This is a genomic window from Geomonas edaphica (assembly GCF_004917075.1).
GTDB lineage: Bacteria > Desulfobacterota > Desulfuromonadia > Geobacterales > Geobacteraceae > Geomonas > Geomonas edaphica.
In genome coordinates this window covers 112,712-166,796 of record NZ_SSYB01000004.1, presented here as the reverse complement: position 1 = coordinate 166,796, position 54,085 = coordinate 112,712, and the positions used below count along the sequence as shown (strand labels likewise).

59 protein-coding genes and 1 tRNA gene (2 of these 60 cut by a window edge) are annotated in these 54,085 nt (G+C 60.3%); 34 read left to right on the top strand and 26 right to left on the bottom strand.

What is annotated here, in order from left to right:
* The 4 genes in view from E8K79_RS11560 to mobA are tightly spaced (at most 13 nt apart) and all read left to right on the top strand, a layout consistent with a single transcriptional unit that may run on beyond the window.
* A protein-coding gene (locus E8K79_RS11560; RefSeq protein ID WP_136514877.1) for a 4Fe-4S dicluster domain-containing protein crosses the window boundary here: on the top strand, positions 1-168 show its final stretch. The gene continues 654 nt to the left of window position 1, outside the view; the window shows 168 of its 822 coding nt (coding positions 655-822); its start codon lies off the left edge, out of view; the stop codon is at positions 166-168.
* Entirely contained in the window at positions 158-1,060 is a 903-nt protein-coding gene (nrfD, locus tag E8K79_RS11555; RefSeq protein ID WP_135869391.1) for an NrfD/PsrC family molybdoenzyme membrane anchor subunit, read from the top strand. The genes E8K79_RS11560 and nrfD overlap by 11 nt, the downstream gene beginning before the upstream one ends.
* A gap of 13 nt (positions 1,061-1,073) precedes the next feature.
* Positions 1,074-2,021: a formate dehydrogenase accessory protein FdhE gene (locus tag E8K79_RS21500; protein ID WP_136514876.1), complete on the top strand. Its 948-nt coding sequence runs from the start codon at positions 1,074-1,076 to the stop codon at positions 2,019-2,021.
* Positions 2,018-2,680 (top strand): molybdenum cofactor guanylyltransferase, encoded by a 663-nt coding sequence (gene mobA, locus E8K79_RS11545; protein ID WP_246043808.1) that lies wholly within the window; start codon positions 2,018-2,020, stop codon positions 2,678-2,680. The genes E8K79_RS21500 and mobA overlap by 4 nt, the downstream gene beginning before the upstream one ends.
* Before the next feature lie 281 nt (positions 2,681-2,961).
* On the opposite strand, the gene E8K79_RS11540 is transcribed toward mobA, so the two are convergent.
* The 5 genes from E8K79_RS11540 to E8K79_RS11520 all read right to left on the bottom strand — a co-directional run bounded on the left by E8K79_RS11540 (position 2,962) and on the right by E8K79_RS11520 (position 6,606).
* Positions 2,962-3,099, bottom strand: coding sequence for an entericidin A/B family lipoprotein (locus E8K79_RS11540; protein ID WP_135869393.1), 138 nt, complete (start codon positions 3,097-3,099; stop codon positions 2,962-2,964).
* A gap of 172 nt (positions 3,100-3,271) precedes the next feature.
* Complete coding sequence (locus E8K79_RS11535; RefSeq protein WP_136514873.1) at positions 3,272-3,487, bottom strand: hypothetical protein; 216 nt, start codon at positions 3,485-3,487, stop codon at positions 3,272-3,274.
* Positions 3,488-3,589: 102 nt separating this feature from the next.
* The gene (locus tag E8K79_RS11530; RefSeq protein ID WP_135869395.1) at positions 3,590-4,393 is read right to left on the bottom strand and encodes an amino acid kinase family protein; all 804 of its coding nucleotides are present in this window, start codon (positions 4,391-4,393) and stop codon (positions 3,590-3,592) included.
* Between the two features lie 131 nt (positions 4,394-4,524).
* Positions 4,525-5,268: a hypothetical protein gene (locus E8K79_RS11525; protein WP_136514872.1), complete on the bottom strand. Its 744-nt coding sequence runs from the start codon at positions 5,266-5,268 to the stop codon at positions 4,525-4,527.
* Between the two features lie 615 nt (positions 5,269-5,883).
* The gene (locus tag E8K79_RS11520; protein WP_246043807.1) at positions 5,884-6,606 is read right to left on the bottom strand and encodes a fibronectin type III domain-containing protein; all 723 of its coding nucleotides are present in this window, start codon (positions 6,604-6,606) and stop codon (positions 5,884-5,886) included.
* 190 nt (positions 6,607-6,796) lie between these two features.
* Between E8K79_RS11520 and rsgA the strand changes: the two genes are divergently transcribed.
* Positions 6,797-7,852, top strand: coding sequence for a ribosome small subunit-dependent GTPase A (rsgA, locus tag E8K79_RS11515; RefSeq protein WP_198419815.1), 1,056 nt, complete (start codon positions 6,797-6,799; stop codon positions 7,850-7,852).
* Positions 7,853-7,971: 119 nt separating this feature from the next.
* Here the strand turns inward: rsgA and E8K79_RS11510 are convergent, their stop codons facing one another.
* Both E8K79_RS11510 and E8K79_RS11505 read right to left on the bottom strand, forming a co-directional pair.
* Positions 7,972-8,220: a hypothetical protein gene (locus E8K79_RS11510; protein ID WP_136514870.1), complete on the bottom strand. Its 249-nt coding sequence runs from the start codon at positions 8,218-8,220 to the stop codon at positions 7,972-7,974.
* 19 nt (positions 8,221-8,239) lie between these two features.
* Positions 8,240-8,698, bottom strand: a complete 459-nt coding sequence (locus E8K79_RS11505; RefSeq protein WP_136514869.1) for a hypothetical protein — start codon at positions 8,696-8,698, stop codon at positions 8,240-8,242.
* 207 nt (positions 8,699-8,905) lie between these two features.
* On the opposite strand from E8K79_RS11505, the gene ftsH reads away from it, so the two are divergent.
* Positions 8,906-10,756 carry an ATP-dependent zinc metalloprotease FtsH gene (gene ftsH / locus E8K79_RS11500; RefSeq protein ID WP_136514868.1) on the top strand — a complete coding sequence of 617 codons (1,851 nt, stop codon included), beginning with the start codon at positions 8,906-8,908 and terminating at the stop codon, positions 10,754-10,756.
* A gap of 57 nt (positions 10,757-10,813) precedes the next feature.
* On the opposite strand, the gene E8K79_RS11495 is transcribed toward ftsH, so the two are convergent.
* Together E8K79_RS11495 and E8K79_RS21115 are read right to left on the bottom strand one after the other, a co-directional pair.
* A complete protein-coding gene (locus E8K79_RS11495) occupies positions 10,814-11,449 on the bottom strand; it encodes a TMEM175 family protein (protein ID WP_136514866.1) in 636 nt (211 codons plus the stop codon).
* 60 nt (positions 11,450-11,509) lie between these two features.
* On the bottom strand, positions 11,510-11,683 hold the full coding sequence (locus E8K79_RS21115; RefSeq protein WP_162604652.1) for a hypothetical protein: 174 nt from the start codon (positions 11,681-11,683) through the stop codon (positions 11,510-11,512).
* 325 nt (positions 11,684-12,008) lie between these two features.
* Here E8K79_RS21115 and mgtA point away from each other — a divergent pair, with 325 nt between their 5' ends.
* Positions 12,009-14,573 (top strand): magnesium-translocating P-type ATPase, encoded by a 2,565-nt coding sequence (gene mgtA / locus E8K79_RS11490; RefSeq protein WP_136514865.1) that lies wholly within the window; start codon positions 12,009-12,011, stop codon positions 14,571-14,573.
* Positions 14,574-14,614: 41 nt separating this feature from the next.
* Here the strand turns inward: mgtA and E8K79_RS11485 are convergent, their stop codons facing one another.
* Entirely contained in the window at positions 14,615-15,793 is a 1,179-nt protein-coding gene (locus E8K79_RS11485) for a class I SAM-dependent methyltransferase (protein ID WP_136514864.1), read from the bottom strand.
* 141 nt (positions 15,794-15,934) lie between these two features.
* On the opposite strand from E8K79_RS11485, the gene E8K79_RS11480 reads away from it, so the two are divergent.
* From E8K79_RS11480 to E8K79_RS11465, 4 genes are all read left to right on the top strand, one after another.
* On the top strand, positions 15,935-16,228 hold the full coding sequence (locus E8K79_RS11480) for a hypothetical protein (RefSeq protein WP_136514863.1): 294 nt from the start codon (positions 15,935-15,937) through the stop codon (positions 16,226-16,228).
* Positions 16,229-16,515: 287 nt separating this feature from the next.
* Positions 16,516-17,280: a methionine ABC transporter ATP-binding protein gene (locus tag E8K79_RS11475; protein WP_136514862.1), complete on the top strand. Its 765-nt coding sequence runs from the start codon at positions 16,516-16,518 to the stop codon at positions 17,278-17,280.
* A gap of 21 nt (positions 17,281-17,301) precedes the next feature.
* Positions 17,302-17,970 (top strand): methionine ABC transporter permease, encoded by a 669-nt coding sequence (locus E8K79_RS11470; protein WP_135869400.1) that lies wholly within the window; start codon positions 17,302-17,304, stop codon positions 17,968-17,970.
* A 32-nt stretch (positions 17,971-18,002) separates the two neighbouring features.
* On the top strand, positions 18,003-18,854 hold the full coding sequence (locus tag E8K79_RS11465) for a MetQ/NlpA family ABC transporter substrate-binding protein (protein ID WP_198419814.1): 852 nt from the start codon (positions 18,003-18,005) through the stop codon (positions 18,852-18,854).
* A 223-nt stretch (positions 18,855-19,077) separates the two neighbouring features.
* Here E8K79_RS11465 and E8K79_RS11460 read toward each other — a convergent pair whose 3' ends face one another.
* Complete coding sequence (locus E8K79_RS11460; protein ID WP_135869401.1) at positions 19,078-19,323, bottom strand: hypothetical protein; 246 nt, start codon at positions 19,321-19,323, stop codon at positions 19,078-19,080.
* A 19-nt stretch (positions 19,324-19,342) separates the two neighbouring features.
* A complete protein-coding gene (locus E8K79_RS11455) occupies positions 19,343-19,801 on the bottom strand; it encodes a hypothetical protein (protein WP_136514861.1) in 459 nt (152 codons plus the stop codon).
* 404 nt (positions 19,802-20,205) lie between these two features.
* Between E8K79_RS11455 and E8K79_RS11450 the strand changes: the two genes are divergently transcribed.
* On the top strand, positions 20,206-20,898 hold the full coding sequence (locus E8K79_RS11450; protein WP_136514860.1) for a VIT1/CCC1 transporter family protein: 693 nt from the start codon (positions 20,206-20,208) through the stop codon (positions 20,896-20,898).
* Between the two features lie 147 nt (positions 20,899-21,045).
* Positions 21,046-21,945 (top strand): YceI family protein, encoded by a 900-nt coding sequence (locus E8K79_RS11445; protein ID WP_136514859.1) that lies wholly within the window; start codon positions 21,046-21,048, stop codon positions 21,943-21,945.
* Between the two features lie 164 nt (positions 21,946-22,109).
* On the opposite strand, the gene E8K79_RS11440 is transcribed toward E8K79_RS11445, so the two are convergent.
* From E8K79_RS11440 to E8K79_RS11420, 5 genes are all read right to left on the bottom strand, one after another.
* Positions 22,110-22,197, bottom strand: a tRNA-Ser gene (locus E8K79_RS11440).
* Between the two features lie 91 nt (positions 22,198-22,288).
* The gene (locus E8K79_RS11435; protein WP_135869418.1) at positions 22,289-22,549 is read right to left on the bottom strand and encodes a hypothetical protein; all 261 of its coding nucleotides are present in this window, start codon (positions 22,547-22,549) and stop codon (positions 22,289-22,291) included.
* Positions 22,550-22,629: 80 nt separating this feature from the next.
* Positions 22,630-23,121, bottom strand: coding sequence for a tRNA adenosine(34) deaminase TadA (gene tadA / locus E8K79_RS11430; protein WP_136514858.1), 492 nt, complete (start codon positions 23,119-23,121; stop codon positions 22,630-22,632).
* Positions 23,122-23,219: 98 nt separating this feature from the next.
* Positions 23,220-23,639: a nickel-responsive transcriptional regulator NikR gene (nikR, locus tag E8K79_RS11425; protein ID WP_012531991.1), complete on the bottom strand. Its 420-nt coding sequence runs from the start codon at positions 23,637-23,639 to the stop codon at positions 23,220-23,222.
* 262 nt (positions 23,640-23,901) lie between these two features.
* The gene (locus tag E8K79_RS11420; protein WP_136514857.1) at positions 23,902-24,789 is read right to left on the bottom strand and encodes a complex I NDUFA9 subunit family protein; all 888 of its coding nucleotides are present in this window, start codon (positions 24,787-24,789) and stop codon (positions 23,902-23,904) included.
* 182 nt (positions 24,790-24,971) lie between these two features.
* On the opposite strand from E8K79_RS11420, the gene E8K79_RS11415 reads away from it, so the two are divergent.
* The gene (locus tag E8K79_RS11415; protein WP_129124617.1) at positions 24,972-25,448 is read left to right on the top strand and encodes a ferritin family protein; all 477 of its coding nucleotides are present in this window, start codon (positions 24,972-24,974) and stop codon (positions 25,446-25,448) included.
* 78 nt (positions 25,449-25,526) lie between these two features.
* Here the strand turns inward: E8K79_RS11415 and E8K79_RS11410 are convergent, their stop codons facing one another.
* Entirely contained in the window at positions 25,527-25,979 is a 453-nt protein-coding gene (locus tag E8K79_RS11410; protein WP_135869421.1) for an FKBP-type peptidyl-prolyl cis-trans isomerase, read from the bottom strand.
* A 190-nt stretch (positions 25,980-26,169) separates the two neighbouring features.
* Between E8K79_RS11410 and E8K79_RS11405 the strand changes: the two genes are divergently transcribed.
* From E8K79_RS11405 to E8K79_RS11395, 3 genes are all read left to right on the top strand, one after another.
* Entirely contained in the window at positions 26,170-26,691 is a 522-nt protein-coding gene (locus E8K79_RS11405) for an NUDIX hydrolase (RefSeq protein ID WP_136514856.1), read from the top strand.
* Entirely contained in the window at positions 26,688-27,587 is a 900-nt protein-coding gene (locus tag E8K79_RS11400; RefSeq protein WP_136514855.1) for an RluA family pseudouridine synthase, read from the top strand. The genes E8K79_RS11405 and E8K79_RS11400 overlap by 4 nt, the downstream gene beginning before the upstream one ends.
* 91 nt (positions 27,588-27,678) lie before the next feature.
* Positions 27,679-28,137 carry a hypothetical protein gene (locus E8K79_RS11395; RefSeq protein ID WP_136514854.1) on the top strand — a complete coding sequence of 153 codons (459 nt, stop codon included), beginning with the start codon at positions 27,679-27,681 and terminating at the stop codon, positions 28,135-28,137.
* Between the two features lie 59 nt (positions 28,138-28,196).
* Here the strand turns inward: E8K79_RS11395 and E8K79_RS11390 are convergent, their stop codons facing one another.
* The 6 genes from E8K79_RS11390 to aroF form a co-directional block, all read right to left on the bottom strand.
* Positions 28,197-28,877: a cyclase family protein gene (locus tag E8K79_RS11390; RefSeq protein WP_136514853.1), complete on the bottom strand. Its 681-nt coding sequence runs from the start codon at positions 28,875-28,877 to the stop codon at positions 28,197-28,199.
* A gap of 237 nt (positions 28,878-29,114) precedes the next feature.
* Positions 29,115-29,990 (bottom strand): Hsp33 family molecular chaperone HslO, encoded by an 876-nt coding sequence (gene hslO, locus E8K79_RS11385; protein ID WP_136514852.1) that lies wholly within the window; start codon positions 29,988-29,990, stop codon positions 29,115-29,117.
* Entirely contained in the window at positions 29,987-30,544 is a 558-nt protein-coding gene (locus tag E8K79_RS11380) for a hypothetical protein (RefSeq protein WP_136514851.1), read from the bottom strand. The genes hslO and E8K79_RS11380 overlap by 4 nt, the downstream gene beginning before the upstream one ends.
* Positions 30,545-30,547: 3 nt before the next feature.
* Positions 30,548-32,926, bottom strand: coding sequence for a peptidase U32 family protein (locus tag E8K79_RS11375; protein ID WP_136514850.1), 2,379 nt, complete (start codon positions 32,924-32,926; stop codon positions 30,548-30,550).
* 89 nt (positions 32,927-33,015) lie between these two features.
* Positions 33,016-33,519, bottom strand: a complete 504-nt coding sequence (locus tag E8K79_RS11370) for a hypothetical protein (protein ID WP_136514849.1) — start codon at positions 33,517-33,519, stop codon at positions 33,016-33,018.
* A 176-nt stretch (positions 33,520-33,695) separates the two neighbouring features.
* Positions 33,696-34,715 (bottom strand): 3-deoxy-7-phosphoheptulonate synthase, encoded by a 1,020-nt coding sequence (gene aroF / locus E8K79_RS11365; RefSeq protein WP_135869430.1) that lies wholly within the window; start codon positions 34,713-34,715, stop codon positions 33,696-33,698.
* A gap of 382 nt (positions 34,716-35,097) precedes the next feature.
* Here aroF and E8K79_RS11360 point away from each other — a divergent pair, with 382 nt between their 5' ends.
* The 12 genes from E8K79_RS11360 (at position 35,098) to cobD (ending at position 47,834) form a co-directional block, all read left to right on the top strand.
* On the top strand, positions 35,098-35,547 hold the full coding sequence (locus E8K79_RS11360; RefSeq protein ID WP_136514848.1) for a YqaA family protein: 450 nt from the start codon (positions 35,098-35,100) through the stop codon (positions 35,545-35,547).
* Between the two features lie 14 nt (positions 35,548-35,561).
* Positions 35,562-36,857, top strand: coding sequence for a M16 family metallopeptidase (locus E8K79_RS11355; RefSeq protein ID WP_136514847.1), 1,296 nt, complete (start codon positions 35,562-35,564; stop codon positions 36,855-36,857).
* A 142-nt stretch (positions 36,858-36,999) separates the two neighbouring features.
* Positions 37,000-37,383: a sirohydrochlorin chelatase gene (locus tag E8K79_RS11350; RefSeq protein ID WP_136514846.1), complete on the top strand. Its 384-nt coding sequence runs from the start codon at positions 37,000-37,002 to the stop codon at positions 37,381-37,383.
* Entirely contained in the window at positions 37,383-38,030 is a 648-nt protein-coding gene (locus E8K79_RS11345) for a precorrin-8X methylmutase (RefSeq protein WP_136514845.1), read from the top strand. The genes E8K79_RS11350 and E8K79_RS11345 overlap by 1 nt, the downstream gene beginning before the upstream one ends.
* A gap of 87 nt (positions 38,031-38,117) precedes the next feature.
* Entirely contained in the window at positions 38,118-39,188 is a 1,071-nt protein-coding gene (locus tag E8K79_RS11340) for a cobalt-precorrin-5B (C(1))-methyltransferase (RefSeq protein ID WP_136514844.1), read from the top strand.
* 140 nt (positions 39,189-39,328) lie between these two features.
* On the top strand, positions 39,329-40,546 hold the full coding sequence (cbiE, locus tag E8K79_RS11335; protein ID WP_136514843.1) for a precorrin-6y C5,15-methyltransferase (decarboxylating) subunit CbiE: 1,218 nt from the start codon (positions 39,329-39,331) through the stop codon (positions 40,544-40,546).
* Complete coding sequence (cobI, locus tag E8K79_RS11330; RefSeq protein ID WP_136514842.1) at positions 40,546-41,256, top strand: precorrin-2 C(20)-methyltransferase; 711 nt, start codon at positions 40,546-40,548, stop codon at positions 41,254-41,256. Before cbiE ends, cobI begins: the two co-directional genes overlap by 1 nt.
* Before the next feature lie 187 nt (positions 41,257-41,443).
* Positions 41,444-42,217, top strand: a complete 774-nt coding sequence (gene cobM / locus E8K79_RS11325) for a precorrin-4 C(11)-methyltransferase (protein WP_136514841.1) — start codon at positions 41,444-41,446, stop codon at positions 42,215-42,217.
* 57 nt (positions 42,218-42,274) lie between these two features.
* On the top strand, positions 42,275-43,336 hold the full coding sequence (locus E8K79_RS11320) for a cobalt-precorrin 5A hydrolase (RefSeq protein ID WP_136514840.1): 1,062 nt from the start codon (positions 42,275-42,277) through the stop codon (positions 43,334-43,336).
* A gap of 16 nt (positions 43,337-43,352) precedes the next feature.
* On the top strand, positions 43,353-45,716 hold the full coding sequence (locus E8K79_RS11315; protein WP_136514839.1) for a cobyric acid synthase: 2,364 nt from the start codon (positions 43,353-43,355) through the stop codon (positions 45,714-45,716).
* Positions 45,703-46,668: an adenosylcobinamide-phosphate synthase CbiB gene (gene cbiB, locus E8K79_RS11310; protein ID WP_136514838.1), complete on the top strand. Its 966-nt coding sequence runs from the start codon at positions 45,703-45,705 to the stop codon at positions 46,666-46,668. The genes E8K79_RS11315 and cbiB overlap by 14 nt, the downstream gene beginning before the upstream one ends.
* Before the next feature lie 83 nt (positions 46,669-46,751).
* Positions 46,752-47,834 carry a threonine-phosphate decarboxylase CobD gene (cobD, locus tag E8K79_RS11305; RefSeq protein WP_136514837.1) on the top strand — a complete coding sequence of 361 codons (1,083 nt, stop codon included), beginning with the start codon at positions 46,752-46,754 and terminating at the stop codon, positions 47,832-47,834.
* Between the two features lie 253 nt (positions 47,835-48,087).
* Here cobD and E8K79_RS11300 read toward each other — a convergent pair whose 3' ends face one another.
* Positions 48,088-48,819 (bottom strand): PilZ-like domain-containing protein, encoded by a 732-nt coding sequence (locus E8K79_RS11300; protein WP_136514836.1) that lies wholly within the window; start codon positions 48,817-48,819, stop codon positions 48,088-48,090.
* 310 nt (positions 48,820-49,129) lie between these two features.
* Between E8K79_RS11300 and E8K79_RS11295 the strand changes: the two genes are divergently transcribed.
* From E8K79_RS11295 to E8K79_RS11275, 5 genes are all read left to right on the top strand, one after another.
* Positions 49,130-49,564 (top strand): Fur family transcriptional regulator, encoded by a 435-nt coding sequence (locus tag E8K79_RS11295; RefSeq protein WP_136514835.1) that lies wholly within the window; start codon positions 49,130-49,132, stop codon positions 49,562-49,564.
* The gene (locus tag E8K79_RS11290) at positions 49,561-50,487 is read left to right on the top strand and encodes a metal ABC transporter substrate-binding protein (protein WP_136514834.1); all 927 of its coding nucleotides are present in this window, start codon (positions 49,561-49,563) and stop codon (positions 50,485-50,487) included. The genes E8K79_RS11295 and E8K79_RS11290 overlap by 4 nt, the downstream gene beginning before the upstream one ends.
* Positions 50,484-51,236 carry a metal ABC transporter ATP-binding protein gene (locus E8K79_RS11285; protein ID WP_135869445.1) on the top strand — a complete coding sequence of 251 codons (753 nt, stop codon included), beginning with the start codon at positions 50,484-50,486 and terminating at the stop codon, positions 51,234-51,236. Before E8K79_RS11290 ends, E8K79_RS11285 begins: the two co-directional genes overlap by 4 nt.
* A gap of 56 nt (positions 51,237-51,292) precedes the next feature.
* A complete protein-coding gene (locus E8K79_RS11280; protein ID WP_135869446.1) occupies positions 51,293-52,117 on the top strand; it encodes a metal ABC transporter permease in 825 nt (274 codons plus the stop codon).
* Positions 52,118-52,195: 78 nt separating this feature from the next.
* A complete protein-coding gene (locus E8K79_RS11275; RefSeq protein WP_246043806.1) occupies positions 52,196-53,269 on the top strand; it encodes a GGDEF domain-containing protein in 1,074 nt (357 codons plus the stop codon).
* On the opposite strand, the gene cls is transcribed toward E8K79_RS11275, so the two are convergent.
* Positions 53,266-54,085, bottom strand: partial view of a cardiolipin synthase gene (gene cls / locus E8K79_RS11270; RefSeq protein WP_136515537.1) — the 3' portion only. Its footprint extends 608 nt past the window's final position; 820 of the gene's 1,428 nt are visible here — the last part of the coding sequence; its start codon lies beyond the right edge, outside the window — the gene reads right to left on this strand; its stop codon occupies positions 53,266-53,268. The genes E8K79_RS11275 and cls overlap by 4 nt on opposite strands.

Here is a 54,085-nt window from a genome sequence, read left to right as displayed (position 1 = left end):
CGCCCGAAGGTCTACGGGCAGCCGGAAGACCCGGTGGTACCGCAGCGCCGCCTGGTGCTCTGTTCCCTGGTGACCATCCTCACCGCGATCGGCGTGGGGGCGGCCGCCCTGGTTAACTTCCGCGAAAGGCTGAACGGTAAAGACGAGGAGGAAAGCAATGAGTCCTGAGATCATTCAGCCCCCCGAATGGGCCTGGTACTACATAGCGGTCTACTTCTTCGTGGCAGGCACCTCGGCTGGGGCCTACTTCATCGGCGCCATGGAGGAGCTCTTTGGCAGCGGCGGAGAGCGCGAGGTGAGCCGCGCCGCCTGCTACATCGCGTTCCCGCTCCTCGTCCTCGTCCCCATCCCGCTCATCGCGGACCTTGGACGGCCGGAGCGCTTCTGGCACCTTTTCATCTACAACCAGGGCGGGTACCCGTACCTGAACCTCGTCTCCCCCATGTCGGTGGGGTCCTGGGTCCTGCTGATCTTCAGCGCCTGCGCCCTGCTCTCCTTTCTCGACAACCTGGTGGCGGACCGGGTGATCTCCTTCCCCCTCTTCTCCAGGTACTACAACCGCATCCCGAGGCGCCTCTACGCCGTCTTGGGCTCCCTGGCCGGTTTCTTCATCGCCGGATACACCGGAGTTCTCCTGAACGTCACTGCACGCCCCTTCTGGGCCGCCACCTCCCCCCTCATGGGGGCGCTCTTCATCGTCTCCGGCGCCTCGACCGGGGCCGCAGCCATCTCGCTCTACCTCATCTGGCGCAGGCGCAACTCCGGCGGCGAGGTGGAAAGGCTGGAGGCGTTCGACCGCGTCGTCATGGTCTCCGAGCTCGTTCTCATCGCGTTGCTCCTGGTCCTTGCCGGCCGCACCGCGCTTCCGCTGATGACGCTACCCTTCGTGGCCATGTTCTGGCTGGGGACTGTGGCGCTCGGCATCGTGGTGCCGCTGTGGTTCAAGTACCGCTCCCGCCGGCACCCCTTCGGGGACGCACCGGTGCTGGCGCATTACCTTTGTATCCTCGCTGGAGGGCTCCTTTTGAGGATCAGCCTGCTGCAGGCTGGACAGTTGTGATTACGGAGGGGGTATGACTGCGGAGCGAAACGCCGACCAAGTGCTGCGGCGGCTGGAAGAGATAGCGACGAACTCGCCCGAACTGCGGGTCACCGCCCGGCTGTACGAGGCGCTGCTTCCCGTTTGGCAGAAGGCGGAGATGGCCGGCGCCGTCGCTCCGTTTGACGGGCTCGAGTTGGGAGAGGTGCTGAAAGGTGGGACGCCGCTGCTTGCCGCCGCCGACATAGAGGTGGACTTGGACGGCGGGGCGGCAGTGCTGCTTGACATGCTGCGTGCCGTCGGGGAACTGGAAGCGCCTGCGGTGCGGCGGAGCATCTGGCGTCGTTGGGGACGGCCCGCCGAGGTGTGGAGCGAAAGCGACGCGGCGTCTCTGGCGGCGCTGCGCCGTTCTGCCCGGGAGCTGCTTGGCGGCATCGACGCGGGAGAGATCGACCCCGCTGAGTTGCTCGCACTGGCGGCGTCGGGCGATCTTGCAGGGTTCAGCGCCCGGGTCGCCCGGGTCACGGCGGACTGGGAGCTGCCATGGACCGTGGCGCACCACGCTCTGAGGCCCTTCCTGTACGAAGTGCGCAGCCGGGCTCCCCTCGAGGAGATCGGGGTGTGGCAGCGCGGCGAGTGCTACGTCTGCGGCGCTGCTGCCACCTTCGCGGAGCTGCAGGACGACGACCAGGTGAAACACCTGCGCTGCACCGAGTGCGGCGCCGACTGGCACCACCCGCGGCTGCAGTGTCATCACTGCGGCAACGAGGACCACGCGACGCTTAGGTATCTCTACGTCGACGGGAGCGACCACCGCCGCGTGGAGGTCTGCGACGTATGCCGCAGTTACCTGAAGGTGATCGCCTCCTTCACCCCGACCGCCACCGACCTGCTCGTGGTCGAGGATCTTGCCACCCTGGAACTCGACTTCCTGGCGCAGCACAAAGGGTACTGCAGGCCGTGCCGTGGGGCGGCCCTGTGAGAAGCAAGGCGCTTGTGGGGCATATCCCATTTCCCGACGTGACCGGCGTCATCCTGGCTGGCGGACTCTCCAGTCGCATGGGAAGCAACAAGGCGCTGCTGCCGTATCGCGACGGACTTCTCATCGAGATCATCTACCGTCAGCTCGCATCGCTTTTCGGCGAGATCATCATCGCGGCGAACGATCCGGCGACCTACGGCTTCGTCGGGGGACGGGTGGTCACAGACCGCTATCCCGGCGCCGGTGCTCTTGCCGGGCTCCATGCCGCCCTTGCCGGAAGCCGCACCCCGTACATATTCGCCGTCGCCTGCGACATGCCCTCCTTGAACCTCGCCCTGATCCGCGAGCAGGTCGCCCTGCGCCACCGCGCCGACGTCGTGATTCCGGAAGGAGACAAGGGGGTAGAGCCGCTGCACGCAACCTACTCGACGGCCTGTCTGCCGCACATAGAGGCCGCGCTCAAGGAGAACCACTGCCGTCTGGTCTCTTTCTTTCCCCGGGTGCAGGTGCTTCGCCTCTCTCCCGCCTGGGTTGCCGCGTTCGACCCGTGCTTCACCTGCTTTCGAAACGTCAACACCCCCGCCGAATACCATACCCTGCGCCGAACCGATCGGCCCGAACCGCCCGTGACGGGACTTTCCGTGGAAGCGATGCCATAGCTCCCACTCCCCCTACCGAAGATGAGACCAGACGCCCCTCCCCCTCTGCGCGGGTTGATCCGGGAATTAGAGGGAACGCGGAGCGCAGCCGCCCACGAAGCGCTGCATGAGCCGCGACGTTCCCCTCTTTGCGAAGGGGGAGCCTGTCCTCCGTAGCGGGCGTCCGCGAAGGGGGGACAGGGGGAATTTGCCGTTGCGTGACCACGAAAAAAGGGCAGCCCGTCAGTCGCCCGGATCTGCCCCTTTTTCCAGTTGGATACCTTTATCTGGTGCGGCTCCACTCACCGCCCCGATGAATTCTCTATCGCCCTGCCTCCGCTTTGCATGTCTTCACCGACGCCCTTCACGGTGTGACAGCCAGCCAGAGCCCACATGGATGCCATGACAACGACTACTGCGGCAGCAATTCGACGTTTCATATCGTCCTCCTTTTGCGTCGGGCTTCTTGGTTGCTACTAATCGCATTGTAGCCCATAGGCAGAAAGCCTGCAAACAGTATGAATAGACGTCGCAACATGAGCTCATGAAAAAGGAATGGGGGCTGTTGCCAGCCCCCATTCTGTTACTGCGTCGTGATCCGTTTCCGAACCGCTAGTCTTCGTCCTCTTCATCCTGGTGCTTCGGCCCGCGGGGCAACTCGACCAACTCAGCCCCCAGCGATTCCGCGATGCACTTAAGCTCGCACATGCGCATGTGCTGGCCGTACACCTTGAGATCGACGTCGGCTACCGCCACCAGTACGTGGCGCGGCTGGTGGGCTCCATCCTGCATTTTGGTCCTGTGACGGTAAAAGATCTTTCCTGCCATGAAAGGGTGCCTCCTTTCCTTTTATTCCTCCCCGGTGGAGGGGGTACGCCTTCATTATACAGTCCGATCCCGATAACTGCCAGCCACCGTGGGGTAATTCTCTTACACGCGGATCACCGTGCCGACCTTCTCCTTCCGGATCGCCATCCCGACCGTGCCGCGCTTGTGGCCGTTCACGATGCGTATCTCCTTCACGTTGGTCATGTCGCGCATAAGGTAAAGCATCTTTCTTTCCAGGACCAGGTCCTCCATGTCGAGCTTTATCAGCTCATCCACGGTGATGTCCTCAATCAGTTCGGCATCGGGGTTGATCCTCGGGTCCTCGGTGAAGAGCCCGTCCACGTTCTTCACGAGGATGCAGCTCTTTGCCCCCAACACCTCCGCCATGAGGAGGGCCCCGGTGTCGGTCCGGTGCGGAGGGATGAGCCCGGTCTCCGGCGGGTGTTCGTAAAGGCCATACGGCGGCGTGCCGTGGATTACCGGGAGTAGCTTCAGGTGGAGCATGGTGGGAAGGTCGAGGAGATCTCCCGTCTTCACCCGGCTGCCGCCCCACTTGGAGAGAAGCAGGGTGACGATCTCGGCGTTCTGCTCGCTGATCTTACCGGCCAGTTCCGCGAGCACCCCGGTAGGCATGCCGAGGTCGATGCCGATGTCGAGGATGTGGCGCACCCGCACCCCGCCGCCGGTGACCACCATGATCTGGTTTTCCCTGGAAAGCTCGCCGATCTCCTCGAGAAGCGGCAGGACCACTTGGCTTCCGTAGTCGATGATGCCGTGCCCCCCGATCTTCACTACGTTCAACTCGGGCACGAGCCGCAACGTGCCCCCCGCGTGCCTGTGTTTCAGCCCCTTGCGTACCAGGGTCTCCCCCTTCAGATGCGATTCGATTTCATGTCTGGAATTCATGCAACCTCCTCCTGGGATGGGCATAACAACATCGGTGAAGGGGACTGGCTCCGAAGGTGCCTGTCCCACTTACCACATGTACATGGCAAATAAAGGGGACAGGCATCTGCTGAGCCAGTCCCCTCGATCGTTCAGTAATCGCGCAGAAGTTTCCGGGGCAGGGTCTGCCAGGCCGGTGCTCCGCCGTCATCCGGGGCGGCGCAAACCAGCAGCACTGAGAGCCCGCCGCGCATAACCGTCTTCGGCTTGTCCCCTATCAGAACCATCTCCTCTTCACCCGGGGCGGGGCCGTCCGTGGTCTGCACCGCATCAACGTCGGGCTGGTCGAGTAGCTCGCGCACCCGCAGCCTTTGCCCGGGGAGGACGCCTTCGAGACTCCCCCGCATGCGCCCGTCGTTTCCCCACAGCCTGAGTCCCACCCCTGCCAAGGCACCGATGATGCCGTGACCGGTTCCCCCGTGCTCGGAGAGGTGCACGCCGAGCCTCCGAGCGAGGGTCAGCGCCTGCTCCTTGTCGAGGACTTCGAGCTTCGCCTTCCGTCCGAAGGCGATGAGGTCGGCCGTGGACCCGATGCGGTCCGGCACGGCGACGCAGAGCCCGGGATCGGAACCTTCGGCGCATTCCCGTTCCAGAAAGTCGCAGGCAAACTGGACGACCTGATCGAGAGACCCCTCCGGTATCTCGGCGGGAAAGCACATGGCGCTGTTGTGGGATGTGTAGGGTATGTCCGGGTGAACGAGCAACTGGTGGCGTGTGACGAAGCCGGGCGTGCCCCAGTTGTTTTGCAGGATGGCGTCCGCGATGAGAGCCGCAAGTTCTCCCGTTCCCCTGCTGTGAGCGTTGTCAGTATCGTCGATGGCTAAGAGAATGCGCATGTGAGCCTTGCCGGCGGCATGATGAGTGTGATTGACGCACAAACTATAGCATGAAAGTCTCTAAGGGAAAGCAGCGCGGTCTTCTCCGTTCCACTCCCGCCTTGGTTGTGGGCGGCGAGGGGCCGGGCGCAAGCGGGAGATCATTTTGGTGCGGCGGCTGCAGTTGGTGCGGGGCCTTGTTGTCTGGCTCCTGCCAGAAGCCGCCTGCAGCGGGGCTTTTAACGCTATTGCGGCGCGAATAGCACTATTCAGGACGAAATAACACTATTTGCTGGCAAATAACGCTATTTGCAGGAAAATAACACTATTCGTTGCAAAATAAGCTTATTTTGCGGCAAATAACACTATTCCCAGGGGAACAAGCTTATTTTTCCAGAAATAACACTATTCCGGAAGAAATAAGCTTATTCCACAGCAAACAGCACTATTTTGCCCAAAATAGCACTATTTTGAACCAAATAACGTTATTCCTTGCGGAATAGGCTTATTCGATCTGATTACCCGGACGGCATGGGCGTTGCTTTCAAATGGCAGGCATCATAAGGGGAGTGTGGTAGATCGGCAGGGGGATGTAAAGCCGAGGCGGCTGCCGGATAGGCAGCCGCCTGAGAGCGGTCAGAGAATGATGAGTGCGACTACTTCGGACCACGGGGAGACCCCCTCATTGTTCTGCAGCCTTCCCCTGAAGAAGGCCCTTTTGGCGGGTTCGAGCCCGTGAATGGAAAAGATGCAGCTATGGCCAACCTTTACGGTACTCCAGGATTCTTCACGGGATGGGTCGCCGTAACAGATCTGCACTTGGACGCTCCCTTTACCGTCCCAGGTGTTCACGTGGATTTTGACCGCCCCTGACTCTCCAGGTAAGTGTGTCACCAGGAATTTCTCGAATTGCTTAAGCGTCGCCTTAGTATTCCTAACGGGTTTCTTAGCCCTCTCCATCCCGATTGTGTCCAGGTGACTCGGATCGTTCACATGGGTGGCGAACATCACCGCATGCTGGCAGCAGAAAGTCACGGTGCGCAGTGCCCTTTCACGGGCGGCATCCCTTGCGGGTCCTTTGGTGGGGTCGTGCTTGGCAGCTATTGAAGTCACCTTGATCTCTGCAGAATGTTCCCTCAGGTCGCCTCCTCCCGGGACGCACGGGGAGCGGTTTGGATCTTGGAAGGCAATATGCCGATCCAAGAGATCAGCCATGTTGTCGAGATGCATAGCAAGATCTCCGTCACTGTAATCCTTCAGGCTCTGGATGTTGAAAACATCGCTGATGTTGGCCTCCGTGGTTGCGTGGTTGCGTGGATTCGGTGTCACCGTGACGGCAACAATTATTGGTATGAACAAATAAAAGTCAACAGACCTCCTGCATTTTTTCTTCCATCACAGCGTTCAGGCCGTTCACCCCATTTCGGCGCTACGGCTGCGCGGCTTCGGGCGGAAGCATTGGACGGTGAGGGACGGGCGTCGAGAAGCGACTTGATGACCCTTTTCAAGGATCTAAAGTGCCTGCAAGTTTATGACGAGAGGGATATTTATGGGAAACGACCCAATGGGGCCATGGACATGGTCCGAAACATACGCCGGAAGCCCTCTTCCCGACGGATGGAGCTTCGCCAGGGTCACCGCCGTGGACCGTGGTTCCTACATGATCAGAAGTCAGGCGGGGGAAGCGACTGCGGAGTTGACCGGGAAGCTTTCCTACCAGGCGGAAAGCACCGTCGACCTCCCGTGCGTCGGGGACTGGGTGGTCGTGCAGTTCTATGACGACGGTGCCTCGGCTGTGATCCACGAGGTCCTTCCACGGAAGACTTTCCTGCGGCGCAAGGCCCCCGGTGCCCGAGCCGACTTCCAGATGATCGCAGCCAACATAGATATCGCCTTTATCGTCCAGTCCTGCAGTTACGACTTCAATCCGCGTCGGCTGGACCGGTACCTAGTTATGGCAGCAGACGGCGGCGTCGAACCGGTCATCCTGCTCACGAAGGCAGACCTGGTCCCCCCTGAAGAGCTGGAGCAAAAGCTCCAGGCGATTTCCGCAGAGACCGGGACGCGGGTGCTCCCCATGAGCAACCTAACCGGCGCCGGACTGGACGAATTGCGGCAGATGCTCACTCCCGGCAAGACCTATTGCCTGCTCGGGTCATCCGGTGTCGGAAAGACTACGCTCATCAACAACCTGATGGGACGGGAGGCCTTCGACACGAAAACGGTCAGTGGTACGGGAGAAGGAAGACACACGACTACACGACGGCAGCTTATCGTCCTGGACGCAGGAGCCATGCTCATCGATACCCCCGGCATGCGCGAGCTGGGGCTTATAGGTGCCGACTACGGGGTCGCCGGAGGTTTCGCCGATGTTGGCGCCTTCTCAGCAGCTTGCCGCTTCGCGGATTGCACCCATGAGCGCGAACCGGGCTGCGCCGTCCGTGCCGCCTTAGAGCGCGGTGACCTGAGCGAAGAGCGCTATGCAAGTTACTTCAAGCTCAAGAAGGAGTCGGACTTCTACGGCATGTCTTATGAAGAGAAGCGGAAGAAGGACAAAGCCTTCGGCCGGTTCATCAAATCGGTGAAGGAGCAGTTGAAAGACTGAAGCGACAAAAAGCCGGTCCTCGGGAACAACTGCTTGAGCACCCGGGACCGGCTTTTCTATTCATGTTGCACTGTTATATCGCACGGCCGCATACACCGGATATGGTTCAGGCCGTGCCGTTAGCCTCGCCGCTGGTAACGGTGTCCGGAGTTGGGGTCTCCGAGGATGAACCCTGTCAGGGCGCCCGCTGCGCCGCCAAGAATCGCACCGACTGCGGGGCTTCCGTGCGAGAGTCCACCTAACAACGCACCGCCGCCGGCACCTATGGCGCCACCGCTTAATGTACTTTGCTGCTGGCGCGACATTCCCACACACCCAAAGCTAAATGCCACCAGCAGCACGACGGCCAGATATCTCATAGCTCTCATGCGCTGCCTCCTCGCCGGCCTACGGTCCGCCTGAACCGGCGAACGGCTGGTCGGCTATGCCCGTTTTCAGTTTAGGTCTGACTATCTGCGTCCAGATCACCCGCATGACCGGAAGATCGCGATCATCGGGATTTGCGAGATAGTAACCGTCGATGTCCTTGATGATGGTCTCCATGGGGACGCCACGGAGACCTTCAGCCAGTTTTGCAGCGAATCCCTGTCTTTTGAGCTCAGGGTGCCGCTGGTTCACGTTTTCCTCGATGGTCACCACGTGTCCGATGCCCCATACGAAAGTGATCTTAGCCTCAGGCTGAAGGGTCTGCCACGTTTCTCCGGTAAGAACCGGCATCTCCTTCAGGTCCTTGGAGAGATCCCCCGCTGGGTTCTCCTCAGCCGCAAGTGCGGGAGTCACGCCTGAAAGACTTGCGACGAGCGTTAGGACACAGAGCGAACGGATGACTGTATTGGCTATGTTCATGTCCCACCTCCATCGTAGTACTGCTGTCCCAAGCCTTCATTATACGAAAGTGCCTGTGTCAATCACTGAAATGCCACAGTTTGCAGGTGGTGCTGATTTTCTTTGTCCAGCTCCTTCTGTCGCGCTTCTCTCACAAAGCCCTGTTTTATTGAATGTGTAGGTATATAATTTCATACACAGAAAAACTGGCCATCCGAAGGAAAGCCCATGAAACAGCAATCCTGGCGCACGGTTATCTACATAATTTCGGTTTTCATGCTGTTTAACATCTTTTACAGCTACATGCTGCGTGATGCCGGACAGACAGCCCAGATCAGCTACAGCCGCTTTCGTGCCGAACTGACCGGCAATAACCTCAAGAAGGTCAGCTTCAAGGGGACCGGCGTTCGCGGGGAATTCCTGCGCAAGATCAAGATTGTTGAAATGGTGCAAGGTAAAGAGGTCGCTCGGGAGGTGGGCGCTTTTACCACTACGATGCCTGCTGTAGCTGATCCGGCGCTGCTTGGCGAGCTCGCCTCACGCAACGTTGAAATCAGTGCCGTTTCTCAGGAGTCATCGTTGCTCGTTACATTTCTCATTTCCATGCTGCCCTGGGTGCTCATCATCGGGGTCTGGTGGTACGTCTCCCGCAAAATCGGCAAGCAAATGGGGACAGGAGGCATGTTCGGCAGCTTCGCCAAATCAGGTGCCAAGGTGTACGGCACCGGGGAGAAGGTCGATGTCACGTTTGAGGACGTCGCCGGCATGGAAAACAGCAAGATCGAGTTAAAGGAGGTCGTCGATTTCCTGAAAAATCCTGATCAGTTCCGCAAAATTGGTGGAAAGGTGCCCAAAGGGATCCTCCTGGTCGGCCCCCCCGGTACCGGCAAGACCTTGCTGGCGCGGGCGGTGGCAGGCGAGGCGGGGGTCAACTTCTTCACGATCTCGGCCTCCCAGTTTATCGAGATGTTTGTCGGAGTCGGAGCCAGCCGGGTCAGGGACCTGTTCACCAATGCCAAGAAAGGTGCTCCAAGCATCATCTTCATCGACGAGATCGATGCGGTGGGTCGCAGCCGCGGCACGGGCCTTGGCGGTGGGCACGACGAACGGGAGCAGACACTGAACCAGCTCCTCTCCGAAATGGACGGCTTTGACCGGCACGAAGAGGTGATCGTGCTGGCGGCGACGAACCGCCCGGACGTGCTTGATCCCGCGCTGTTGCGGCCGGGTCGCTTCGACCGGCATGTGGTGATCGAGCGGCCGGACTGGCGTGACCGGGAGAAGATCCTCAAGGTTCATGCGCGCAAAATCACAATGGCAGAGGGGATCGATTTCATAGCCATCGCCAAGGGTACCCCCGGCATGACCGGAGCCGATCTGGAAAACCTGGTGAATGAAGCGGCCATTCTGGCTTCGCGGGAAGAGGCCCCGGCGGTTGCCATGGTCCATTTCGAGCAGGCGAAGGACAAGCTCCTCATGGGGGGGGAACGGAAAATGGTCATTTCCGAGAAAGAGAAGCGACTCACCGCTTACCATGAGTCGGGGCATGCCCTGCTTGCCAAACTGCTGCCGGGCACCGATCCCATTCACAAGGTCACCATAATCCCCCACGGCATGGCGTTGGGCGTCACCCAGCAACTTCCGGAGGATGACCGGTACTATTACCCGCGTAGCTATCTGGAAAACCGCATCTGTGTGACCCTGGGGGGGAGGGCTGCCGAGCGTCTGGTCTTTGGCGAAGCCTCGACCGGCGCCCAAAACGACCTGAAGGTGGTCACCGACCTCGCCGAAAAGATGGTCTGCCAGTGGGGCATGAGTGAAAAGATCGGGCCGGTGGCTTTCACCCGCGGGGAAGAACACCCCTTTCTGGGACGCAAACTCGCCGAAGAGAAGGGCTTCTCTGAAGAGATGGCCTGGAAGATCGACCAGGAGATCACCGCCATCATCCGCAACAGTGAAAAACTTGCCGACCGGCTTTTGTCTGAGAACAGGGCTCTACTTGACGCTCTGGCGGCGGCATTGCAGGAAGAGGAAACGCTCGATGGCGCACGGGTCGAGGAGATCGTCAGGTCGGTTTGAGGCGGCGTAAAACGGATTGATAGGTAGGTCGGGCACGCTGTTCGAGACGTGCATGGATCAGGGGGGGATATTTTGGGGCCACCCTTTGAAACCTATGAAGACCGCAATGCAGAGGCAGAACAAAACGCTCATCGTCGCCGAAACGAAAGAAATCGAGAAAGCCGCAAGATACATGGTAGGCCCGAAGCTCAACTGCCTTCTGATTTGCTCGACGTGCGTAGCGTCGGCGCTTCGACCGGTTCCAATCAGCCTCCCGCCTTTTGACGCATAATGCCACAAGCTCTTGAAGGCCAGCGCGATAGCGAAGAAAGTCCCAGAAAAAAACGCCGAGGCGACTTTTGCTTCGGGATGGAGCAGGTACTCGGCAGCCAGAGCCGTAGGAAAAGGGAGGAACGTGATGAGCAGAAGGGTTAAACCGTTCAAGTACAAGAAAGTATGATCACTTCGTTTTACAAAGGTGAAGATGCGGTGATGATTGACCCACTTCGCAAGGATTGTGGCAAAGCTCGTTACGAAGGCGAGGTAGTGAGGCCACAAAGCCAACAAAGCGGAACCGAGGCTGTCGCCGGCATGCAGGGCGGAAGGCTTGGGCACCTGTATGGTCAGAACCAGAAGCGTTATGGCGATAGCGAAGACGCCATCGCTGAAGGCCTCAAGACGTTCGGTCTCATTTCTTTCAGACGATTTCGACATTTGCCCTCACTGCACGTAAGGACGGTTCCGGTTTGTCCGGTCTGATCACCCTTTTCATCGTTAGTTTTGGAGGCGATCGATAAGATGCATCAGGAATTTCTCGCGTTCGGCCATTTCCACGTGCCACGCCCTGTTGTCGGTGCCGATCTTTTCAGTTCTCAGTTCTGAGAGAGACGACTCCAGTATTTCCATCAGAATGCCGGCTTCCGTCTCGGTTAATTCGATCCTGGTCATTTCGAGGCCCCTTTCTCTTTGCCGGTGGTGCTGCTTGGATTCGCAAGAGCCTTTCGCAGGCAGAGGTGGCGGTCCGATTGCGTGAAGCTGTACCCTCACTAAATTATACCTGCCGGCGAACATGTTACAATTTTACACGGCGACTGCCGTGAGAGTGGCGGGCTCTCAATGTGACAAGAGCGCACACTTTCACGAGCAGGCGCTACCCGGTAAGTGATCTCCGAACAGTCGATTTACAGGAGCGCCGGGACGAGAAGGCGAAACTTTGGTGGCAGCGCAGCCGGTCTTAAGAGCGTGGAAGCCTTGATGGACGGAGAAACTCATCATGCCTGCACCTACGGTCAAAGCGGTTCCCTCCTTCTGGCAACTATCGATCCCGGTGCTTTTAGAGTCGCTGGGTTCGAGCCCTGACGGACTAGACAGCGCCGAGGCGTCCTTACGCCTGGCCCGGTTCGGCCCCAACCTCATCCATGGTGAGCGCAAAAAGGCGTTGTTCCTGCAATTCATCTCCAAGTTCAAGAACCCCCTGGTCATAATCCTCCTTACCGCCAGCGCCCTCTCCGCCTTCACCGGCGACGCAACAAGCTTCATCATCATAGGCATCATCGTCCTTGTCAGCGTAACGCTCGACTTCGTCCAGGAGTACCGGGCCGGGCAGGCGGCCGATCGGTTGCGCCAGTCGGTGACGGTGCGCGGACAGGTGCTGCGCGACGGTGGGGTGCTTGATATCGCATTTGCCGAGATGGTGCCGGGTGATGTGGTGCTGCTTGCCGCCGGGGATCTGGTGCCGGGTGACGGGCGGTTGCTGGAGGCAAAGGACTTTTTCGTAAACCAGGCGCTTTTGTCCGGGGAAGCATTTCCAGTGGAAAAATCCCCGGCCGAGTTGCCGGATGAGCCCGAAGTGCTCGCCGCAGTAAACAGCGTGCTTATGGGGACGTCAGTTGTAAGCGGCACCGCCAAGGTGCTGATTTGCAGCACCGGACAGGAGACGGAGCTCGGCAGGATCGCCGATACCCTGCTGGCAAAGGCGCCACCCACCGCCTTCGAGGAGGGAACCCACCGGTTCGGGATCCTCATCATGCGCATGACGGTACTTCTTGTACTGTTCGTGCTGCTGGTGAACGCCTACTTCCACCGCCCCTGGCTTGAATCGTTCCTGTTTGCCGTGGCTCTCGCGGTGGGGCTCACCCCCGAACTGCTGCCCATGGTCGTATCGGTGACCCTGTCGCGTGGTGCGCTGCGTATGGCGGCCAACAAGGTGATAGTGAAAAGGCTCGGCTCGATCCACAACTTAGGGAGCATGGATGTCTTTTGCACCGACAAGACCGGCACTTTGACGGAGGCCCGAATCCACCTGGAACGCCATCTGGATCCATCTGGAAAAGAAAGCCAGCGGGTTTTGGAGTTGGCCTACTACAACAGTTATTTCGAGACCGGGCTTAAGAGCACGTTGGATGACGCCATCCTGGAGCATGGCGAGATCGTGGTCAGCGGCTGGAAGAAGATCGATGAGGTGCAGTTCGACTTCGAGCGTCGCCGGATTTCGGTGCTCCTTGACAACGGCGCGAACAGGCTGCTCGTCGTAAAGGGGGCCCCGGAGGATATCCTGCGGCTTTCGGTGCGATATGAGACGGATGGAGGGACGCAGTCGCATCCCCTCGATACGGCGGCACGCTCCGGCATCGACGCGCAGTTCGAGGCGCTGAGCCGGGAGGGGTTCCGGGTTTTGGGGATCGCTTCGCGGCAGGTTGGTCCGGACCATCCTCATGCGGTGGTAGGCGATGAATCGGAACTGGTTTTTGCGGGGTTCGCAGCTTTTCTCGACCCGCCCAAAGTCAGCGCGAAAGCTGCCCTGGCGGGACTTGCGGCAGATCGCGTCTCGGTCAAGATCATAACAGGCGACAACGAACTGGTGACCCAGAACATCTTCTCCCAACTCGGGCTGCCCGTAACCGGCGTGCTTACCGGGGCGGAAATGCAGCGGCTGGACGATCCGGCACTCTCCGCTCGGGCGGAGCAGGTGAACCTCTTCTGCCGCGTGTCACCGGCTCAGAAAAACCGCATCATCCTCGCCCTGAAGAGGCGCGGGCATGTGGTGGGTTATCTGGGGGACGGCATCAACGACGCCCCGTCGCTTCATTCCGCCGACGTCGGTATTTCGGTGGAAAGCGCCGTGGACGTGGCGAAAGCGGCCGCCGACATGATCCTTTTGGAGCAGGACCTGGGGGTCCTCCACGCCGGCGTCCTGGAAGGGCGCCGCACCTTCGGCAACATCATGAAATACATCATGATGGGCACCAGTTCCAATTTCGGCAACATGTTCAGCATGGCCGGGGCTTCGCTTTTTCTCCCCTTCCTCCCGATGCTGCCGGTGCAGATCCTGCTCAACAACCTCCTCTACGACGTATCGGAGCTTCCGATTCCACTGGACCGGGTGGATGACGACGACCTGAGCCATCCGCGCCATTGGGACATGAACTTCATCCGCAACTTCATGTTGGCCGTCGGACCGGTCAGCTCGATCTTCGACTTCCTAACCTTTTACGTGATGCTCGAAGTTTTCCATGCCGGGGAAGCGCTCTTCCATACAGGCTGGTTCGTGGAGTCCATGGCCACTCAGGTGTTGGTTATCTTCATCATCCGCACCCGCAAAAACCCTTTCCTGAGCCGGCCCAATCCATGGCTCGTGTTTTTCGCGCTGATGACGGTGACGGTGGCCGTGATGTTGCCGTTCACCCCCATGGGGGTTCACCTTGGCTTTGTGGCGCCGCCGGCGTTCTTTTTTCTCATCCTGACCTCCATACTGCTCGCCTATCTTCTGTCTGTGGAAGTGGTGAAGAGGCTGTTTTTCCGCCACATGGGCAGGAACTTGAAAAGCCCCGCCGTATGACGCCCCGGTGCGCCAACGCTCCTCATAACCGGGGGGGCACGCTACTGACGACGCAAGTTCGCCTCGGCCGGTCGTTCCAACACCACCCTGTAGGCTTCCAATCCGTGGTTTAAGAAAGAATGAGCGGAGCCCCATAGGTAAAGTCTGAACGTACGGTAGAGCCTTTCTCCCCAGCGCTCCACAATGACATCTTTGGCAGCATCAAGGTTTTCCGCCCATGCCTTACAGGTAAGGTAGTAGCTATGACGATCATTGTGGACGGACATGACCTCAAATTCGGTTTTATCAACTTCCTTTATGAACTCGCGCAAGCAGAAATAGGAGTGATTGCCCGGGAAAACGTGCCGTGAGATGAAAGTAGGCTTTGAATACTTTTCCCTATAGGCGCTGGCATCCAGATACACCCTTCCACCAGGCTTCAGCAACTTCCGGAACTGCCGCATAACGGCATGGTAATCCGAGAGGTGTTCCATTACACCCAGAATGACGATGGCATCGTAGGACTCGGTTGCTGCGTGGTCGAAAAAATCCTGATAAATCACCTTGCAGGGGAGTTCGAACTTCAGAATTACATCCTTGATATACTGCTCGGACTGTCCGGAAATTGTCAGCGAGGTGACGCGGATTCCGCGTTTGCCGGCATATTCCGTAAAGGTTCCCCATCCTCCACCTACATCGAGGACCCGATCCCCCGGCTTCACAAGACAGGAGGAAAGGGCAAATTCGAGTTTTCGTAACTGGGCGGTCTCCAGTTTTTCGTCATCCCGCTCGAACACCGCCTGCGAATAGCAGCGGGTTGCGTCCATGAAGGTAAGGAAAAAGTCCTCATCGCGCTCGTAGTGGCGTGCAATGGCCTTTTGGTTTGTGTGCGTCTGGCCGATGAACAATGGAAGCATCCTGCTCAACAGATAGTCGAGTACATGCCTGTCGGTCAAGATGCTTCTGAAACCCGGGAGCTGCAGCATGTCCCCTTCGATATCGATGCTGCCGGACATGTATGCTTCACAGAACTTAAGCTCATCGAAACTGCAAAGCGCAGCCAACCCGTTGCGGTCGTTGATCGTGAATGAGATTAACGGGGGGGCGTCGCCGAATTGGTAAGAACAACCCTGCAGTTGGAGGCGGAATGGTATACTGATTCTGTCGCCCAGATGCCTCTGAATCAGTCTGATTGCTCTGTCATAGCTCCGTATGTATGAAGCTGAGGAAGATTTGAGCATGGCATCCTCCTGGAATGAAATTGTTGTTAAAGTTTAACGTGAGAAGTGCGGTTTTCCACCATGGCGACCCGTCACCAGTCGATTCGGAAGCGGGCACCGCATCAAACAGCGGAAGTCAACTGAATATTAGGGGAGGACGGTATGGCAGGAAGCAAATCCATTCTCACGGAAATCATGGCGAGGAAGCTGCCGCCAAGCGAGCGCCGGAAGTTTATGAAATGGTCTGATAGTGTAACGAATGAAGAATTTGATGAAGGTTTGTCATTGTTTTTCACGATAAGTGAACTGCAGGACGCGGTAGGAGACTATGCGATCGAACAACTGCAAGAACTCGAGATGCACTGTGATATCAAACTTACCGCCATTGTTGATGTCCATGGTAGGGTTTTTAAGTACAGAGAATTCAAGGAGACCAAAGCGGGAGGATTTGGATAGCCGCTCCGCAGTCATCGCGGCTGTCACGCCTTTGGGGCGCCGTTTTTGCCGCCAAACGATGTTGCACGTGGTCGAGCCGCGGGCGCACCTTCGCGGGACGGCGCTAAATCACGCCGCTGAAGAGGGACTATGCTATGATTAAAAGTTGAGTTCTCCTGTCAAATTTGATATAAGTCTCCGAAGTTAAAAGTTTAAGTCGGAGACGCCGGAAGCTGGACAGAGAGCTGGAGGTGTAAGAAAGCTCCCTTGCCATCTTTTTTGTGTCAGCCCGCAGTCACGGGGGGCAAGTGATTACCATCGACAGCCTGAACAAACAGTACCATACGCCGCGAGGATCGTATCACGCGCTGCGCGACGTGACCCTGCAGGTGAAAAAAGGGGACATCTTCGGCATCATAGGCCTGAGCGGAGCGGGGAAGTCCACATTGATCCGCTGCCTGAACCGCCTCGAAGAGCCGGACAGCGGCAGCATCGTCATTGACGGAAGGGAGATCACCGGGCTGGCAACACACGAGTTGCGGGATGCCCGCAAAAAGATCGGCATGATCTTCCAGCACTTCAACCTGCTCGATTCGAGGACGGTGCAGGGCAACGTCGCCTTCCCACTCGAGTTGGCCGGCTTCCCCCGTAAGGAGATCACGCGGCGGGTCGCGGAGATTCTTGATCTGGTCGGGCTATCCGATAAGGCCGGCAGCTATCCGGCGCAGTTGTCTGGTGGGCAGAAGCAGCGGGTCGGCATCGCCCGCGCCCTTGCCAACCACCCTGAAGTGCTCCTAAGCGATGAGGCCACCTCGGCGCTCGACCCGCAGACGACCAGGTCCATCCTCGAACTGCTGGCCGACATCAATCGCAAGCTTGGCCTCACCATCGTCCTCATTACCCACGAAATGAGCGTGATCCGGCAGATCTGCGGGAAGGTGGCGGTCCTGGACCGCGGCGAGATCGTCGAGTCCGGGCCGGTGGATGCGGTATTCTCTGCGCCCTCCAGCGCGACCATGAGACTTTTCCTGGAACACAGCACACTGCTGCAGGGCTCCGGCGCCGGCATCTAGAGAGGAGAGGAGGTGGTAACGATGAACGAAGACCTGATACCGATGCTGTTGACCGGCTTCGGAGAAACCCTTTACATGGTGGTGTTGTCCACCGTCGCCGCCGTCGTGCTGGGACTCCCTCTCGGGGTGCTGGTTGTCATCACCTCGACCGGCCACGTCCTGGAGTCCCCGCGGCTGAACCGCGTCCTCGGCACCGTGATCAACATTACCCGCTCCTTCCCCTTCATAATCATGATCGTGCTGCTGCTGCCGCTGTCTCGCTTTCTGGTGGGGACCACGCTGGGAGCTACGGCCGCCGCCGTTCCGCTCTCCATCGCCGCCGCCCCTTTTCTCGCCCGCATCATAGAGAACAGCTTGAAGGAGGTTGACCGCGGCAAGGTGGAAGCTGCCCTTGCCATGGGGGCCACTCCGCTGCAGATCGTGCGGAAGGTACTGATTCCTGAGGCGCTCTCGTCGCTTGTGCTTGGGCTGACCCTCGCGGTGATCACCATAACCGGGTTCACGGCGACCGCAGGAGCCATCGGGGCCGGGGGGCTCGGCAGCCTCGCCATCCGTTACGGCTACATGCGCTACCGTGAGGACGTCATGTTTGCGACCGTTCTCATTCTGGTCATCTTTGTCCAGGGGGTGCAGTGGAGCGGCGATCGACTGGCGCGACGGATCAACAGAAACCAACACCGGCTCGGCTAAAGGGCCTTATATCCAAACGGAGGAACACAAAGATGATGAACAGATTTAACGGCAGGCTGAGCCTCGCCTTGGTCGCATTGGCACTGGTTGTAGTGGCCGCGGTGGGTTGCAAGAAAAAAGAAGGTGAGGCCGGTAAGGGCACCGAAGGTGCGGCGTCGACGGCCGGAAAGACCCTGAAGGTAGGGGCGGCGGTGGTTCCGCACGCCGACATCCTCAAATTCGTCGTACCCAAATTGAAGGAGCAGGGCGTGAACCTCGAAGTGGTGACCTTCGACGACGAGGTGCAGCTGAACCCGGCGCTCGCCGAGAAGCAGATCGACGCCAACTACTTCCAGCACGTCCCTTACCTGGAGGCCGTGGTGAAGGAGAAGAACTACCAGTTCCACGTGGCCGGCAGCATCCACGTGGAGCCGATGGGGCTCTACTCGAATAAGATCAAGAGCGTCGCCGAACTGAAAACCGGCGCGCAGATCGCGGTTCCTAACAACCCCTCCAACGAGTACCGCGCCCTGGCGCTCCTGGAGAAGCAGGGGCTCATCAAGCTGAAACCGGGCATCTCCAACTTCCAGGCGACGCCGAAGGACATCGTGGAGAATCCGAAGAACATCAAGTTTGTCGAGGTCGAGGCTGCGCAGCTTACCCGTACCCTTCCCGACGTCGACGGCGCGGTGATCAACACCAACTTCATTCTGGACGCGAAGATCGACCCGCAGAGCGCGATCGCTCGCGAGGACGCCAAATCTCCCTACGCCAACATCATCGTGGTGCGCAAGGGAGAGGAGACGCGCGAGGATATCAAGAAGCTGGTGGCGGCATTGCAGTCCCCCGAGCTGAAGCAGTTCCTCAAAGAGAAATACGGGGCTGCGATCATCCCGGCGTTCTAGCTTCGACTAGCGGCCGGGTACGGTCTGGTCGTTGGAAGAAGAACAAGGCCTTCGGCCGGTTCATCAAGACCGTGAAGGAGCAGTTGAAAGATTGAAGCGACAAAAGCCGGTCCCTGGGTGCAACTGCTTGAGCACCCGGGACCGGCTTTTCTATGTCTATTGCTCTTCTTTATGTCGGCACGGCCCTCGTGCACCGAGGATGGTTCAGGCCGTGTCGTCAGCCTCAGCGCCGCTGGTAACGGTGTCCGGAGTTGGGGTCTCCGAGGATGAACCCTGTCAGGGCGCCCGCTGCGCCACCAAGTATCGCACCGACTGCGGGGCTTCCGCCCGTGAGCCCACCTAACAGCGCGCCGCCGCCGGCACCTATGGCGCCACCGCTTAATGTACTTTGCTGCTGGCGCGACATTCCGACACACCCAAAGCTAAATGCCACCAGCAGCACGACGGCCAGATATCTCATAGCTCTCATGCGCTGCCTCCTTGCCGGCCTATGGTCCGCCTGAACCGGCCAACGGCTGGTCGGCTATGCCTGTTTTCAGTTTAGGTTTGACGATCTGCGTCCAGATCACCCGCATGACCGGAATATCGCGGTCATCGGGATTGCTGAGATAGTAACCATCGATGTCCTTGATTATGGTCTCCATGGGAACGCCACGGAGGCCTTCCGCCAGTTTCGCGGCGAAACCCTGTCTTTTTAGCTCGGGGTGTCGCTGGATCACGTTTTCCTCGATGGTCACCACGTGTCCGATGCCCCATACAAAAGTGATTTTCGCCTCAGGCTGAAGGGTAAGCCACGTGTCCCCGGTTAGTACCGGCATTTCCTTCAAGTCCTTAGTCAGATCACCCGCGGGGTTTTCGTTCGCCGCAAGAGTTGGTGTTACGCCGGAAAGACTTGCGACGAGCGATAGGACACAGAGAGAACGGATGACAGTCTTTGCTATGTTCATGCCCCACCTCCATCCGAGTTTTCTTCTGCTTCAGGCTCTCATTATATCAAAAACACCTCTTGGCAAGCACGCAAATAGAGGCGTCAAGCTGGGTGATATGAGACAGTGTTCAGATACGCAGCATTTGTCAGAAATCGCTACAAAGACCCGGAGTCCAGAATACATACCCACCTCGACTGCAGGTTTACGGATGGTATAATCCATATCAGTTACCTTCTATGTTTCGCCGGAAAGCTTTCAGCGTAGTTAGTATTTCGCCAAAGTTAGATGTGTCCCTCATGGGGGGATAGGCGCCCGGCCTGCCCCCCTTATTATGTTCCGGCTCGAAAGCACGGCAGGCACGCTTAGAAACTCCAGGACCTTGGCGCGCGATAGAACCAATAACAAAACCACAGGTGGGGAAGATGCCTAAGCATCTGGAGCAGCACTACGCAACCCGGATCGGTTGGCTGCGAGCAGCGGTACTTGGCGCAAACGACGGAATCCTTTCGACTGCAAGCCTCGTCGTGGGGGTGGCAGCCGCCAACGCAGTGCGCGGTGATGTGTTCTTAGCGGGGGTAGCGGGCTTGGTGGCAGGTGCCATGTCGATGGCGGCGGGAGAGTATGTGTCCGTCAGTTCACAGTCAGACACCGAGAAGGCCGACCTTGACCGTGAGCGACGTGAGCTTAAGACGGACATTGTGACTGAGTGCCAGGAGTTGGCGGCCATATATGTCGGGAGAGGACTTGATCCCTCGCTCGCCAGGCAGGTCGCCGAGCAGCTTATGGCACACGATGCGCTAGAGGCACATGCGCGCGACGAACTGGGAATTTCGGAAATAGTCATCGCCCGTCCCCTTCAGGCGGCACTGGCCTCTGCAGTAACTTTTTCAGTGGGTGCAGCCTTGCCGCTACTCATCGCCTTGTTCAGTCCATCTGCCTATTTCATTCCCGTGGTGGCAGGCGGCTCACTTTTGTGTCTGGGGATTCTGGGTGCTTTGGCCGCGCGAGTCGGGGGGGCAAGCGTTGTTGTCGGGGCAGTTCGTGTTGCTTTGTGGGGAGCCCTGGCGATGGCGGCCACGGCGGCAATAGGCGCCATATTCGGTACGGCGGTCTGATTGTCACCTGCTGTTCGCCGCAATTCACGGTCATTTTTTGCGGGCCCCTTCCTGAAACAGAAAGGCCCCGGAGAGGATGTTGACTATGTGACGACTTGGCTGACCTACAGGTTCTAGTCTAACATCGCGCGAGAAGGAGCGAGTGCCATGAGCCATACCTTGTCATCCAACCAAATGATGCTGAGCCTCCAGAAAGGTGCTGTGGTGATCGATGTGATGACGCCGGAGGATTATGCCGTCTGCCATGTGGCCGGTGCCCTGAACGCCTGTGTCTATGAGATTGCCTTTCTCGATCTGATTGCCGAACTGGTTCCTGATCGAAATCGGGAACTGATCCTCTACGACGCCACCGGCACGACCCGATCTGCCGAATTGGCCTACGAACGGCTTCAGCAAGCCGGTTACGCCAAGGTCTCCGTGCTGGCCGGCGGGCTTGCCGCTTGGCGCAGGGAAGGACTGCCGCTCGAGGTAAAAGAAAAGGCGGCCCCATTGGGGTTGCGGGATGGCGCCTACCGGATCGACACAGAAAAAAGCACCTTGGAGTGGATCGGCCGAAACCTGAACAAACGGCACTACGGCCGCATCGGCATCAAGGCGGGAGAACTGTCCATCACGGACGGAAAGCTCTCCCGAGGGCATATCGAGCTGGACATGACCAGCATATCCAATCTGGATCTGCTGGATGATGGTTGGCGCGATGTGCTGATCCGCCACCTTAAATCCGACGATTTCTTCGCTGTGGATCGTTTTCCGACAGCTTCGTTCACCTCGACGGGATGGGAAACCAGGGAAGAGAATTCGTTAAACGCAGTCAAAGGGATTGTCACAGGAAAGTTGAAAATAAGAGATATCACCCGGGAGATCAGCATCCCTGCGACCATCGCTCCGCTAGATGACGGCGTCATCCAGGCTCATGCAGCCTTCGATCTCGATCGTACCCTCTGGAATGCCTGCTACGGATCGTGCAGGCTGTTCGAGCGACTTGGCATGCATTTCGTGGATGACTTGATCAGCCTTGAACTGTTTGTAGTGGCGGGCGCATGGTGAGAGCGGCTTCTTCGACCTGGCGGCGCATCGCGAAGCGCGGAAGAAATGACCACGAAGAGATGGGGGAGTGAACCCCGTCACGGCAGCTCTCTTCAACCGCTTGTACATATCTGCTACATAAAACGACAAAAAGGCCAGTCATCATGACTGGCCTTTTTGTAAGTTGGCGGAGAGATAGGGATTCGAACCCTAGGTACCTTTCGGTACACCTGATTTCGAGTCAGGCACCATCGACCACTCGGACATCTCTCCGGATATGCTCTTTCGGACGACTCGTGTTCGTCGGAGCAGAAAGATATACCTTATTCCAAACAGAAATTCAAGCCCTGTTTGGTACCCCTCATCAGTATGTGAGGCCAGCGTAAAAGTCTTGCAGATACTGACGCTGGGTCTTTGTGAGTACGCCTCTCGTGTCTATCTCGGACAGAATGCGCCAGATGAGCCCAAGCTCGCTGTAGACCCGCAGCACGGCGGTCAGCTTGTATCGGGCGTGCTCCTCGGACGCAATTGTCCCCTGCAGGAGTTCTTCCGTATAGGCGGCCAGCCGTGAGATCTCGTGATGGGTCGCCATAATGGAGTCGGGGGTGATTTCTTCTAGTTGCATAAGCCCCTCTCAGAGCGAGTGAAAATATATCAATGCTCTAAGTTTCGGCTCAACTGCACTAAAGATTTAGATTTATTTTCTCAGCAGGCAGGGATGCCTTTCTCCTTTTTCTTCTGTGCACGCAACTTCGCGAAAAAACTGGAGAGAATAGTTGATGTCTCTTCCCCGCGGACGCCGGGGGTGAGGACCACGCTGTGGTTCAGCCGTTTGTCGTCGGAAAAATCAAAGAGGGAGCCGGCTGCCCCTCCCTTGGGGTCGTAGCTTCCGAAGACGACACGGTCGATCCGGGAAAGGATGATGGCCCCCATGCACATGGTGCAGGGTTCGAGGGTGACGTAGAGGGTCGCGCCGGTGAGGCGCCAGCTGCCGAGTTTCTTGGCGGCCTTGCGTATGGCGATCATCTCGGCGTGTGCCGAGGGATCCTGCTTGCTCTCGCGCAGGTTGTGTCCGCGCGCGATAATGGCGCCATCCTTCACGATGACGGCGCCGATGGGGACTTCGCCTATCGATTCCGCTTTGCCCGCCTGCTCTAGGGCCTTGCCCATCCAGTAGTGGTCGTCTTTCTTGCTCATGCGTCCTTTTTGCAAACCTTTTCTGCTTCCGAATGCTTCCCCAGTGGCTTCGCCCTCACCCCCGGCCCCTCTCCCGGGGGGCGAGGGGAGCTATAGTCTCAGTGAAGGCCCTCTCCGGTGGTGGTCATGACGAGCTTGCCGTGTTTCACGCCTTTCACGCCGATCAGCTCGTCGGCGATCCTGCGCACGTCACGGGCCTTGCCGCGGACCACCAGGACCTCCAGGCAGTTGTGGGCGTCAAGATGGACGTGCAGGGCGGAGATGATCTGGTCGTGGTGCGCGTGCTGGTGCTCGGTCAGCTTGTCGGAGAGGTCGCGCACGTGATGGTTGTAAACCAGGGTAACGGTTCCGACCCCTTCCTTTTCGCCTTCCTCCCAATCGAGTTCGACTTGGGCGGCCCTGATCAGGTCGCGGATCGCCTCGGAGCGGTTGGCGTAACCTTTTTGTTCGATGAGCCGGTCGAAGCTCTCCAGCAGTTGGTCGTCCATGGAAATGCCGAATCTTACAGTCTCGCCCATGCGTTGCACTCTCCTTGATGAGGGTGACTCACTATACGTGAAAGGGGCTGCGGAGTAAAGATGCGGCGGAGTTATGGGACGGGACTGGGGTGACAGGAGAGGCGCAAGAAGCAAATCCCCCCTGTCCCCCCTTCGCAAAGGGGGGGACCTGAGGGGGCATGCAGTGCTTCGTGGGGAGGTCGTACTCAATGCTCGCCCGCTCTTTTCGAAGACGCTCCTGTGAAGGAGGGAAGCGGAGAGGGCTAAAGAGGGCCTGAGGGGGCTATGGCCTTAGGTAACTGCGGATGCCGGGTTCGAATCTTATCGGCTCGAAGTTGAAGGTGCTGCGCCAGCTGCCGTCGCAGGTGCTTCCTTGCACGAGCATGGCGATCTGGTCGGAGGTGACGGGAAAAAAGGAGAACCCCTCGAAGAAGGGGACGATGAGACGCATGAGGGGGAGCGGGTTGTTTATCTTGGCGACGTGACTTTTCCCCATCACCTTGCCGATGGTGTCCAGAAGCTGGTTATAGGTGTAGCGGTCCGGACCACAGAGGTCGTACTCCTGCCCCACGGTGTCGGGACGCTCAAGGGCATTGGCGAAGCAACGGGCGACGTCGTCGGCGGCGATGGGCTGCAACTGGTATTCGCCGTCGCCGATCACCGGCATGGCGGGAAAACTGCGCAGGTATCCCGCGAGCTTGTTGATGAAGTCGTCCTTCGGGCCGAAGACGATGGAAGGACGGAAGATGGTGTAGTCGAGTCCTGAGCGGCGGACCTCTTCTTCCGCTTCGTGCTTGCTCTTGAAATAGCGGGCGGTGCTGTCGGCATGCGTGCCGAGGGCGGACATCTGCAGGTGGCGGTGCACCTTCGCCTTTTTTGCTGCGGCTATGACGTTGCGGGTGGCCTCGACGTGAAGGCGCTGGAAGGTGATACCGCGCCCGGGGAACTCCCGGATGATGCCGACCAGGTTTATCGTGGCGTCGCAGCCGCGCACCGCATCCTCGTAGGTCTCGGGACGCGTCACGTCCCCCTCGATCTCCTCGACACCGGGTTCGACGGCGGCGGGACTTCTACGGTGCACGAGAAGCCGGATGCTGTGCCCGCGCTCTAGCAGCGCCTCCCGGACGTGTCCGCCGATGAAGCCGGTACCGCCAGTCAAAAAGATCAACATATGCCCTCCGGTACGGGGAACAGTGCTGTAGGCTCCCCTTTTCAAAGTCATAATACCGTCGTTAGTGTAACAGCTCTTTCCCCAATCTCCATTTTAGTGGGGAAAGTGTATACAAGATCTTGTGCTTCGGAGCTTCTTGTGTTAAAAAGCCTTTCACAAACAAACGCTACAGGAGACCGTCCATGGCTGAGCAAGGTGATGTCTGTTACACATTCGAAGCAGCGATAGAAATGGCCGCCCAGATGGAGAACGAAGGGTACCGTGCGTATCTTGCCGCACTGAAAGTCGTGAAAGACAAGGCTGCGCGCCAGATCATCAAGGAAGCGGCGTTCGACGAGCTGGAGCATAAGCACCAGTTGGAAAAGGCGCTGGTGGAAGGCGAGATGAAGGGGGGGGAAGGGTTGCAACAGCCGGTGCCGACCATGAACCTTGGCTACGTCCTGCCGAAAAAGGACCTCCACTCCGGATCGACCGCACGCGATGCCCTGGCCTATGCCATCCACCTGGAGAAGGGCTCCATCGATTTCTACGACAGGATGTCCCGCGGTTGCGAAGGGGCGCCTATGGCGGTGCTCTTCAAGAAGATGCTCGCCGACGAGTCCCGCCACCTGCAGGAACTCGAGGACCTTTACGAGCAGCACTTCATGCCTGAAAACTAGACGGCATCGGGACAAACGGGATAAAAAAATCCCCTCCTCGTAACGGGGAGGGGATTTTTATTGCCTGGGCGGTGAGGTCTAGAGGATCTCAACCAGCTTGAGGTCGAAGTTGAGCGCCTGGCCTGCCAGCGGGTGGTTGGCGTCGATGGTGATCGATTCGTCGGTCACCTCGGTTACTATGACGTTGAAGATCTGGCCGTCCTGCTGGGTGACTTCGAGCTGCTGCCCCACTTCAGGATTCATTTCCGGCGGAAGCTCGGTGCGCGGCACAACCGCGATCATCTCTTCCATCCTCTCGCCGTATGCCTCGTCGACCGGGATGTGAATGGTCTTGCTCTCGCCGACGGCGAGCCCTTTAACGCCTGCGTCGAAGCCCGGAATGACCTGGCCGGCGCCGACGGTGAACTCGAACGGGCCGTGGTCGTGGCCGCACTCGCCCTCGCCGCACTCGGAGCTGTCGAACACGGTGCCGTCGTCGAGCCTGCCGGTATAATGAACCTTTACGCGGTCCCCTTCTTTAGCTTGTGCCATTTTCTATTCTCCTTGATATTGTTGGATAAAGCCCAAAGGATAGCAGATGCCCAAGATATTATCCACCGTTTCTTCCATCGAAGCACTCGGGAAGTGACAGCGGTGCCCGCAACAAAAGTCCCGCCGCTCGCTCACAATTTCTGCGTGGCCAAAATACCGGGGAAATGGTATGTATCTTCCGGGGGTGACCATGGAAACCAAGAACCGATCCCTAATTTTTACCGGCCTCGTTGTGGATGTCGAGCAGATGGACGTCCTGATCGGCAGCCAGGGGTGGTACACCTATCAGGTCGTGCGCCATCCCGGGGGCGCGGCCGTTCTCGCGTTACACGACGACGGCTGCATCACGCTTATCCGCCAGTTGCGTCCCGCGGTGGGGGACTTCCTGCTGGAGATCCCCGCCGGGCGACTTTCCAAAGGAGAGGACCCGCAGCTGTGCGCGGAGCGCGAGCTCATCGAGGAGACGGGGCTCAAGGCGGAGAAGCTGATATCGCTCGGCCTTTTGCACCCATCCCCCGGGGTGTTCGACGAGAAGATCCACCTCTACCTCGCCACCGGTCTTACCCAGGGTGACGCCGAGCCCGAGGATTACGAGGAGATCTCCTGCGAGAAGGTCCCCTTTGCCGAAGCCGTGGCGATGGCGGCGGACGGCCGTATCACCGACGGAAAAACCATAGCCGCGCTGCTGCGCGCCCAGAGACATATCGCATGATACTTACCGCACGCATAGATGCTGAACAGGCCGGGCTGAGGCTCGACGACGCCGCGAAGGCGATTTTCCCGCAACTCTCCAAGGGGGAGATCCGCCGCGTCATAGACTGGGGCGGCTGCAACCTGAACCAGACGCTGGTCCGCGTGGCGTCGCGCCAGGTGAAGGAAGGGGAGGAGCTTGCCCTGGGGCTCATGGATGCCGAGCGCTGCATCGATCTCGTCTATCAAAAGCACGAGCTGCTCTACGAGGACAAGGACTTTATTGCCGTGTACAAAGGGGTCGGTTTCAACAGCCAGCGCACCCCGTACCAGTTGAAGGGAACCGTGGAGTACGCGGTCGAGTGCTACATGAAGAGCATCGGCCTGCGCGATCCTTCCCGCGTGGTGCACCGGCTGGACCGCGGGACGAGCGGCGTCATGTTTTTCCCCAAGCATAAGCAGGCGGCAACCCTCATCTCGAACCTCCTGAAGGAGGGGAAGGTGCAGAAAACCTACTGGGCGCTGGTTTCCGGGTCTCCCGACGAGCAGAGCTGGAAGGTGGATGCGCCGCTCGATAAGGTGAGCAAGTTCCGTTACGGTGTGTCGCTTAAGGGCAAACCCGCCCGCACCGTCTTCTACGTTTTGGGTGAAGGTAACGGTGTGAGCGCCATCGAGGCGAAGCCGCTTACCGGTCGCACGCACCAGATCCGCGTACATCTCGCCCACTCAGGTTTCCCGATCATTGGGGACGAGAGCTACGGGGGCGTTCCGGCCGCACGCATGATGCTGCACTGCCGGGCCATGCGCTTCACCGGCCCCAAGGGGAAGGTCATCGAGGCGGTGGCGCCGCTCGACGCGGATTTTCTAGCGGCAGCACCGCAGGGCGTCTTCGAACAGCAGGAACAGCCGGCGGGGTAGGGGCGAATAATCATTCGCCCGGACCGCTCGAGTCACTAAAGCAAGAACAGCCTCAGTCATTGAGGCGAAAGAATAAGAAAAGGGAGGTTACATGAAGAAGAGAATTTTGCTGGTGCTGTTGCCGGTCGTTTTGCTGGTGGCCGGGGCTTTTGCGGTATGGGGTGAGCAGCAGGGTACGATGCAGCCGGGCTGCAACAAGTGCGCGAAGATGGCCGAGGCTCAGCAGGCTCCCTGCCCCAATTGCCCGAAGGCAGACGCCATCGAGCAGGGTGCCGCCGCTCCGTGTCCGAACTGCCCGAAAGCGGCCAATATGGACAAGGAGGCGCCGTGCCCCAATTGCCCGTTGAAGGGTGCTGCTGCGAAGCCCGCGTGTGACAAATGCCCGAAGGGTGCCGCGACCATGCCTGCGTGCGACAAGTGCCCCAAAATGAAAGGGGCCGAGGTTGCTTCCACGGCCGCCGGTTGCGCGAAATGCGCCAAGATGCAGCAGCCCGATCAGTCGGCCGGCCAGCCGGCCCCGAAGGAGTGCTGCAAGAAGAAGGCTCTGTAACTATCGGAAACACGAAGGGGGACCAATGGTCCCCCTTCATCCTGCGTTAGGCCACCCTCCTACGAAAGGGGCCACCTGCTTGTGTGCGGATCGAATTCCGTCTGCGACGCCGCGGCGGGGTTCCCTACAAGAAGCGCCCGCACCGGCGCCCCGTCCCCGTCCTTGAGTTTCATCGGCAGACAGATCAACTGGTATTCTCCCGGTGCTACTCCGGTCAGGTTCACCCCTTCGATCACCGGGACGCCCCCGTTTAAAAGGATCCGGTGCACTTCGCCGTCGCCGTCCATCGGTTCGACGGAGAGATAGTCGACCGCCACCAGTTTCACCTTGTGCTTGTGCAGGTAGTGGGCACCCTCCGCGGTGAGCGCGGTGAACTCCTCGTGGAACCCCTTGTCTTCCCAAAAAGCGGAGTTGTCCGTCTTGATCAGGAGACGTTCCACCCCCTTCACGCCCGCCTTCTCCAGTTCCTCCGCCCCGATCCTCTTCACCCCCTTGATCTCCACGACCAGTGCCTTTCCGATCAGGAGGTCGAGCGGGATTTCGTCCACCGTTATGCCGGTGTCGTTGAAGTGGCGCGGGGGGTCGATGTGTGTTCCGGCGTGGGTCCCGAGGGTGATGCGGGATACGTTAGCATCGTCCCCCTTGGCGATGCGTTGCCAAGGATCGACGGTCATGGGGGGATCACCGGGATAGGTGGGGAGATCGGGGGACAGGGCGACGGTGATGTCGTGTATTCTCATGGAGCACCTCCCGGATCGATTTAATGTGTGGCGGCACCGGGAAAGTATAACGCAAAAATAAAGGAGAAGCCGAAAGGCTATCAACGCAAAGACGCGGAGGCGCTAAGGCGCAAAGGAAACCTGCTATCACCGAGACCCTCTCCCGCCTGCGGGCCGAAATCTACGGCAGGAGAAGGCCCGGAAGGTGAGGATGTTCCCTTTGCGTCTCCGCGCCTTCGCGCCTTTGCGTTAAAGCTTTCAGGCTATTTCGCTGATGAGTCGTTCCAGATCGCTCTCGGCGAAGGTGTATTTCTCGCCGCAGAACTCGCAGGTCACCTCGCTGCCGTGCTGTTCGGCGAGCATGGAGGACAGTTCCTTCTTCCCCATGGAGATGAGCACGCGCTCGATGCGCTCGCGGCCACAGCTGCAGGCGAAGCCGACGGCGCGCTTCTCAAGGATCTCATAGTCGATCCCGGCGAGAAGCAGTGCCATGATCTCCTCCGGGGTCTTTCCCTGTTGCAGCAAGTCGCTCAACGGAGGGAGCTGCTCGATCCTGGTCATCAGTTCCTCGATCACCAGCGGATCGATGGGGGGGATGGCCTGGATCAGGAAGCCGCCACATGCGGCGACCTCGCCGTCCTGTTCGATGAACTCGGCGATGCCGACGGCGGACGGGATCTGTTCGGACTCCACGAGGTAAAGCGCCAGGTCTTCGGCGATGCCGCCCGTGTAGAGCTGCACCATGCCGCGGTACGGCTCCTTGAGACCCAGGTCCTTGGCAACGGTGATGAACCCGGCGCGACCGAGGGCGTTGGGGACGTCGAGCGCCCCATCGGGACGGAGCAGGTGCACCTGCGGGTCGCCCACATAGCCGCGCACGCTGCCGTTCGCGTCAGCCTCTATGACGATCTTCTTGAGGGGGCCGTTACCTTCGAAGCGCAGTGCGACCCGTTGTCCGGTCTTCATCAGCGCTCCCATCATGGCACCCGCGGTGAGCGCACGCCCAAGGGCGGCGGTGGCCGTGGGAAGCGTGCCGTGACGATGGCAGACCTCACTCACGGTTGCCGTTGTGACACAGGTCAACGCCCTTACCGTCCCCGATTTGGCCATGGCCCGTACCAGATAATCCGTCATAAAACCACCCCCACCCTTCCTCCTATTTCGCCCCGCTTAAGCCAGAGCTCTTTCAATGTAATGTAATCCCAGATGCTGATCCCCTTGACCCGCTGGGCGAAAAGCTCGGCGAGGCGGGGCACCCGGTTCAAATCGCAGACAAGCATCTCACCGGACAGGCTCATGAACGGAATCCGTTCCACCACCTTCCTGGTGAGCCACTCGAGGTCCAGCGGTGCTACCGGTCCCAGTTTCAGGAAGACGCACTTGCGCGCGGCGCTGAACTCGAGCCCCTCAATGGTGAAGCTCACCGAGAACGGGATGGCGAAAGGGACGAGCCGCTTTTTCAGCCTGCCGGACAGCTCCCCGTAGCCGTCGCCGATGGTGAGGTTGAACTCCACGAGCTCGTCGTCGAGCGCCTTCTTCATGAACTCGCGCTGCAGGTACTCTTCTGTGATGCGGAACTCACGGCGGACCAGGAGATCTTTCAGGCTCTGCTCCTGAATGAGTCCCATGAAAGCGGGATCGTTGAGCCGGTCCTGTATGCGTCCCTTGATCCGATCGATGATCCCCATCGCCTAAACGAGCCCCGCGGTGTAGTTGAACTCGGAAGCGCCGGGGACCGCGACACCTTTGCGGAACGCCTCCAGCACCCGGTCACGCTCCGGCTGCTGCAAGAGCGAAAGGTCGAGGACGAAGCTGCCGCACCCCAATTGGCGCAGCTCGTTTCGGTGCTGCGTGATGGCGAACGGCGTCTGCGCGTTCACGACGGTCAGGTTGTCCTTCACCTTTACGGAATATAGGTCGCCGCGGTCAGAGGCGATGGGGACGTCCCCCTTCACCTCCTTGATGGAGATCTTCGAGGTGATCACCGGGACCGGCGCGTAGAGAAGCACGGCGCGGTTCACCTTGAGGTCGCAGGCCAAGAGCCGGGCGAGGTTCTCCTTGTCGTCCTCGATGTAGAGCGTCGCGCGGGTGACCCCCATCTCCTGCCAGGAAAGAAGCGCCTGGCTGTTCAGCGAGAAGAGCCGGTAGTCCGTGTTTAACTCGGCGTCGGTCCCCTTGAAGAACTGGAACTGGGAGATGTTGGTGAGCTCGAAGCGGCGGAATCCGGCGCGCATGATCGCCTCTACTGCTTCACGGTAGAAGGGTACGTCCGCCTCGAAGATGATGAAAGGAAGCTGCCAGATCACCTTCTGCTCGCTCCCCTTGAGTTTTCTCGAGAACGGACCCAACTGGTGCATGTTTGCCTTGGACACCGGCAGGATCACGGCGTCGACCATATCGCGGTGCAGTTCGTGCCAGTCCTTTACCTGTTCGACCCTGACCGCGAGTTCCTCTTTGCCCCGCGCCGGTCCCGGACGTCTGGCGACAAGAGCTGCATATGCCCGCTCGCGTCCCTTGGCACTTCTTTCCTTCAAGGAGCCGAGCGCGTGCTCGGCAAGCCAGGTGTAGAAGTTGCGCCGGATCTCCTTGAGTTTCGGCGGCGGAATCATGAGCGCAGGGAAGTCCGTGGCAGCGAACGAGGCGAGGGTGAAACGCGTTTCTCCGCACCTTGAGAACTGTGCGCGCAGCACCCCCTCCATGTCACTTGTGTGCGAAGGCTCCAGTTCGCCCAGCTCGAACTCGGTCGTGAGCTCGCTTCCCAGCACCTGGGCGTCTATCCGCATCTTTTCGTCCGCGTATGAGAGGGTCAGCTTGCAGGGGATGCTGTCACCCTTGACGTTCTCCAGGCGTTTGAGACAGGCGTTTTCGCTCATGGTGAAGGCGGTTTCCGAAGAAACCTTGAACACCGAGTCGCCGAGCTTGAACGGGAAGGGGGACGGTGTGGAGACCATGGTGTTCTCCTTCACGTTCATGACCTTCTTCCCGCCCAGGTAGAGCTCTTTTATGGTGAAGGCGCGTCCCGCCATGTCGCTTTTGGGCTGAACCCTGACGCGGTCGCCCACGTGCAGGCGGTCGCGGGTGTCGAAGCTGATCCGGTTGCCGCGGATCTCGCGGATGTCCCCCAGGTAACGGCCGGTCGCCCCCTTGATGGAGGGGGTGGAGATGTCGGTCGGGTGCTGCGAGGCGAGGAAACCCTTGGTGGGGACGCGCCCGAAGGAGCGTTTCAGGAGTTCCTTGGCCTCGGCGACCTTCGCCGCGTGCTCGCCCGGCGCCGCGTCGAGCACCATGCGGTAGGCGCCGATGACGCTCGCCACGTACTCCGCGGACTTCATCCTCCCCTCGATCTTCAGGGAGTGGACCCCGGCGTCCATCAGGTGCGGGATCATTTCGATGCTGGAGAAGTCGTTGGTGGAAAGGTAGTACCCTTCCTTCCCCTTATATTTATATTGGCGCCGGCAGGGCTGCGCGCAGCGCCCCCGGTTGCCGCTGTGGCCGCCTAGGAAGGAGGAGAAGAAGCACTGTCCCGAGATGGAGAAGCAGAGGGCGCCGTGGATGAAGCATTCGATCTCGGCGTCGCAGGTGGAGACGATGTGCTTTATCTCGTCGATGTGGAGTTCGCGGGCGAGCACCACGCGCTCGAAGCCTAATTCCTCGAGCTGGCGCACCCCGAGCGAGTTGTGGATGGTCATCTGGGTCGATGCGTGCAGCGGGATGCCGGGGAAGTATTCACGCGCGATACGCGCGACGGCGAGGTCCTGCAGGATGACGCCGTCCACCCGCATCGCCTCGAGTGCGGCCAGGTTGTCGACGAGAAGCGGCAGTTCCGCTTCCTTAACCAGGGTGTTGAGGGTGACGTAGACCTTTTTGCCGTTGCCGTGGGCGTAGGCGGTCATGCGCTCCATCTGGGAGAGGCTGAAGTTCTTCGCTTTGGCGCGTGCCGAGAAGTCCTTGAGACCTGCGTAGACCGCGTCGGCTCCCTTTTCCATGGCGGCGAAAAAGGCCTCCAGAGAGCCGGCGGGTGAGAGAAGTTCGGGTTTATTGATGACGTTGCTATTCTGTTTTAATGACATCCGCCTAGAGTACCTAAAGGGGTGGCACGGGTCAAGCGGGATCATCAGTGTGACGGGCGTTTAGCCGTTCAAGTGGGTGCCGGATGCGGTCACTTTACGGGCTGGACGGGGATGTAGCGGTAGCGGCGCTTCTTGCCGGTCAGGTCGGCCAGGGAGTAGAGGTCGGATTGCGAGATGCTCCAGCCGGACGACTCCTTCTTGAGGTTGATCCCCTTGGTGACGAACTCGGTGCCGGGTGTGCTGGCTTCGAAGCCCAGGCGTGCGTGCACCACCGCGGTGCGGGCGCTTTTCATGGTCACCCGCGGTTCCTGGATCTTTTCCCAGCAGCAGGCGGGCTTGCGCGGCGCGGAGGAGAGTTTGGCGGTGAACTTTTCCTTGCTGTCTTTGCCGCCGGTGGTGCGTTGGTAGAGCTCTTCGTATTTGCCGTCGCGCCAGAGGTCGAGGATGGTTTCGAAGTCGCTAAGCACCTCGGCCTGGCCGGTGGTTGCGGTTTGACCGGCAGAGCCGGTGCCGCGTCTTGCTGCTTCGGCGGCGGGGACGGTGGCGAGCATGAAGACGACCAGCACAAGAAGCGTCAAGGGGCGCAGTAACATGGTTCACCTCCGGGCAAAGTTCTCCGAAAGCATACACGGAATGGGAACTTGCGCCAGCGCCGGTCAAAACAGTGGACCCTGCGGGCCGGTGAAGCTGGGGGGCGCAAAACTCCTTTCCCCGGAGGGGGGAGGCTGGGAGGGGGAATACTGCCCCTCCTGCCCCCCCATCTCCTGTTTTACAGCGTCTTCTCGGCTGCTTCAGCGAAGAGTCTGAGACGGTCCATCAGGGCGTGGAACTTCTTCGGCTTCAACGACTGCGGACCGTCGGAGGAGGCTTTCTCGGGATCGGGATGCACTTCGATGATGAGACCGTCGGCTCCGGCGGCTACCGCTGCGTACGACATCGGGGCGATGTAGTTGTAATGCCCGGTGCCGTGTGAGGGGTCGATGACGATGGGAAGATGGGTCTTCGATTTCAACACGGGAATCGCGGAGAGGTCGAGGGTGTTCCTCGTGGCGGTCTCGAAGGTCCTGATGCCGCGCTCGCACAGGATGACGGACTGGTTACCCTCGCTCATCACGTACTCGGCACTCATCAGGAATTCCTGGATGGTCATGGACATGCCGCGCTTCAGAAGTATCGGCTTGTTGATCTGCCCCACTTTCTTCAGAAGGGCGAAGTTCTGAGCGTTGCGGGCGCCGATCTGGAGCATGTCGGAGTAGGAGGCGACGAGATCGACGGAGTCGGGATCGATGACTTCGGTGACGAAGGGAAGCCCGGTGATCTCGCGGGCCTTGGCAAGAAGCTTGAGCCCCTCTTCTTCAAGCCCCTGGAAGGAGTATGGGGAGGTGCGCGGCTTGAAGGCGCCACCCCTCAGCATCTGCGCTCCGGCCGCCTTGACGGCGATGGCGGACTCGATGATCTGCTCCTCGTTCTCAACGGAACAGGGACCGGCCATCACCACCAGTTCCTTGCCACCGATGGCGAGGGTGTCCGAGATGCGCACCACACTCGGCTCTTTCTTCACTTCCTTCGACGCGAGCTTGTACGGCTGCAGGATGGGAACCACGCTCTCAACGCCCTGCATCGATTCGATGGTCTGCAAGACGCTCTTGCCGCGCTCGTCCCCGACCGCGCCGATCACGTCGCGCAGCGTGCCGCGGATGATGTGCGCGGTGTACCCAAGCTCCTTGATCCTCTTCGTTACCGCATCCCTGTCCTTCTTAGCCGCTCCTGCCTTCATTACCACGATCATACTCACGCTCCTTTGGTCCCCGAAAGCGAAAGGGCCGGAGGATTGCTCCCCCGGCCCTTGTATGATGTTCGATGTTTACTTTGATCTGCTTCGAACCGTAAAGGGGGAGGAGAGTCCTGCCACCCCAGCTTTCGGTTCGGAATTTAGTACCTGCTACCTAAATTACACCTCTACCCGGGGCGACGGCCTAAAATAAAAGCCGTACCAAAAGTAAAAGTTAGTAAAGGTAAAGTAGCCGGTGTTGATCATGTCAGCGTAAATGCCACCTCGTGACTCTAATGTCAACACAAAAATGTCACCCTGATTAATTTCGATACATTGCCACCACATTCTAATGGAATGCTGTTTGACAATCAGCACCCTTTCCGCTAATTTGACCGGAATGCACGAGTGGCTGGTCAATTACGGGTTTTATTCCCTGTTTCTGCTGAGTTTTCTGGCCGCCACCCTCTTGCCGCTCGGCTCAGAGTGGCTGGTGGTTGCACTCCTCCTCGCGCGGGAAAATCCGCCGGCCGTCGTGCTGGTAGCCACCGCCGGGAACTACCTCGGGGCGCTCAGCACCTACTGGATCGGTATCTACGGCGGCGACTTCCTGACGCACCGGGTGTTGCGCATGGACGAGGAGAGCACGCGCAGGGCGGAGCGGTTCTACCGACGCTTCGGCTCGTTGTCGCTACTCCTCAGTTTCCTGCCGGTCATCGGCGACCCGCTCTGCCTGGTCGGCGGCGTGCTGCGTGTCGGTTTCATCCGCTTTTCTCTACTGGTGCTGACCGGTAAGTTCGCCCGCTACGCGGCGGTTGCCTGGCTTACCCTGAAGGGGGCGGCACTCTGAAGTTCGGAGGTTAGATGTTCAGTTGTACCAAGAAGGTCCTCCCCAACGGGTTGCGCCTCGTCTCGGTCGAGATGCCGCACCTGCACAGCGCGGAGATCGCCATCTACATAAAGGCGGGAGGGCGCAACGACACTCCCGGCAAGGCTGGTATCTCCCACTTCCTCGAGCACATGCTCTTTCGCGGCTCAAGCGAGTTCGCCTCCAATCTCGAACTCGAGATCGCCTTTGAGGCGATCGGCGGCAGCGTGAACGCGGCGACCGACGAGGAGACCACCTGTTACTTCTCGCGGGTGCATCCCGACCAGATCGGCGAGGGGATTCGCCTCTTCTCCTCGATGCTGCTCACTCCTACTCTTGAGGGGCTGGAGATCGAGAAGCGTATCATCACCGAGGAGGCGCTCGAGGACATCAACGAGCGCGGCGAGGAGACCAACACCAGCAACCTCTGCAGCAAGCTGTTGTGGCCGGACCATCCGCTTGGCACCCCGACTATCGGTTATCTCGAGAGCATCAAGGGAATCACCGTCGAGGACCTGCGTACCTATCTCGCCGCCCATTACGTGCCGGGAAACGCCCTGATTGTCGCGGCAGGCAGGCACGATTCCGATGCGTTCTTCGCCGCCTGCGAGAGCCACTTCGCGGGATGGGGGGGAGGCAGGCCTCCTGCGCTGCTGCCGCCGGTCGAGCTGCAGGACGAGCCGCGCTCGCTCTTCGTGAAGGATTCCGACAGCCAAGTGAACCTGCAGATCGCCTTCCGCGGTTTCGCGCGGCAGGACAAGCGGCTCATGGTCTTAAGGCTTATGCGGCGCATCCTCTGCGGCGGCGGGACCTCACGTCTGCACCTCTCATTGAGGGAGAAGCTCGGCATCGTCTACTCCGTGGACGCTTCGCTTTCCGCCTACGAGGAGACCGGCGCCTTCGCCGTCGAGCTTGCCACCGCGCCGGAGAACCTGGTGCTTGCCGTATCCGAGGTGCTGCGCGAGGTGAAGAGTCTTGCCTTCGAGGAGGTGGGGGAGGCGGAGCTCGCGCGGGTCAAGGAAGGGTACTTCTACGATCTCGAGTACAGCGCCGATTCTACTTACGAGATGCAGGTGCGTTACGGCTGGGGCGAGCTTATGTCGCTTGTCCGGAGCATCGACGAGGATCGCATCGAGGCCGGTGCCATCGGGGGCGAGCAGCTCATGCACACCGCACACGCCCTCTTCGCGCCGAAGAACCTGACCCTCGCCGCAGTTGGGCCCTGGAAAGCCGGTGCGAAGCGCGCCGTGGAGAAGCTGGTCCGTGAGTACCAGAAGGGTTGGAGGAGTTAGGTAAACCCCGAAAGCTTTAACGCAAAGGCGCGGAGGCGCCAAGACGCAAAGAGAGACCAAACATTCCTGAACGGTCTCTTTGCGCCTCTGCGGCTTGGCGACTTTGCGTTATGGATTTGAAGGCTTTTTGAATGGAGCAGATATGAAGACGGCATTACTTTTGATGGCGCACGGCAGCAGGATCGCCGAGGCGAACAACGCGGTGAACGAGATCGCGGCCCGTGTTAAAAAGATGACCCAGTTCGAGATCGTCGAGGTCTCGTTCCGCGAACAGCACCTCCCGAACATCCAGCAGGGGGTCGACGCCTGCGTCTCCCAAGGAGCGGAGCGCATCCTCCTCGTCCCCTATTTCCTCTACATGGGCGCCCACGTACAGGAGGACCTCCCGGAAGAACTGGAAGAAGCGAGAAAGCGCCACCCTGGTGTTGAGATGGTGCTCGGCAAACATCTTGGCGTGCACGACAAGCTTGCCGAGGTGGTGGTGGAGCGCGTCGCGGAAAGCCTCACCGAGCAGAGGTGGTACTGATGTCGGTGCACCTGCGCCCCGAGGAGATCGAGGCGGAATCCTTCCGGATCATCGAGGAGGAACTTGGGCAGCACGACTGGAACGCCCAGATGTGGCCCCTCGTGCGCCGCGCCATCCACACGAGCGCCGACTTCGACTACGCCCGCAGCATGTTCATCACGGAGAAGGCGGTGGCAAGCGGCATCGCGGCGCTCCGCGACGGACTCGGCGTAGTCACCGACACCAACATGATCATCTCCGGGATGAGCAAGGAACGGCTCGGGCGCTTCAACGTGCAGGCCTCCTGCTTTGTTGCGGACCCGCAGGTGGCGAAGGAAGCGAAAGAGCAGGGCGTCACCCGTTCCATCCTCGCCATGCGCAAGGCGGCAAGGGATGCGGCAAACGGCATCTTCGTCATCGGCAACGCGCCGACCGCATTATTCGAGCTGATCAGACTCGTGCGCGAGGAAGGGGTGCGTCCCAGGCTGATCGTGGCGCTGCCGGTTGGTTTCGTCGGCGCCGCGGAGAGCAAGGAAGCCCTGAAGGAATTGGCCCGGGAATTCCCGGAGCTGCAGTTTGTCTCCAACACCGGCCGCAAGGGGGGCTCCAACGTGGCCGCCGCGGTGATGAACGCGATACTGATTCAGGCGGAAGCATCCGTATCGTGAATTTTATGCAGATTGCTGGGACCCGTTACCGGCCTGCATTTTGATGCAATTCAATAGAATGGTTTTCGTCTTCAGATGGGATGAAATATGAGCGGGAAAGAATTGAGATACGGCTACACGACAGGAGCCTGTGCCGCTGCTGCCGTTAAGGGCGCTGCCCAGATGCTGCGTGACCAGACCCTGATCGAGGAGGTTCAGCTCACGCTCCCCTGCGGCAAGGGGGCACGTTTCCGGATCCACGGGGGCGTGCTGCGAGAGAACACGGCATCCTGTTACGTTGTGAAAGACGCCGGCGATGATCCGGACGTGACCAACGGCGCGGAGATCCATGTCACCGCGAAGGTGGACATGTTCACCAAGAACCGCATCGTCGTCAAGGGGGGCGTCGGCATCGGTAAGGTTACCAAGCCGGGGCTCGCAGTCCCGGTGGGTGAATGGGCCATCAACCCGGTGCCGCGCAGCATGATCATGGAGGTGGTGAAGGAAGTCTTCGCCTTGCGCTGCATCCCGGCGACGCTCACCTTCACCATAAGCATCCCCAACGGCGAGGAACTCGCGAAGAAGACGCTCAACGAGCGGCTGGGAATCGTGGGGGGGCTGTCCATTCTTGGCACCACCGGGATCGTCAAGCCGATTTCCACCAGGGCCTGGACCGACACGGTCGATGCCTCCATAGACGTTGCGCTCGCCTGCGGCTCCCGTCTCGTGGTCCTCTCAACGGGACGCACCTCTGAGCTCGTGGCCCAGCAGCAGCTTAAACTTACCGATGAATCCTTCGTTATGATGGGGGATCATTTCGGTTACTCGCTGAAGAGCTGCGCAAAGAAAGGGGTGCCTGAGGTCGTGGTTGCCGGGCAGTTCGCCAAGCTGGTGAAGATCGCCTGCGGGCACGAACAGACCCACGTCACCTCGTCGGAACTGGATTTGGTCACGCTGGCATCGTGGATGAAGGCTGATCCGCGGACGGCGCACCTCGAGCATCTGGCCCACGGGGCGAACACGGCGCGTCACGTGCTCGAGGCTTCGGGGAACGACCCGGCGCTGATCGAACTTGTCTGCGGGAAGGTGGCTCAGGCCTGCTCCGAGCTGGCGCCTTGGGTGAAGGCCCGGGTGCTCCTCGCGGGTTACCAGGGCGAGGTGCTCTACCTCGATAAATGATTTTCGCCCGCAGTACGGTTTCCCTCTGACGGGTCTCCTCTCTTCGCTTCGCGGCGGAGGGGAGAGCGACCGAAGGGGAGGGGGCGTCTGGGGCGGCGTGAAGTTAGACCTTTGAATTGCGATGAAGAAAGGAGCGGGCCATGGCGGAGCAAAAGATCTATCTTGTCGGCGCCGGTATCGAAGGATGGGAAGGTTTCGGCAAACAGGCACTCGAGGTGATCGACCAGGCCGAGGTACTGATCGGCCACAAGCGTCTCCTGGACATCTTCCCAGACTTCAAGGGGGAGAAGCGTCCCCTGGAAGACCTCTCCATCATGCTGGAGCACCTGAAGCACACGGAGAAGCGGACCGTCGTTCTCGGCTCGGGCGATCCCAACTTCTTCGGTGTCGCGCGTTTCCTGCTCAGGAACCTCCCCAAGGAGCGGGTCGAGATCTACCCGAACGTCACCAGCATCCAGTACGCCTTTGCGAGGATCAAGGAGCCCTGGGACGACGCGACCTTCGTCTCGGTGCACGGCAGGGGGATCAAACCCGCCCTTGACCGCATCATCGCCTCGGAAAAGATCGCCGTCCTCACCGACAGCGTCAACACCCCGGCCGTCATCGCCAGGGAACTGATCGGGCGCGGTGCCGAGGGGTACGAGGCCTGGGTCTGCGAGGACCTGGGGCTTCCCACCGAGAAGTTCACCAAAACCGACATCCGCGGGCTGGCGGAAGTGACCTGCTCGCCGCTCAACATCCTCATCCTCATCAAGACCTGGGAGCCTAACCTCCAGAACTACCCGATGATCGGCATCAGGGACGACGAGTTCGCCACCGCCAAGAAGCTGATCACCAAGGAAGAGGTGCGCGCCATCACGCTCGGCAAGCTGCAGCTCCAGGACGACCTGGTGATGTGGGATATCGGCGCAGGGAGCGGATCGGTCTCCATCGAGGCGGGGAACCTGATGCCCAACGGGCGCATCTTCGCCCTCGAGAAGAACCCGCAGTACCTGAGCTTCCTGAAGGAAAATCTCAAGAAGTTCGTGGCCAGAAACGTCACCGTGATGGAAACCTACGCCCCTGAAGGGTTGGAGGATCTCCCCGACCCGGACCGCGTCTTCATCGGTGGCTCCGGCGGTATGCTGGAGGAGATCATTGAGGCGGTCGACAAGCGCCTGAAGCCCGACGGCTTTATCGTGCTGAACGCGGTGACCCTGGACACCCTCACCAAGTCGGTGGAATTCCTCGAAGACCACGGCTACACCGTCGAGGTCACCTGCGTCAACATCTCCAAGACCCGCAGCCTCACCGAGTACAAGATGTTCGCTGCCCATAACCCGGTCTACGTCATCTCGGCCTGGAAAGGGGAGGAGTAGTGGCGGTTGTCTACGCGGTAGGGGTAGGGCCGGGCGATCCGGAGCTGTTGACCAGGAAGGCGGAGCGGATTTTGAGGAGCGTGGATGTCATCTGCGCTCCGACCGGGGCGGCGGAAGGCGGCAGCTACGCGCTCTCCATCGTCGAGGAGTTCATCGATCGCAGCCGGCAGGAGGTGCTGGTCCAGCTCTTCCCGATGGTGAAGGATATGAAGGGGCTCGATCCTTATTGGGAGGAGGCTGCGGACCAGGTCGCGCAGCGCATAGCCCAGGGGAAGGACGTGGCCTTCGTCACCATCGGCGACCCGTTTCTTTACTCCACCTACCTCTACATCCACCGGATCTTCCTCGCTAAGTATCCAGAAATAAAGATAGAAGTAGTGCCGGGGATCTCCAGTATCCTCGCCTCCTCGGCCGTTTCCGGACTGCCGCTGGGGCTCGGCGCCGAGCGGATCGCCATCCTTCCAGCCACCTACGAGAAGGACGAACTGAAGCGGACCCTCGATGAGTTCGACACCGTGGTGCTCATGAAGGTAAGTCGGGTTTTCGATGCCGTGTACGCGGCGTTGAAGGAACTGGGGCGCGAGAAAAGCGGCGTCTTCGTGCGTCGGGTCGGTTCCGCCGATGAAGAGGTGCACCACGACTTGGAGGCTCTCCTGGGGCGGAAGCTCGATTATCTCTCCATGCTGATCGTCAGGAAGAATCCGCTGTAAACGGATGAAATCTTAGAATCTTTAACGCAAAGACGCAAAGGCGCGGAGACGCAAAGGTAATCGATGTAAGGGTGTCAGCCTCTGCCTTTACCCTGTTTATGGTTTTCTTGGCGCCTTGGCGGCTTTGCGTCTTTGCGTTAAATGAATTGGGATTTGAAAGCATGATCCCTTTTTTGAAAGGTATCCCGTGTCGAAAGAGAACATAGTCCATTTTGTCGGCGCCGGCCCCGGCGACGCTGAGCTGATCACCGTTAAGGGTGCGCGTCTTCTGGGCGAGGCGGACGTCATCGTCTACGCCGGAAGCCTAGTCGACCGCGAGCTGGTGCGCACCTACGCACCGAACGCCCGCGTCTGGGATTCGGCCGGCATGGATCTCGAGGAGACCACCGCCGTTCTGGCGGAAGCGATCGTGGCCGGGCAGCGCGTGGTACGGCTGCACACCGGCGACCCCTCGATCTACGGCGCCATCCAGGAGCAGATGGAGGAGCTCGACCGCCTCGGCATCGGCTACGAGGTTGTTCCCGGCGTCACGAGCGCCTTCGCGGCTGCAGCCGCGCTCAAGCAGGAACTGACCCTGCCGGAGGTGTCGCAGACGGTTGTCATCACCCGTCTCGCGGGAAGGACGCCGGTGCCGGAGCGGGAGCAGCTTTCCAGCATCGCCCGGATCGGTGCCACCCTGGTCATCTACCTTTCCGTCTCCATGATCGGGAAGGTGGTCGAGGAGCTTCTTTCCGGCGCCTACACGGAAGACACGCCGGTGGCCGTGGTGGCGAAGGCGTCTTGGGCGGACGAGCAGGTAATAAGCGGGACCCTCGCCGACATCGCCGCGAAGGTGGCTGAGGCGGGGATCGTCAAGCAGGCCCTCATCGTAGTGGGCGACGTGCTGCGCGCCCGCAGCGAAGGGATGAAGGCGAAGTCGCTTCTCTACGACAAGGGGTTCACGCACGGGTGCAGGGGGTAGAGAACGTTCTACGTTCTACGTTCTACGTTCTGCGTTCTATGTTCTAGGTTAAAAACCATGCGCGTTGCCATCATCGCCATAACCGCCAACGGCGCGAAGCTCGGGGCGACGCTTAAGAGCGGACTGCCGCTTGGCTCGCTCTTCGTCCTTGAGAAGCATGCGACGGGTGAGGCCGTGCCTTTTGCGGAACGGGTACCGACTCTCATGGCGCGGCTTTGGACTGACTTCGACGGCTTCGTCTGCATCATGGCGACGGGAATCGTGGTCCGATCGATCGCTCCGCTACTGAAAGGGAAGGACGAGGACCCGGCGGTGGTTGCGATCGATGACGCAGGACGCTTCGCCGTCTCTCTTCTTTCCGGTCACTTGGGCGGCGCCAACGCGCTTGCCGCAAGCTGCGCCGAACTTACCGGGGCCACGCCGGTGATCACCACCGCAACCGACGCGAACGAACTCCCCTCCTTCGACATGCTCGCAAAGGAAAACGGCTGGCGCATCGATGACCTCTCTCGGGTCAAGGTGCTGAACGCCCTGCTGCTCGAAGGAAAACGAATCGTCGTTCTCGACCCGACCGGCAAGGTGGCGGACTACTGCGGGGGGAAGGGGAACCTGCTCTTTTGCCGCGACGCGGATGACGCGCTTGCCGCCGGCGCGGACGGCATGGTCGTCGTCACCAGCGGGGCGGTGCCGCAAGGGCTCGATCCTTCACAGACCCTGGTGCTGCGCCCTGCCGAACTCTGCCTCGGCATCGGCTGCAACAGAGGGACTTCCGCTGACGAGATCGAAGCGGTGGTCGAGCGACATATGGCTCAGCTTTCTCTTTCGCTGAAAAGCGTGCTCTGCCTGGCTTCGGCCGAGGCGAAGGCGGATGAGGAAGGGCTGCTGGCCTGTGCGAAGAGAAAGGGACTCCCGCTTCTTTTCTTCAGCAGCGACGAATTGAATAAGGTCGCGGTTCCCTCGCCGCCGTCCGAGCACGCCTTTGCCGCGATAGGGGCTCGCGGTGTCGCCGAACCGGCCGCGTTGCTCGCCTCGGACGGGGGCTCGCTCATTTTGAAAAAGGTGAAGGACGGCAACGTCACCATCGCCATCGCACGCTGCGCCTTGCGCTGCATTTCGTAATAGAGGACCACGTTTCATGTCACAACTTTTCGTAGTAGGTATCGGCCCGGGCGGGCTCAACCACATGACTTTCGAGGCGCGCGAGGCGATCGAGAAGGCGGACGTGGTGGTCGGCTACCGGACCTACCTTGAATTCATCGAACCCCTTCTCGTCAACAAGACCCTGTTTTCCTCGGGGATGATGCGCGAGGTGGAACGCTGCTCCCAGGCGCTCGCCATCGCCGCTTCGGGTAAGACCGTTGCCCTTATCTCCAGCGGCGACGCGGGGATCTACGGCATGGCCGGCCTTGCCATGGAACTCGCCGACGAACCGGACGCTCCCTTCCAGGACGTCGAGATCGTGGTGGTCCCGGGCGTCTCGGCGGTGCAGGCCGCAGCCTCGGTGCTGGGCGCGCCGCTCATGCACGATTTTGCCGTGATATCGCTCTCCGACCTGCTCACGCCGCTTCCGAAGATACGGAAACGTCTGAAGGCCGCCGCGAGTGCTGATTTCGTGGTTGCGCTTTACAACCCGCGCAGCAAGGGGCGCGTCACCCAGATCGAAGAGGCCAGGGACATCTTGATCGGGGCACGCGGTCCGCAGGTCCCCGTCGGCATCGTCCGCAACGCCTGCCGCGACGGTGAGGAGTGCATCATCACCACGCTCGGCGAGATGCTGCAGCATCCCATCGACATGTTCTCGCTGGTAATCATCGGCAACTCCTCGACGCGCCTTTGCCGCGACGGACGCATCGTCACCCCGCGCGGTTATGCCACCCGCGGCGACGACCAGAACCCCAACCGCAAAAAGCGCGCAGCCGTGGCGTCTCTGGGAGAGGTTAGCGAAGACCCGCATGCGGTGATGTTCTGCGGCACCGGTTCCGACGTCGGGAAGTCCGTGCTCGCGGCCGGTTTCTGCCGCATCCTAAAGCGTCGCGGCATCTCGGTGGCACCCTTCAAGTCCCAGAACATGGCGCTCAACTCCGCGGTTACCCCCGAGGGAGGGGAGATCGGCCGCGCCCAAGGGGTACAGGCGGAGGCCTGCGGCATCGCACCTCATACCGACATGAACCCGATCCTGTTGAAGCCCAACTCCGACACCGGAAGTCAGGTGATCGTGCAGGGCAAGGTCGTGCGCAACATGGGGGTCAAGGAGTACAACGCCTACAAGCCGAAGGCCTTCTTGAAGGCGCGGGAGAGTTTCGCCAGGTTGCGCGACCGCTACTCCTTCATCGTCATTGAGGGGGCCGGCAGCATCGCCGAGATCAACCTGCGCGACCACGATATCGCCAACTTGAAGGTGGCGGGCATGGCGGGCGCTCCCGTGATCCTCATTGCCGACATCGACCGGGGCGGCGTCTTCGCACAGATCGTCGGCACCCTTGAACTCCTGCAGCCGGAAGAAAAGGCGCTCGTGAAAGGGGTCATCATCAACAAGTTCCGGGGCGATGCTTCGCTGCTGACCACCGGTATAAAGTACGTGGAGGAGCGGACCGGGGTGCCCGTGCTCGGGGTGCTTCCCTGGTACAAAGGGCTGGCCCTGCCCGAGGAGGACAGCGTCGCCCTGCAGAAGAAGGAAGCCGCGCCCCAAAAGACGGAGCGGGGTGACAAACTGCGCATCGGGGTGCTTCGCCTTCCGCGGATCTCGAACTACACAGACTTTGCCGCGTTGGAGGCAGAGCCGGACGTGGAGCTTTACTACGTCCGCTCGCCCTGGCTCGTCGAGACCATGGATCTCCTGATCCTGCCGGGAACGAAGGCCACCCTCGCCGATCTCGAGTCGATCAGGGATGAGGGGATCGCCGAGGCGGTTACCCGTTTCCGGGGACCGGTCGTCGGCATCTGCGGCGGATACCAGATGCTAGGGAAAACCGTGCTCGACCCGGAAAGGGTGGAGTCGGGTCCTGAACGCGTTGATGGGCTTGGACTTTTCGACGTGGTGACCACCATGCTGAAGGAGAAACAGACCCACCAGGCGGAAGCCAAACTCTCCGCTGCAGGTGCGTCGGTAGCACCCGGCTGTGACGCCGCGGTAACCGGATACGAGATCCACATGGGAGAAAGCGTCCTCGGTCAGGGAGTCACCCCCTTTTCGCGCATCACCAGCCGTTCCGGAGAGGGTGTCGCCGTGGATGACGGTGCCGTATCCGCCGATGGGCGGGTCTTCGGCACTTACCTGCACGGCATTTTCGACAATCACGGTTTCAGGACCGCCTTTCTGAACCGGATCAGGCTTGCGAAAGGACTGCCGGAGCAGGCGGAAGCGGTCCCGATGCCCGACCCGTTCGATGCCCTCGCGGCGCACATGGAGCGGCACCTGGATCTGGAGCGGATCTTCCGGATCTGCGGCATCTCGCCGCTGCGCGCCATGAGCAGTACGGCCGGTGATGGCACTCCTTGACCCGCACATAGCGATAGTGCTTGGCGCGGTGGTCATGGACCTCTTTCTCGGCGACCCGCGCACCCTGCCGCATCCGGTGGTCGTCATCGGATGGTTGATTTCGTGGCTTGAACGGGTGCTGCGCCAACGGATCTCTGATCCCCGCCTGGCAGGAGTCGCGTTGCTCGTCGTCACCGTCGGCGTCAGCTATCTCGTTGCCGCCGGGCTCATCTACCTGGGGACGCTGGTCGCCCCGGCGGTCGGCTTCCTTATCGCACTTTACCTTGCCTGGGTCTCCATTGCGGCGCGTTCGCTGCACGTCGAGTCGGCGAAGGTGGCGAAGGCCCTGGAACGGGGTGACCTCCCCGCCGCGAGGGTTGCGCTTTCCTACATAGTGGGACGCGAGACTGCGCAGTTGGACGAGCCGGAGGTCATCAGGGGGGCGGTGGAGACCGTTGCGGAAAATACCGGCGACGGCGTCGTCGCGCCCCTTTTCTATCTGATGCTGGGAGGCCCGGCGCTGGCGATCGCGTACAAGGCGGTCAACACGCTAGACTCCATGGTGGGGTACAAAAACGAGCGCTATCTGGAATTCGGCTGGGCCTCGGCGTGCTTTGATGATCTCGCCAACTTCATCCCGGCGCGGCTCACCGGCCTGCTCATGGTGCTCGCGGCGCCTCTTTGCGGCTTGAGCAGTGCGGGGAGTTGGCGCATCCTGCGCCGGGACTGCCGCAATCACGCCTCCCCAAATAGCGGTTATCCGGAAGCGGCGACAGCCGGTGCGCTCGGTGTGAGACTCGGCGGCGCGAACCGCTACTTCGGCAGGATCGTGGAGAAGCCGACCATCGGGGATCCGGTGCGGCCGCTCTCCCTTCATGCATATGCGGGCGTGGTTCGCCTCATGTATTGCAGCGAGGCGATCATGGTGCTCGGATGGATGGCGCTCATGCTGGCTTTGAAGGTGACGATATAACGGCCAAGTCTTCTCTAGGGCGAGGCCCTCACCCCCGCCCCTCTCCCGGAGGGCGAGGGGAGATATCTGCAGGGTTGGTAACAATGGCAATCCCACACGAACATGGCGGCAACGTTTTTGCCGTGGCAAGGGACCTCGGTCTTGCGCCGGAGCAGCTCCTGGACTTCTCGGCCAGCATAAATCCGCTTGGGATGGCGCCGGGGGTGCGCGAGGCGTTGACGGCGTGCTATGAGCGTCTGCTGCATTACCCGGACAAGGGGGCGACGGAGCTTAAGCTTGCTCTGGCCGCCTACCACGGCTGCGCGCCGGACGAGATCGCCGTCGGCAACGGTTCGACCGAGTTGATCCACCTGCTCCCTCGCGTCTTTTCCGGTCGCCGTGCCCTCGTCGTTGCTCCCGCCTTCGCGGAGTACGCGCTCGCCCTGGAGCGGGGGGGATGGCAGACGGACTACTTCAACCTCTCCCCTGCCGACGCTTTCGCACTGTCGGTCGATGCGCTGAAAGAGCGGCTTGGAGAGGGTTACGACATGCTCTTCATCTGCAATCCGGGAAACCCCGCGGGGAACCTGGTGCCGAAGGGTGATGTCGCCGGGATCGTCGACGCCTGCCGCGAGTGCGGAACCTTCCTGGTTCTAGACGAGGCCTTCATCGACTTCTGCGAGGAGGAGTCGGCTAAAGACCTGATTCGGACTGCGCCGCGCGCCGTCTTGCTGCGCTCCATGACCAAGTTCTTCGGCATCCCGGGGTTGCGGCTCGGTTACGCGCTTGCCCGCCCCGAGACCATCGCGGCGATTGCGGCACAGCAGGACCCTTGGAACGTGAACACGGCGGCACAGGTGGCGGGGATCGCGTCTCTTGCCGCGTCGGAATATTGCCATCGCACGAGAAGCTATATTGACGCGGAGCGGGTGCGCTTTGCCGCGGCACTCTCCGCGCTTCCCGGTCTTGAGGTCTTTCCGGCTCGGGCCAATTATCTGCTGGTGCGGATAACGCGGGAGGGGATGACCGCAGGGCAACTGCGCGAGGCGTTGAAAGGTAAGGGTCTTCTGATCAGGGACTGCAGCAACTTCCAGGGGCTGGGCACCCGCTATTTCAGGGTTGCGGTGCGGCTTAGCGAGGAAAACGACCTGCTGGTGAAGAGTCTCGCGGAGGTCCTTGGGGGATAGGCTCCCACCCCTCAGCAACACAGGATGGTTTGAAGTCCCCCTTTGCGAAGGGGGATTTAGGGGGATTTTTAGCTGGCTCGGCAGAGGCAAATCCCCCCTTCGCAAAGGGGGGGACGCTGGGGCCAATGCAGCACTTCGTGGAAAGCTGTCCTCTGCTTTTCCACGACTTACTCAAAAAGAAAGGCCGGCGGAAGATCCGTCGGCCTTATTCATTGCAACTGCACTCTATTCTATATCTCAGTCTCGAGAAGCGTTAGCTGGTCGGTATGGAGTAGAAGTCCTTACGGCACATCCTGATGCGCTTGATCTCTTCGTTGCAGACGTAACGGACAATGGCGTCGCGGTCGCGCTCGTTGATGTGCATGAAACGCAGGCCCGCGCTGAATATGATCCCTTCGTTGCGGCGCAGCTCCTCGCTGTGCATCACCTGGGCGACGACAGGCACGATCTTCGGCTCGGGCAGCGGCAGGTGGAAGGTGGCATAGACGATGTCGTCGCGGGTCATCTCCATCTCGGTCTCGGTGCGCAGGCCGCCGCCGCTGATATTTACGATACGCGGCAGGCTGTTCTGCGCAGCCACCCGCAGCCCGGCGGCGCCGCTCTCTTCAGCGGTGCCAGCGGTCACGTTGAACAGGATCACCGGGATGTCGGTGCCGAGGCGGAAATATTCGCGCTGATCTTCGGGAGTTACCCTCTCCACGAACCCCACCCGCAGGTCCTCTTCAGCGTGATCGTCTAAGACTACGCATTTGCAGCGGTAGCTGTTGCCGCTCACCCCTACGCGTACCACCAGGGGGGATTCGCGACGCAGCAGCATACCATCGGGGAGCTTCTCCCTGGAAAGACGCAGGCGGATTCCTGTGTCGTCGATCTCCGTGACCACGGCGCCGTCGTTGAAAACCGTATCCCCCGATAATGACACCTCTACCCGGGCCTTCTGCCCGGCATGGAAGTAATCCTTATAGTTGTACGTTTCTCTTCGCATGTGACGCCGTCCGACTGGTGAAATAACCGCTTTGAGGAATCATGAATTTTATGCAATACAAACGCCAAGAACCGCTCCGGTCTGCGCCCGGTCAGCAACTCCCTAATCTGGCAGTGATGTCGCTTTTGAAGTGGTTAATGTTGGGGGCCCGGTTTACGTGAAAGGCCTGTTCCACTGTGTCATTTGACCGAATCAGCCCGCTATGGCTACGGGAAGGTAGCACAAAGGCCCGTCGGGTGACATAAATTTTCTTGACTTTGAGACCCCGCCCGCTATTTTAAAACGAAATCATTTCTATTTAGAGGCTGGTATGGAGCAGCGTCACGCGGCGGTACTCAAAGCGGCTGGTATGAAAGCGACCCCGAAACGGTTGGCCATTCTCGAGCTGCTTGAGGCTGAGTCGGGGTACGCGAGTCCCGAGGAACTCTGGAAGACGTTGAAGGGACGCTTCGACCGTCTCGGGTTACCCACGGTGTACCGAAACCTGGAGGAACTTTCCGAGAGCGGCGTCCTGACCAAGGTGATCCATCCCAACCGCCAGCTGTACTACTACTTCTGCAGCAACCCGGAACACCATCACCACTTCGTATGCCTTTCGTGCCGCAAGGTTGAGGACATCCCTTCTTGCGGCATCGATGCGTTGGAGCGTGAGGTGAGCATCCGTAACGGCGGGAAGGTGCTATCGCACATCCTGCAGTTGAACGGTCTGTGCGGCGGTTGCGCTAAAAAAGGGGAAATGGCATGAAATGGCTTACGATGTTGCTCCTGGCCATGGTCCTGATGCTGCCGGGATGCAGCCGTCAGGAGAGGCAAAGCGGAAAGCTGCAAGTAGTGACGACCCTGTTCCCTCTCTACGACTTCGCAAGGACGATCGGTGGCGACAAGGCGCAGGTGACGCTGCTCCTTCCGCCAGGAGTCGAGCCGCACAGCTTCGAACCGCGGCCGGAAGACGTGGTGCGGGTGAACCGGGCCGACCTCTTCGTCTACACCAATGCGGTGATGGAGCCGTGGGCGGCTAACATCATCTCGGGGCTGGATAAGGGCAAGGTGGCGGTGGTTGAAGGAGGAAGGGGGATTCACCTTATGCAGGGGCCGGTATCGGACCAGCACCGCGAAGGGCACGATGATGCCCACGACGGGAGGGGGGGCGACCCGCACATCTGGCTCGACTTCGACAACGCGCGCACCATCGTAAGAAACATCCTCGCCGCCTACGTCACACGCGATCCTGCCAACAAGGCGTACTACGAGCAGAATGCCGCCGGGTTGGACCGGCAGTTGGCTGCATTGGACCAGCGCTTCAAGGATACCCTTGCCAACTGCCCGAAGAAGGTGCTGCTGCATGGCGGACACTATGCCTTCGGCTACATGGCGAGAAGGTACGGCCTGAAGTATATCTCGGCCTCCGCGGTGAACGCCGATGCAGAACCCACCCCGGCTAAGCTCGCTGAACTTGTGCAGATAATGCGCCGCGAGCATTTGGGTTACGTCTATACCGAGGAGTTGCTTAGTCCCCGCGTGGCCGAGACCATAGCGCGCGAGACCGGGGCCAAGGTTCTCATGCTGCGTGCCGGGCACAACGTCACTAAGGACGAGCTGCAAAAGGGGGTCACCTTCGTCTCCCTCATGGAAGAAAACCTCAAGAATTTGAAGACGGGGCTGCAATGACAGACAAAGCTCTCACCGTGCAGAACCTCTGCGCCGGCTATCACGGGACCGAGGTGCTGCAGGACGTCTCTTTCACGGTAAATCCGGGCGACTACGTGGGCATCTGCGGGCCGAACGGCTCCGGGAAGAGCACCATGATAAAGATCATCCTTGGACTTCTCGCTCCCACCTCCGGCGCCATTTCCGTCCTCGGTAAGCCGCTCGGGGGCTTCCACGACTGGCGCCGGATCGGGTACCTGCCGCAGGGGTTGCAGTTCTTCAACCCGCACTTCCCGGCCACCGTCGACGAGGTGATCCGGCTCGGCCGGCTTTCCGCGAAGAAATTCCCGCGGCGTTTCACGAAGGACGATACGCGAGCCGTGGAACAGACCATGGAGTGGATGGGGATCTCCCACATCAGGGGGAAGATGATCGGCGAGCTTTCCGGTGGGCTCAGGCAGCGGGTACTCCTGGCGCGGGCGCTGGTGAACGACCCCGCGCTGCTCGTGATGGACGAACCGACTACGGCGCTCGACCCGGAGACCAGGGAGAGCTTCTACAAGCTCATCTTCGAGATGAACCGGGAGAAGAAGGTCACGGTGCTCCTGGTGACCCATGACACGGCCACCATCGGGAAATACGCCTCGCACCTGCTTTACCTGGACAAGAAGGTTATTTTCTACGGCAGCTTCGACGATTTCTGCAATTCCACCGAGATGACCGGGTTCTTCGGCGAGCACGGCCAGCACCTGGTTTGCCACAGGCACTAAATGACGGCGCAGGCAGGGCGGGCGAATGATGCTCCGCCCCCGCTTTTGAGGTTTATATGGATCTGAACGAGATGCTAAGTTACGGCTTCATGCAGAGGGCGCTCATCGGCGGGTCGCTGATCGCCATCCTCTGCTCTGTGCTCGGCGTGTTCCTAGTGCTGCGCAGGCTTTCGCTGATCGGCGACGGTCTCGCCCACGTCACCTTCGGAAGCGTCGCACTCACGCTCCTTTTCCGCCTCCAATCGGTCTACATGACCCTCGCCGTCATCCCGGTGGTGCTCGCCTCGGCCCTCGGGATCCTGAAACTCGCCCAGAAGGCGCGCATCTACGGAGACGCCGCCATCGGCATGGTCTCCGCCATCGGGATCGCCACCGGCGTCCTCCTGGCCAGCGTTGCCGGGGGCTTCAACGTCGACCTCTTCAGCTACCTTTTCGGCAACATTCTCTCCATCAGCTCGAGCGAGCTTGCCATCGCGGCGGGGCTCTTCGTCATCGTCATCGCCGGTGTCATCATGTTCTACAACGAACTCTTCGCCAGCACCTTCGACGAGGAACTCGCCAAAAGCTCAGGCCTGGACACGGACCGCATCAACGCCGTCCTCGTGCTCCTGACCGCGCTCACCGTGGTGCTCGCCATGAAGGTGGTGGGCATCATGCTGATATCGGCGCTGCTCATCCTCCCTGCCGTCACGGCGTTGCAGGTCGCCAAGGGGTTCAAGGCGGCCATCATCTCCGCGGCCGCCATCGGGGTCGGCACCGTCATCTGCGGCATCTCGGTGTCCTTCGTCCTCAACCTCCCCACCGGCGCCACTATCGTCATCATCAACTTCGTCGTCTTCCTCTTGGCCTTTGCCCTGCGCGGCCTGCTGCGCCATTCCTAGCCGTTCCGCAACGCCGCAAGATTGCCGTCAACTTTCCCGCCGCTCTGCCGATAAGCTCCAAGTGGAGCAGTCAAACTGATGACCGAGGCGGCCGGGATGGTAGAGGGAAAGGGTTGGATCAGCGCGGGCGACATAGCACGGCACACCGGTCACAAACGGGTGCTGTGCCTCATCGCCTGGCTCCTGGTCGGGCTGGTACTGCTCGACTCCTACCTGGTACCCTTCCCGGGGCGCGGAACTCTGCTCGTATCGATCCTCTCACTCACCCTCATCGGCAGCCTCACGCTAACCCGCATATTCCTGAAAAACTTCCAGATGAAGGCCTCCCTCGACCTCGCCCTGCTGCTCGGCTATCTTGTGGCGGTCTGCTGGTTCACCGGGAAGGCCGACAGCCCCTTCGTCCCGGTCATCTACCTGATCTTGATGGCCACCTCGCTGATTCTCGGGAGACGGACCACCTACCTCATGGCGGGACTCGCGGTCGCCTGCTATTTCCTGCTCCTGGCCGGCGCCTCGCCCGCCTTTCTGGGCAACATCACCGGTCATCTCATCAGGGTGGTCCCCTTCGTCCTCATGGCGCACGTGGGGGCGATGCTCTCCGGCGAGGCCGAGTGGGCACGGGCCAATGTGGAGCGCCTGTCGCTCACCGACGACCTCACGGGACTTAACAACATGCGCAGCTTCGAGACTCTCGCCCTGCAGCAGGAGAAGATCTCGCGCCGCTACGGCACACCATTCGCCATCTGCATGCTGGACGCGGACAACCTGAAGCAGATCAACGACCGTTACGGGCACCTGGCCGGCACCGAGCTCATCAAGTGGACCGCCCGCATCATCCAGGCCAACATCAGGGAGAGCGACGTCGCGGCGCGCTTCGGGGGGGACGAGTTCATCGTCATGTACAACGACCACGACAGGGAGCAGATCCGTCCCGCCGTGGAGCGGATCGTGCGGGCCATGGACCACTGTCCCTTCAGTTACGAGGGGGAACTGATAGACTGCACCCTTTCCGCGGGAATAGCCTCTTACCCCGCGGACGGCAACGATCTGAAGAGCGTGCTGAAGCAGGCCGATCTCGCCATGTACCGCAGTAAGCGCATGGGCAAGAACCGGGTCTCCCTGGCGGGATCCGGGGGGGCGGAAACGGGTTAAAGGTAGGGGGAGAAGAGCTTCGCGGCTGCGTCGCGCAGCTTCGCGGCGAGCGGGCGGGCGTCCATCTCGGCGAGGGTGATCTCCCGGGATAGGGCGAGGGTGGCCATGCAGCGCCCCTCGAGGGCGGCGGCGAACTCCAGGTCGTAGACCTCCAGGTTGAACTCGAAGTTGAGCCGGAGGCTCCTCGGGTCGAGGTTGGCGCTTCCGATCAGGCTCCAGCTCCGGTCCACCACCATGAACTTCGTGTGCACGAACGGGGCGGGCTGGGCGTAGATGCGCACCCCCTGTTGCAGAAGTTCCCACAGGTAGGAGCGGCTCGCCCACTGCACGTAGGGGAGGTTGTTCACCTCGGGAAGCACCAGGGTGATCTCGACGCCGCGCAAAGCCGCCGTGATCAGCGCCGAGATGAGCGGGCGGTCCGGGATGAAGTAGGGGGTCACGATGGTCACCGTCCTGCGGGCGCAGGAAAGGGCGCCGAGGATGATCCAGTTGAGCTTGCGGAAGTCCTTGTCCGGCCCGTCGCTCACCGCCCGGGCGAGGGCGCTTCCCGCCTCTGCGAGTTCGGGGAAGTAGCGCGCGTCGGTCAGTTGTTTCCCCTTGGCGAAGTGCCAGTCTTCGACGAAGGTTCTCTGCAGGTCCGCCACCACCGGGCCGAGCACCTGGAAGTGCAGGTCCTTCACCACCGGCGCGGGCGTGGTCACCATGTGCCTGCTGCCGATGTTCATGCCGCCGGTGAATCCGATACGCCCGTCCACGACCAGGATCTTTCTGTGGTTGCGCAGGTTCAGGTACCCTCCCGGACGCAGCGGCAGGAAA

What these genes read in the sequence shown, in the direction of transcription:
- nrfD (WP_135869391.1), top strand. Translation starts at nt 158, where the DNA reads ATGAGTCCTGAGATCATTCAGCCCCCCGAATGGGCCTGGTACTACATA.
- E8K79_RS21500 (WP_136514876.1), top strand. Translation starts at nt 1,074, where the DNA reads ATGACTGCGGAGCGAAACGCCGACCAAGTGCTGCGGCGGCTGGAAGAG.
- E8K79_RS11540 (WP_135869393.1), bottom strand. Translation starts at nt 3,099, where the DNA reads ATGAAACGTCGAATTGCTGCCGCAGTAGTCGTTGTCATGGCATCCATG.
- E8K79_RS11535 (WP_136514873.1), bottom strand. Translation starts at nt 3,487, where the DNA reads ATGGCAGGAAAGATCTTTTACCGTCACAGGACCAAAATGCAGGATGGA.
- E8K79_RS11530 (WP_135869395.1), bottom strand. Translation starts at nt 4,393, where the DNA reads ATGAATTCCAGACATGAAATCGAATCGCATCTGAAGGGGGAGACCCTG.
- E8K79_RS11525 (WP_136514872.1), bottom strand. Translation starts at nt 5,268, where the DNA reads ATGCGCATTCTCTTAGCCATCGACGATACTGACAACGCTCACAGCAGG.
- rsgA (WP_198419815.1), top strand. Translation starts at nt 6,797, where the DNA reads ATGGGAAACGACCCAATGGGGCCATGGACATGGTCCGAAACATACGCC.
- E8K79_RS11510 (WP_136514870.1), bottom strand. Translation starts at nt 8,220, where the DNA reads ATGAGAGCTATGAGATATCTGGCCGTCGTGCTGCTGGTGGCATTTAGC.
- E8K79_RS11505 (WP_136514869.1), bottom strand. Translation starts at nt 8,698, where the DNA reads ATGAACATAGCCAATACAGTCATCCGTTCGCTCTGTGTCCTAACGCTC.
- ftsH (WP_136514868.1), top strand. Translation starts at nt 8,906, where the DNA reads ATGAAACAGCAATCCTGGCGCACGGTTATCTACATAATTTCGGTTTTC.
- E8K79_RS11495 (WP_136514866.1), bottom strand. Translation starts at nt 11,449, where the DNA reads ATGTCGAAATCGTCTGAAAGAAATGAGACCGAACGTCTTGAGGCCTTC.
- E8K79_RS21115 (WP_162604652.1), bottom strand. Translation starts at nt 11,683, where the DNA reads ATGACCAGGATCGAATTAACCGAGACGGAAGCCGGCATTCTGATGGAA.
- mgtA (WP_136514865.1), top strand. Translation starts at nt 12,009, where the DNA reads ATGCCTGCACCTACGGTCAAAGCGGTTCCCTCCTTCTGGCAACTATCG.
- E8K79_RS11485 (WP_136514864.1), bottom strand. Translation starts at nt 15,793, where the DNA reads ATGCTCAAATCTTCCTCAGCTTCATACATACGGAGCTATGACAGAGCA.
- E8K79_RS11480 (WP_136514863.1), top strand. Translation starts at nt 15,935, where the DNA reads ATGGCAGGAAGCAAATCCATTCTCACGGAAATCATGGCGAGGAAGCTG.
- E8K79_RS11470 (WP_135869400.1), top strand. Translation starts at nt 17,302, where the DNA reads ATGAACGAAGACCTGATACCGATGCTGTTGACCGGCTTCGGAGAAACC.
- E8K79_RS11465 (WP_198419814.1), top strand. Translation starts at nt 18,003, where the DNA reads ATGATGAACAGATTTAACGGCAGGCTGAGCCTCGCCTTGGTCGCATTG.
- E8K79_RS11460 (WP_135869401.1), bottom strand. Translation starts at nt 19,323, where the DNA reads ATGAGAGCTATGAGATATCTGGCCGTCGTGCTGCTGGTGGCATTTAGC.
- E8K79_RS11455 (WP_136514861.1), bottom strand. Translation starts at nt 19,801, where the DNA reads ATGAACATAGCAAAGACTGTCATCCGTTCTCTCTGTGTCCTATCGCTC.
- E8K79_RS11450 (WP_136514860.1), top strand. Translation starts at nt 20,206, where the DNA reads ATGCCTAAGCATCTGGAGCAGCACTACGCAACCCGGATCGGTTGGCTG.
- E8K79_RS11445 (WP_136514859.1), top strand. Translation starts at nt 21,046, where the DNA reads ATGAGCCATACCTTGTCATCCAACCAAATGATGCTGAGCCTCCAGAAA.
- E8K79_RS11435 (WP_135869418.1), bottom strand. Translation starts at nt 22,549, where the DNA reads ATGCAACTAGAAGAAATCACCCCCGACTCCATTATGGCGACCCATCAC.
- tadA (WP_136514858.1), bottom strand. Translation starts at nt 23,121, where the DNA reads ATGAGCAAGAAAGACGACCACTACTGGATGGGCAAGGCCCTAGAGCAG.
- nikR (WP_012531991.1), bottom strand. Translation starts at nt 23,639, where the DNA reads ATGGGCGAGACTGTAAGATTCGGCATTTCCATGGACGACCAACTGCTG.
- E8K79_RS11420 (WP_136514857.1), bottom strand. Translation starts at nt 24,789, where the DNA reads ATGTTGATCTTTTTGACTGGCGGTACCGGCTTCATCGGCGGACACGTC.
- E8K79_RS11415 (WP_129124617.1), top strand. Translation starts at nt 24,972, where the DNA reads ATGGCTGAGCAAGGTGATGTCTGTTACACATTCGAAGCAGCGATAGAA.
- E8K79_RS11410 (WP_135869421.1), bottom strand. Translation starts at nt 25,979, where the DNA reads ATGGCACAAGCTAAAGAAGGGGACCGCGTAAAGGTTCATTATACCGGC.
- E8K79_RS11405 (WP_136514856.1), top strand. Translation starts at nt 26,170, where the DNA reads ATGGAAACCAAGAACCGATCCCTAATTTTTACCGGCCTCGTTGTGGAT.
- E8K79_RS11400 (WP_136514855.1), top strand. Translation starts at nt 26,688, where the DNA reads ATGATACTTACCGCACGCATAGATGCTGAACAGGCCGGGCTGAGGCTC.
- E8K79_RS11395 (WP_136514854.1), top strand. Translation starts at nt 27,679, where the DNA reads ATGAAGAAGAGAATTTTGCTGGTGCTGTTGCCGGTCGTTTTGCTGGTG.
- E8K79_RS11390 (WP_136514853.1), bottom strand. Translation starts at nt 28,877, where the DNA reads ATGAGAATACACGACATCACCGTCGCCCTGTCCCCCGATCTCCCCACC.
- hslO (WP_136514852.1), bottom strand. Translation starts at nt 29,990, where the DNA reads ATGACGGATTATCTGGTACGGGCCATGGCCAAATCGGGGACGGTAAGG.
- E8K79_RS11380 (WP_136514851.1), bottom strand. Translation starts at nt 30,544, where the DNA reads ATGGGGATCATCGATCGGATCAAGGGACGCATACAGGACCGGCTCAAC.
- E8K79_RS11375 (WP_136514850.1), bottom strand. Translation starts at nt 32,926, where the DNA reads ATGTCATTAAAACAGAATAGCAACGTCATCAATAAACCCGAACTTCTC.
- E8K79_RS11370 (WP_136514849.1), bottom strand. Translation starts at nt 33,519, where the DNA reads ATGTTACTGCGCCCCTTGACGCTTCTTGTGCTGGTCGTCTTCATGCTC.
- aroF (WP_135869430.1), bottom strand. Translation starts at nt 34,715, where the DNA reads ATGATCGTGGTAATGAAGGCAGGAGCGGCTAAGAAGGACAGGGATGCG.
- E8K79_RS11360 (WP_136514848.1), top strand. Translation starts at nt 35,098, where the DNA reads ATGCACGAGTGGCTGGTCAATTACGGGTTTTATTCCCTGTTTCTGCTG.
- E8K79_RS11355 (WP_136514847.1), top strand. Translation starts at nt 35,562, where the DNA reads ATGTTCAGTTGTACCAAGAAGGTCCTCCCCAACGGGTTGCGCCTCGTC.
- E8K79_RS11350 (WP_136514846.1), top strand. Translation starts at nt 37,000, where the DNA reads ATGAAGACGGCATTACTTTTGATGGCGCACGGCAGCAGGATCGCCGAG.
- E8K79_RS11345 (WP_136514845.1), top strand. Translation starts at nt 37,383, where the DNA reads ATGTCGGTGCACCTGCGCCCCGAGGAGATCGAGGCGGAATCCTTCCGG.
- E8K79_RS11340 (WP_136514844.1), top strand. Translation starts at nt 38,118, where the DNA reads ATGAGCGGGAAAGAATTGAGATACGGCTACACGACAGGAGCCTGTGCC.
- cbiE (WP_136514843.1), top strand. Translation starts at nt 39,329, where the DNA reads ATGGCGGAGCAAAAGATCTATCTTGTCGGCGCCGGTATCGAAGGATGG.
- E8K79_RS11320 (WP_136514840.1), top strand. Translation starts at nt 42,275, where the DNA reads ATGCGCGTTGCCATCATCGCCATAACCGCCAACGGCGCGAAGCTCGGG.
- E8K79_RS11315 (WP_136514839.1), top strand. Translation starts at nt 43,353, where the DNA reads ATGTCACAACTTTTCGTAGTAGGTATCGGCCCGGGCGGGCTCAACCAC.
- cbiB (WP_136514838.1), top strand. Translation starts at nt 45,703, where the DNA reads ATGGCACTCCTTGACCCGCACATAGCGATAGTGCTTGGCGCGGTGGTC.
- cobD (WP_136514837.1), top strand. Translation starts at nt 46,752, where the DNA reads ATGGCAATCCCACACGAACATGGCGGCAACGTTTTTGCCGTGGCAAGG.
- E8K79_RS11300 (WP_136514836.1), bottom strand. Translation starts at nt 48,819, where the DNA reads ATGCGAAGAGAAACGTACAACTATAAGGATTACTTCCATGCCGGGCAG.
- E8K79_RS11295 (WP_136514835.1), top strand. Translation starts at nt 49,130, where the DNA reads ATGGAGCAGCGTCACGCGGCGGTACTCAAAGCGGCTGGTATGAAAGCG.
- E8K79_RS11290 (WP_136514834.1), top strand. Translation starts at nt 49,561, where the DNA reads ATGAAATGGCTTACGATGTTGCTCCTGGCCATGGTCCTGATGCTGCCG.
- E8K79_RS11285 (WP_135869445.1), top strand. Translation starts at nt 50,484, where the DNA reads ATGACAGACAAAGCTCTCACCGTGCAGAACCTCTGCGCCGGCTATCAC.
- E8K79_RS11280 (WP_135869446.1), top strand. Translation starts at nt 51,293, where the DNA reads ATGGATCTGAACGAGATGCTAAGTTACGGCTTCATGCAGAGGGCGCTC.
- E8K79_RS11275 (WP_246043806.1), top strand. Translation starts at nt 52,196, where the DNA reads ATGACCGAGGCGGCCGGGATGGTAGAGGGAAAGGGTTGGATCAGCGCG.